This is a genomic window from Helicobacter sp. (assembly GCF_014799995.1).
Taxonomy (GTDB): domain Bacteria; phylum Campylobacterota; class Campylobacteria; order Campylobacterales; family Helicobacteraceae; genus Helicobacter_D.
Window position 1 is genome coordinate 1 of sequence record NZ_JAAVGY010000043.1, and the last position, 57,671, is coordinate 57,671.

The window sequence follows — 57,671 nt, forward strand, 5'->3', positions numbered from 1 at the left end:
AAAAACAAATTAAAATCTTGGGCTGTAAAATTTGTAAATGTGAAAGTATTAATTTCATTCCCATACTTTAACTTTGCACTTGTTCGTCTATCACTAATTAGATTCAAAACATATCCTTTGATAAAGCTATCATAACCAAAATCAATCAAATACATTTGAAACCCTTTTTTGTGATAAATTTTTTAAAGATAATTTAAACAAATTTTAACACAATAAAGTTTAAAATTTATGTTTTGGAATCAAAATTATGTTTTAGGGTTAAATTTCTATCTACTCTTTATAAGGAAGTGTGCGTATGGATTTAGGGTCAGTTGCAGGAATTTCATTGTCGCTAATATTATTAGGCACAGCGATGGCACTTGGTGTAGGGATTATGCCATATTTTGACGTTCCCTCTATTTTGATTACTGTGGGGGGTTCTATCACGAGTTTGCTTATTGCTTACAAAATGGAAAGTATGAAAAAGTTTTTCACTTACTTTATGATTGCTTTCAAACCTCAAACTTTTGATGTCCCGGGACTTATTAAAAAACTCGTAGATTACTCTACACAAGCAAGACGCGATGGGATTCTCTCTTTGGAACAACAGTCTAACCAAGAAGAAAACGAATTTCTAAAACGTGGGCTCAATATGGCGATTGATGGCGCAGAACCTGATAGCATTCGTGATTTACTAGAAACAGATATGGATAGAACTTTAGAAAGACATAAAGACAATGCGGGTATCTTTGATACTTGGGCGGCTTTTGCTGGTTCGTATGGAATGCTAGGGACTTTGATTGGTTTGGTTGCGATGCTCTTGAATATGTCCGACCCTGCCTCTATTGGACCTGCGATGGCGGTTGCCTTGCTGACTACTTTCTATGGTTCATTCGTTGGAAATGTTGTAGGTTCGCCCATTGCCAATATTTTAAAAGTGCGTGCCGCAGATGAGGCATTAGTCAAACTTCTTATTATAGAGGGGATTATGTCTATCCAAGCGGGAGATAACCCGCGTGCGCTTGAAGCAAAATTGCTCACATTCTTACCACCAAATCAACGCGTAAGCCAATTTGAATAAAGATTTGTAAATGGCAAATCGTTGTCCGCCCTGTGATTGCCCTCAAGTTCTGCCGCTTTGGCTTGGAACTTATGGCGATATGGTTACTTTGATTCTAACTTTCTTTATTCTGATTCTCTCAATGGTAACTTTTGATGCAAAAAAACTCACCGAAGCCGAAGGAAGTATGAAAGGCTCAATGTCGTTGCTTAGCGGGGGAATCAAAATAGAGCCAGACAATACGAGAATCCAACAACAAGCTGATATGACAACCGAACCCGAGAGTGCAGACGAAGTAAAACAAATCGAAAGCGAAATCCTAGATTTCAAAGAAAACATTCGCGTTTCTTTGGGACCATCTAATATCGTTGATGATGGGAGCGAGGGCTTTATCTTGCGTTTTAGTGGAAAGCTGCTTTTTGGACAAGGCGAAACAACACTTGAAGGTGAAGAGGAAATTTTATTTCTGAAGCGACTTGCATTAATCCTGCAAAAAATGCCTCCCAATCTACACGCCGATGTGATTGGCTATACTGATAATTCCCCCATAGTACCTACTGCAAAATATAAAGATGACATGGGCTTGAGTGCGCTTAGGGCTTTGAATGTCTCTAAGATTTTAATAGAAAATAAAGTCAATCCCAAAAAACTCACTTCTCTTGGCAATGGAGCAAGTCGCTTTGTCCTTCCAAATACAAGCGAAGAGAATCGCGCGAGCAATCGGCGCGTGGAATTTAGATTTTATCCTGATGATAGACTTCTGCATAAAACACAAAATATTTTAGATAGAACGATTCAACAAAACTATCTCAACCAGCAAGAAAACCAAGAAAATAATATAGAATCACCAACTCAAGAACCAAACAGGCAAAATGACACAATACAAAACCCTATGCAAACATCGCAAAATAAATCCAATCCCCAGCATAACACAATGGATTCTTTTGTGTATCTAGCAAGAGAATTTTAATGGCGCGATTCCTATTTATTTTGCTTTTTAGCGCACTCTCGCTTTGGGCAGCACCTCCGCCCTTACCTCAAAGCCCCACGATTCCAACGGTAGACCTTACTCTAAGCGCACCGACAGAGCCGGGAGACTTGGTTGCGACACTCAATATTGTCGTCATTCTAACGCTTCTTGTTTTAGCACCTTCTTTGATTTTAATGGCGACAAGTTTCGCTAGAATCCTAGTCGTCCTCGCATTTTTGCGCACCGCAATGGGAACACAACAATCCCCCCCCACACAACTTTTAGTTTCCTTTGCCTTGATTTTGACAATTTTCATTATGGAGCCCGTAGCCAAAGACGCCTACAATCAAGGCATAGAACCCTACATTGCCAAAGAAATCCCCTATGATGAAGCATTTTTACGCGCTTCTCAACCCTTTAAGGACTTTATGATTCGCAACACACGTCCGAAAGACTTGGCATTATTCTATCGTATTCGCAATATTGAAAATCCCCAAAGTGCGCAAGATGTCCCCCTAAGTATCGCCTTGCCCGCATTTATCATTAGCGAAATGAAAACTGCATTTCAAATTGGATTCCTGCTCTATCTGCCTTTCTTGGTGATTGATATGGTGATTAGTTCTATTCTAATGGCAATGGGAATGATGATGCTACCTCCTACAATGATTTCATTGCCCTTTAAAATCCTAGTTTTTATTTTGGTAGATGGCTTTAATTTACTCACGATGAATTTAGTACAAAGCTTTCGGTAGCAATGACTTGTAAATATTTTGGGAAATGTGGCGGCTGCACAGGAGAGAGTTTAGAATCCAAAATCACACAAACAAGCCAACTGCTTGGAATAAAGGATTTTGAAGTCTTTAGCATTGAGGATTTAGGATTTAGGGCACGTGCAGAGCTTGGAATCTATCATTTAGAAGACAAAATACATTTTGCTATGCGCTCTTTAGGAGGTACTACAAAAAGCCAAAAAACAAGCTTTGTTTGTATAGAAAATTGTCAAAATCTAGTTTTAGAGATTCAAAGAACACTGCCTATTCTATGCAATCTTTTAAATCGCGTGGAATTTACAGAGCTAAAAGAACATCTCTTTAGTTTAGAGATTCTCTCAACACAAACCCATTCCCTCTTATTGAGCCTCATTTATCACAAAAAATTAGAAAAGTCTTGGGAGCAGCTAGCGGAAACTCTGCGCCAAGAATTGCAACTTGCTTTGAATCTTGAAATTCATCTGATTGGACGCTCCAAAGGTATTAAACTTATCGTAGGCAAAGATTATTTGACGCAATCCCTAACGATTCTTGGCAAAACCTATCTTTATCGCTACTTTGAGGGGACTTTCACACAACCCAATCCGCAAATCAATGCACAAATGATTACTTGGATTTTGCACCATTTAAGCGATTCTCACTCTCAAGATTTACTAGAAATGTATTGCGGTTGTGGAAACTTTACGATTCCTCTTGCACAAAAATTTCGCCAAGTACTTGCGACTGAAATTTCTAAAACCTCTATCAAAGCCGCACAATTTGCCGCACAAGCTAATCAAGCAACCAATATCCATTTTATCCGCTTAAGCGGAACAGAATGTATAGAGGCTCTCAATCGTGTGAGAGAATTTCAACGTTTAAGAGAGATTGATTTGGATTCTTTTTGTTTTGGTGCGGTATTGATTGACCCACCACGCGCAGGTTTAGGGGTGGAAGTCTGTCGATTCCTACAACGATTCCCAACCATTATCTACATTTCTTGCAATCCTATCAGCCTAAAGCAAGATTTAGAGATTCTAACACAAACACACAAGATTTTGCATACCGCCTTTTTTGACCAATTTCCCCATACCAAACATTTAGAATCGGGAATGATTTTGCAACTCAAATAATCATAGCACAACGAGTAAGATTTCTAGTAATAAATCAGACTACAAATTGCTTAAATCTCTTTGGCGGATTCCCTCATAAAGCACAATCCCAACACTTGTCGCGAGATTCAAACTACGTGCATTATTCTTCATTGGAATCGTATAACACGATTCTTGATTGGCTTTTAATATCTCTTCGCTAAGCCCGGCATCTTCGCGTCCAAAGTGCAAGTATGCCCCATATTGCAATGGAGCTTGATAATAAGGAGAAATGGCTTTGGTTGTCAGAAAGAAATGCGGAATCTGCAACAATGGAGAATCCCAAAATGCGTGCAAACTCTCCCATTCATAGACTTCCAAATCTTTCCAATAGTCCATACCTGCGCGCTTCAACTCTTTTTGAGAAAGATGAAAGCCAAGCGGGTGAATCAAATGCAACACCGAATCACTTGCAAAACAAAGTCTGCCAATATTTCCTGTATTCTGTGGGATACGAGGCTCGTGTAACACAATATGGAATCGCAATCCTCACCCCTCAATATTTAAAGGAAAAGGTGTAGCGGGATTATCGGGTATAGATTCTGTCTCTTGAATAGAGTCTTTGGAATCTTTTTTTGATTGTACTTTCTCCTTTGGTTTTTGAATCTCTTGATGTTTAGGAGATTGGGAGGGCTGCGCTAGAGAGTCTTTTTTATTGATTTTGGATTCTTTTTTGTGATACATTCTGCCTATTTTGGATTCTTGAGCAGGCTCTTTTGGATTCCCTTGATTGGAATCTTGAACTTTTTGACAAAGCAGGCTGTTTGTTTGAGAGTCTTGTAGAAACTGCACCTTAGAATAAATAGCTTCCCCTCTTATTAGGGCTTTGAAAATTAACGCAAGCGCATTGGCATTAGCCTTGCAAAACTTACCCAAATGATATTTCATAATATTTGTACGTATTGCGTTGATTTCTTCGGTTTTTTGTTCGTTTGATTCTTGATGTATGCTGATTATTGAATCTTCTTTAGCCACTGCATAATTTCTCCAAAAAGAGAAATTATAACATATTAAGAGCGTTTATTGGCAAGTTCTATACGCGCTTTTTTGCGATTGAGTGCCTTTTCAAAACGTCTTTTCTCTGCTTCTGTTTTTGGCTCTAGTGGTGGTGCTGGGACAGGCTTACCATTTTCATCTACACACACCATTGTGAAATAAGCACTATTCGTGTGCATTACGGTGCGCTTATGAATGTCCTCTGCAATCACTTTGATTCCAACTTCAAGTGAAGTTTTACCTGTATAATTCACGGAAGCCAAAAAAGTTACAAGACTTCCCACTTCAATAGGATATTTAAAGGTTACTCTATCCACTGACAGAGTTACAACATATTTCCCACAATAACGAGAGGCACAAGCGTACGCAACTTGGTCAAGGAGTTTTAGCAAATCTCCCCCATGCACCCTACCCTTAAAGTTTGCTACTGCTGGAGTCATCAACACAGACATTGTAAGCGACTTAATATCAAACACATTTTCCATATTATCCATAACATTCTCCTAAAATTAATCCTGCTTATCTTAGCATTTTTTTGCAATATTTCAATAAAAAGTATCAAAAAAGTTTAACTTTTTAAAAACTCTTATGATTTTGGATTCATTTTATTCCACTATACCCTAAAAGTGTGAAGCTATGTTACAATTTGGATAAAATTTCAAAAACTTTATAGGATTCAAGATGAAAGTAGTGATTACCGGAGGCGGTACAGGAGGACACCTAAGCGTAGCAAAAGCCTTTTTAGAAGAGTTCCACAAACAAGGTTTTGAATGCCTTTTCATCGGCTCTGTTAATGGTCAAGACAAAGCATATTTTGAACAAGAATCTCGTTTCAAACAAAAATTTTTCTTAGAAACTTCTGGTGTTGTCAATAAAAAAGGCTTGGGCAAATTACAATCCTTATGGAAGCAAGCCAAAGCACTCAAACAAGCAATGAGAATCCTAAAAGAACAAGACAAAGTAGATTTTGTCTTATCTGTGGGTGGTTACTCTGCCGCGCCTACTGCTTTTGGGGCAGTGCTGCTTAGGATTCCGCTCTTTATCCACGAACAAAATGCGCAAATCGGGAGACTCAATAAGATTCTCAAACCCTATGCAAAAATATTTTTTTCCTCTTATTTGCCATCCTCGCCCCTCAAATTTTATCCTGTAAGTCAAGTATTTTTTGCTCAAGCAAGGGTGCGTCAAAAAATAGAAAATTTGCTTTTTATGGGAGGCTCACAAGGTGCTAGAGCCATTAATAATTTCGCTCTAGCCTTAGCAGAAGACATTAAACAAAGAAAATTGCACATTTATCACCAATGTGGCAAAACAGACTTTATGCGCGTGCTTGAAGAATATCTAAAACTCAATCTAAAAATAGGAATTCTGAAAGAAAGTGTAGAATCTCTAAACGAGGTGGAATCTAAAAATTTACAAATTGGCACATTGGAGGAATTAGAAAATGTAGATGTTGTGCTCTTTGGCTTTAGCACACAAATGCCAAAGATTCTAAAGCAGTGCGATTTTGCGATTTGTCGTGCGGGGGCTAGCTCCTTGTGGGAATTATGCGCCAATGGCTTACCCGCACTCTTCGTGCCCTATCCTTATGCGGCAGGAAATCACCAATACTATAATGCGAAGTTTTTAGAAGAAAAAGGACTTGGATTTTTATGTTTGGAGCAAGACTTGTTTTGTGAAGTTTTATGGGATAGCTTGAAACTCTTAGAAGAGAGAATCTCGCAAATAAGTCAAGATTTGCAAAAAGAATGTTCAATGCAAGCCGTTAGGCAAATGAGTGATTGTATTGTTGCTAGCCTCAAAGGAATCAAGAATCTTTAAATTCTCTAAACAAATAACCCAAATCAATGCCTTTAAGGGATTTATCGTTATAACGATACTCTAAGTTTCTCGCACCCTCTAATAACTCCTTACTTTTAATCCCGTGTTCAATGGAAATCTTTGCCTCCAAAAACGCACTCAAATGGTCGCAATATTTTAAAAATTCTCCAAAAATTGGTTGCTTGGGCGATTCCGCTTCTATCTCTGCTAAAAACCCCTCTCCCTTATGAGAGCTAAAGATTACTTTTCCCTCTTTTTTATAACGATTACTAAATTCACTTTGCGTATAATAAACAATTTCCTGCGCAATGGAATCTGGAACGATATTTAAAATCTTCTCTCTCACTGCCTCTTCTTCAATTTGTTTGATAAACGCGTCTAAACCCTCTACATTTTTCTTGATTGGAGAAATAATATCACGCGTTAAGATTTCTGGCAAATCGTGAAATAATCCGCAAAGAAAATGTTGGATTTGCATTTCTTTAGAAAACCCCAAATCATAACCCAAAAGATAGGCACAAAGTGCCACGACAAGAGTATGTCCAAGCACGGAAGTGCAAGGCACGCGCGGCGTCTGACTCCAACGTTTTTGGAATCTCAACTGCCCAAACATATCCACAATCTCACGGAGTTCCTCATACATAATTTGTCGCATACCTGCTAGGGGATAATATTCATGTACTTGTTTATCCAAAGCCTTTTTGATATTTTGGACATCATACATTGTGGGATTAAAATGATAGATAATATCAAATTCCCATTTGGAAGCATAATAATGCGAAGCCTTTAGAATCTCTTTTTCAAGATTATCTACCTTTCCATAAAGATATTCTCGCATAGGCTCTAAAAAACCAAACCCTTCTAAATCCTCTTCTAATTGCGCACAAACAAAATCCACAAGGGCTTTATTATGCTGCTTGACTAACTTGTGAAAAACCGGCGGTTTAATATCTGTTAAGATAATGCGCTCAAAAAACTCATAGCAAAACTGCAAAATTAATCGCTCAAAATTAATTTCCTGCTTGTTTTCTAAGATTTCAAAATGCGCAAGCAAGTAGGCAATCACAATTTTATGCGCTTGCTTATCAAGCTCTAAAAACTCAACCGGAGTTGCTTGGTCATTCCAACGGCGAATATTTGCCGCCACAAATATTTTATGCAAAAGTTCAAATCCTAATTTCGGCTTTTTAAGATGTTCCATAATCTATTCCCCTTTGATTTTTTCAATTATACCAAAGTTTATAGAATCCAAACTCTCTCACTTGCCCAAACAAAAATCTCCGAACATTACATCTAGCATTTGAGAATATTCATAAGGCTTGGTAATAGAAGCAATGGCTTTTAATGCCTCATTTAAATGAAAGCTAAAAATCTCTAATTCCGCATTTTGCAAAGGCAAAAGAGATTCCTCTAAAGCCTTGATACAAGTTTGCACGGCTTGAAACTGATATTCTGAAGTCAAAAGCAAAGATTGCGATTCCTCTTTGGAATCCAATAAAGATTGGAGATGTCCTTTGAAATGTTCTAGCAAGGAATCTTTGGCATACAAATCACCTTTCAAACAAAGTTTCAAAGGACTAAACTCTCGCAAAACCTCCTCATCAATCTTGCATTCCAAATCTGCTTTATTTATCAAAACAAAAATCTTTTTGCTTGCTTGATGGGTTTTTAATAATTCTATCATCTCAAAATCTTCCCGCGTCAAAGGAGAAGAACCATCAAATAAGGCGATTAATAAATCACTTTCCTCTGCTTTCTCCAAACTTCTTTTAATCCCTTCAGATTCTACTATATCTTTGGTTTGATGAATTCCAGCAGTATCAATCAGACGCAGCAAGTGCCCCCCTAACATAAAGTTTTCCTCAATACTATCACGCGTAGTGCCTGCTATCTCACTCACAATTGCGCGATTATGGTGCAAAAGAGCATTCAAAAGAGAGCTTTTCCCAACATTAGGCTTGCCAATAATACACAACCGATAACCCTCAAACAAAGTGCGCTTTGCTCGGGATTGTTCTAAAAGAGTATGCAAGGTTTTTAGGATAGCATTTAGTTTATTTTCTAAGCCCTCTAATAAATCATTGGGCAATTCTTCTTCCGCATAATCTATGAAAACTTCACTATGTGCCAACAAAGTAATCAAATCTGTACGTAAATTTTCACAAAAACCCTGCATTTCTCCTTTTAAATGGCGCATTAGCATTTGGTGGGCTTGGGCACTTTGAGATTCTATAAGCTTCGCAACTGCTTGTGCTTGAGACAAATCAATGCGTCCGCCCAAAAATGCGCGTTTTGTAAATTCTCCGGGATTCGCCAAACGCGCGCCATAATGCAAACATTCTTGCAGAATGCTCTGTGCGATAAAGTTTCCTCCGTGGCATTGAAACTCTATGACATCTTGTGTCGTATAACTATGGGGTGCTTTGAAATAAAGCAAAATACATTCGTCAAGCAAGTCATTATTGCTAAAATAAATTTTAGTCAGTTTTGCATAACGCGCAGGCAAAGAAAGCATAAGATTTTCTGGTGTCGTTTTGGCAAGTTTTGCAGCAATCTTTAGGGAATCCTTACCACTTAAACGCAAGACATTCAATGAAGACTTGCCATAAGTCGTAGCAGGTGCGATAATCGTATCATCATTTAGCATATAAAATGCTTTTAGGAGTGGTGAAAATCGTTAATAATAATATAACGTTCTCCCTCGCTATTTATGCGAAAAGAAACATATTTATCGGGAAATTGTTCGCGAAGCTGCTTGAGCGCAATATGCGCTAACACGCCATCAAGGGGCTTTGTTTGAGCTTTTCCAAAAGTTTTGATATTTTCAATCGTAGGAAGCAAATAATTTGCAATCATTTCCTCTTGATTACGCAAAAATTCTGCAATCTCAAGGCGAATCATCAAACCATAAGCGTGATTAACCCAATTAAAAATCAAATACGAAATGGCTTTATAACGATAGCCCTCTTTGCCAATCAATAAAGCGGAATCCTCGCCGTCAATTTTGATATAAAGTGTATTCTCATCGTAAGGTTCAACAAAAATTTCACTCAATCGGTAGGGCATTAATTCCAACAATGCTTTTAATTCCCTTTGCACTTCCTGCGCAACAACCTGCAAATCCATTGGCTCTTTGTGTTTATTATCCCTATAATTAGGAATCTTGCTAGCAAATTGCAAGCTAGAATCCCTTGAAGCCTCTTTAAAGGCTTCTTGGGGATTTTCTCTGACTTCTGACGAATATTTGAAAGCTGCCTTTGGGGATTCTATACTTGCCGAAGAAAGTTCATCGTCTTTTCTATCTTGGAAATGCTCTTGATGGATTGCATCAAAAGACATTTTAGAATCTTTGAATTTGGAATCATTGAGGGGTTTTTGGAATGAAGCCTTTGGCTGCGCACAGATAATTGCAGACTTCTTACCAATCCCCAAAAAACCTTTAGAGGGATTTTGAATAATCTCATACTCTAAATCCACTACGGAACATTCAAAAGTATTAGACGCGATAATCAATGCGTTTTCTAAAGTTTCTGCTTCTATCTTTTTCATCTTAGTCATCTTTATGTTTATGTTCAGCGATTTCTCTAGCTTTTCTACGCTCTAATGCTTTATTAATGAGCAATTGCTGAAGAATGGAGAAAATATTATTGACAAACCAATACAATACAAGCCCTGACGGAAAAGTTACAAAGAAAATTGTAAAAATTAAAGGTAGGAATTTAAAGATTTTTTCTTGCATTGGGTCGCTAAAAGCCGTAGGAGTTAAATGCTGCTGAAGATACATTGTGCCGCCCATTAAAATGGGTAAAATAAAATAAGGATCCATTACAGAGAGGTCTTTAATCCAAAGTAACCAACCCGCTCCTTTTAATTCAATCGCATTAAACAAAACACGATAAATCGCAAAAAATACCGGCATTTGTAGCAATAGAGGCAAACAACCTCCCATTGGATTCGCACCGTGCTTTTTATAAAGTTCCATCATATGAGCTTGAAGCTTTTGAGGTTCGCCTTTATATTTTTGTTGCAATTCTTTCATTTTTGGTGCAATCTCTTTTAGTTTTTGCATTGACACCATTCCCTTGTAAGTCAAAGGATAAAGCACCACCCTTACAATGAGTGTAAGCAAAATAATTGCCCAACCCCAATTTCCACACAAATTATGAAGCATATCAAGCAATAAGAAAAGTGGTTTGGCAAAAAAAGTAATGATTCCATATTCTACTACATCGGTTAAATTTGGATTGATAGATTCAAGCAAACGATAATCTTTTGGACCGATATAACCCTCTAGTTTCAGTTCCCCATTGGCACTAATAAAAGGCATTGGATTTTCGCTTGGATTGCTCAAAATTGTCGCATTAAGATGATTCGTCTTGCTAAAAAACAAAGTGGTGTAATAGCGGTCTGCTGCTGCAACAATACTCGCATTAGCATAATTGCTTTGCCCTTGCGCATCGCCATCTTCTATTGTTGTAATGGTATTATCCGATTCTTTGATAATCACGCCTTTGAACACATAGGAATCGTTCTCCACGCTTGGGCGCATACCCGGAGATACAAAATAAACATAATTTTGCGGAATATTAATTTCTGCCTCATAATATCCATTAGGATAAAAGGTCAGCACTTTTTCCACTTTTACTTCACCCAATTCTTGAGTTAGGGTAATGGTTCGTGGTTTATCTTTTATCTCCAAAGAGTGAGAATCCGCACTATAAGGAGTGCTAAATGCTTGTTGATTTAACAAAGAATCCGAAAAACGAATTTCTAAAATTTTCGGATTATTAGGATTTGCCACATCCTCTGGAAAAAGTGCTAATGGGATAGAATCTTTTTGATATTTTTCCTCTTTTAAAACAACTTCTGCGATTCTCCCTAATCGGTCAATCTTGTAAATAAAGCCTTCGGATTCTATGGTGGCAATCACTGCACTGCTTTGAGCTGACGTTGCAGCAGTCTCTTGCGCCATCATATTGGATTCTATCTTAACGTTTTGCATTTCTCTTGTCGTTGCTTGCGTTGCATTATTTTCATTTATTTGGGGTTTATAGAAATAACTATAAGGGACAAAAAAAGCAAGGGCTAGAAGCACAGCAATCAAAATTCTAGTTTGAGAGCTTAGATTATCAATTTTATCAAACACGGGAAACCTTTGAATAATTTTTTATCACATAAAACTTTTGAACTTGTAAATCTTCAAAAACACCATTGGGAACATTTTTAGGGCTATATTTTTGGGTTTTATGGGGAACTAACCAATACTTAACAGAATCAAGATTACCAAAATGCGGTCGGATTTTTAAAGAGACTTGAAGATAGGCGATGCCACCTTTAAAAAATTGATTACAAGAAAGAATCCGCAACAATGTCTTCCAAATAGCTATGCAAGGATTCTGAAACAAAAAGACTTGTTGAGAATATTCAGAACAGCTTGGATAATAACGACAAGTCCTACCCAAACTTGGAGAGATAAAATATTGATAGAAAGAAATCGTTTGAATACAAAATCGTTTTAACATTCTTGAGCTACCAAATTAAGACGCATTAAAGCATATTGATAATTCTCTTGCAAAGTTCTATATTCTACCTTTTCTAAACCAACTTTTGCTAGCAAAATCATATCCCCATTTTTTAAACTTGACATAGACTCTCTATAAATGCTTCTCAATCGGCGTTTGATAAGATTCCTACACACGGCATTGCCTATTTTTTTGGACACCGAAAATCCAACCCGCTTTACTGCTTTATGTGGATTCTCTTTAAAAAACAAAATAAAGTGAGAGTGATGCCATTTTTTCTGGCTCTTATAAACACTATCAAAATCTTTTTTCGTGTTTAAAGTTACCAAAATTACAATCCTAAAAACACTTAAACAGCGAGTCTCTTTCTACCTTTGGCGCGTCTTGCATTGATGACTTTACGACCATTTTTAGTTTGCATTCTAACTCTAAAACCATGCGTGCGCTTGCGTGGAGTATTATGTGGTTGGTATGTTCTTTTCATTACTAAACCTTAAATTTAAAATAAACGCAAATTCTAATGCAATTTTACTTAAAACTAGATTTATTTAGTCTCACTCCAAAGCACTTGCGAGCGCAACCGCAATGGCTGCAACTAAATCGCTATCGTCTTTGCTCTCTTGTGGTAATAAATCCTGCACTTTTTGCTCCAAATAAGAAGTATCAAAGTTTCCACGTCTAAAGTCTTTATCATTGCATATATTCATAAGAAAAGGAATCGTAGTTTTGACTCCACGAATCTTAAACTCATTTAAAGCGCGTTTTAGTTTATTCACTGCCAAATCATAACTCGTTGCACGTACAATCAACTTGGCTATCATAGAATCATAAAATGGCGGAATCGTAAAATCCTTATAAATATAGCTATCTACCCGTACAAAAGGTCCTAATGCCGGATAATAAGAAGTGATTGTACCCGGATTGGGAACAAAGTCATTATGCACATCTTCTGCATTAATGCGCGCCTCAATCGCAAACCCTTGTGCAGAAACATCACTTTGTGTAATGTCTAAAATCTCACCATTTGCGATTCTAATCTGACGCCCAATCAAATCATACCCTGTAATCTCTTCTGTTACTCCGTGTTCTACCTGAATCCGCGTATTCATTTCCATAAAATAAAAATTATTGTAGTCATCTACTAGAAATTCTACCGTCCCGGCATTGGTATATTTTGCAGCTTTTGCCGCTGCGACTGCTACACTTCCCATACGGCGGCGCAAATCCATACCCATTGTAGGACAAGGGGCTATTTCTATTAATTTTTGGTGTCTTCTTTGAATAGAGCAATCTCGCTCTAGCAGATGAATCACATTGCCATAATTATCGCTTAAGATTTGAAATTCAATATGTCGTGGATTTTGAATGTATTTCTCCATAAACACATCTTCATTTTTAAAAAATGTCAATGCTTCTCTTTTACAAGCCTCAAAAGAAGCCTCCAAGTCTTGCTCTTCCCACACAACACGAATTCCACGCCCTCCCCCTCCGCTGCTTGCTTTTAAAATAATAGGATAACCGATTTTACGCGCAATTTTTTGAATCTCATACAAACTCAAATCATTAAGGGGTTCAGTCCCCGGTACAACAGGGATTCCATTTTCTATCATCAAATTTCTTGCGGCATTTTTATCGCCCATCTTGGCAATCACCTCATAATCTGGTCCAATCCATACAATGCCTGCTTCCTTAACTTTTTTGGCAAAAGCCGCATTTTCACTCAAGAATCCATAACCGGGGTGGATTGCCTCCGCCTCCATTTCTTTGGCGGCTTGGATAATCAAATCTGGGTCTAAATAGCCTTTAAGTGGGTCTTCACTAATAGGATAGGTATGGGTAGCCATTTTGACATGCATACTATCTCTATCGGCACGAGAATAAATCGCCACAGATTCTATATTCAAATCATTACAAGCACGAATAATACGAACGGCAATTTCGCCACGATTTGCAATCAAAATTCTTTTAAACATAAAAACTCCCAAAAGAAATTTCACACATTTTATAATTTTATTTTTGATTTATTGTTGAAGTTTGCCGAATATTTGGCAAAATTTTATCAAATATGCTAAAATTCGCGCATTTTTACACATTTCAAGCTATTTCTTAAGGTGATTTATGGATTTACTCAATGCCGCAATTTTAGGAATCGTTGAGGGATTAACGGAATTTTTACCTATTTCCTCCACAGGACATTTAATTCTCGCTTCTGAATTACTTGGGATTCCACAAGACACCTTTCATAAGACTTTTGAAGTTGTGATTCAACTCGGTTCTATCTTGGCAGTTCTTTTTGTCTTTTGGGAAAAATTATTCAAAAACAGCTTTGACTTATGGATAAAATTATGTATAGGATTCTTGCCTGCTGGCACTTTTGGATTTTTATTTTATTCCTATATTAAGGCACTCTTTGCACCCATAACCGTTGCAATTATGTTAATTGCTGGCGGCATTGCGTTTATTGTTTTAGAAATTTCCCATAAAGAAAAGGGATCTCTTATCCAAAAGATAGAAAAGATTTCATACAAACAAGCACTTTGGATTGGTTTTTTTCAGGCTTTGGCAATGATTCCGGGAACTTCACGAAGTGGTGCAACAATCATAGGAGGCTTGTTACTAGGTTGTAGTCGCAAAGTTGCTACGGAGTTTTCTTTCTTGCTCGCCTTGCCCGCTATGGTTGCCGCAAGTGCTTATAGCCTCTATAAAAGCTACGAATCTATCTCTCTTGAAAATTTATTTGCGCTTGGGATTGGCTTTATCTTGGCGTTTTTGAGTGCTCTTTTAGCCATTAAGTTGTTTTTAAATTTTATTGCACGTTTTAATTTTATCCCCTTTGGAATCTACCGAATCATTTTAGGCGTGATTTTTCTCTTTTATTTAGGGATTCTTTAGCCGTTATCTCTCTTTACTTGAATGCTTCCTCGTAGAAAATAAAATCTAAAAACTCTATCTCTTGCATTATTCCAATGATAATAAGCCCCAAAAGCCCAGCAAAAAATCCTGCTAACAAATCATCGCCCATCACTCCCCACCCACCTTTAACTTCTCTATCGATTCTGCCAATCACGGAGGGTTTCCAAATATCAAATAACCTAAAAAGCACAAAAGATAGCAATAGCCCTAACCAGTGATGTCCAAGCATTGATACACTAATCCACACACCCGCAAGCTCATCAATCACAATTGCTCCACAATCGTGTGGCATTCCCTCTTTTTCATAATCATTGATAATCTTAACCGCAACCACAGAAATAAGCAAGGCTAGAAGCAATAAAGTGCTAGAAGCAATATAATAACTAATCGCCCACGCAAAAGGTAGAGCAACTAATGTGCCAAAAGTCCCTGAAGCCTTTGGGCTTAACCCGCTAAAGAATAATGTCAAAAAAGCTTTTTTGCTAAAATCTTTGGAATCGCTAAAGGTAGTAAAAAATTGAGATTTCATCAAGAATCCTACGCTAATTGGGCAAATTATTTTTTCTTTGTGATTCCATATTTTTTTCGTTTTTCCCATAAGCTTTTGCGCGACATACCTAGACGTTTGCTAAGCTCCGTATCGGGATATTTGTCTTCAAACTTCAGAATCATTGTTTTAATATATTCATCTACACTCAAAACATCGTCTTGAAATCCTTGCGCAATTTCTTTGATATTGATTTCAAAAACATTTTTAAAATCACTCAAGTCTCCACCCAAGCAGGATAAAATCACAGGAATATTTTTAAATGCTTTGATACATTCTTCTTTTTCTTCTTTGCGCAATGTTTCAAAACCTACAATATAAGTTAATTGTGTCTTAGAAATATTCTTAAATATGTCTTTATAATTGTGATTCTTATAAAGAGAAATGAAATTAATGGCAAATTTTTTATGAATCGCATAATTCACGACACACATATCAATGACTTTCTGCGATACACTTTTGATAATAAGAGGAAAAGAAACTTTTGTGCTAATGGTATAAGTTGGCAACAATAAAGAATCGCAAAAATAATCTCTATAAAATGCCACTTCTTTTTGCAATTGACGAAAAGCCGTATAATGCTCTATCTTACGGACTAATTCATCAATCATAAAAGGTTTGACGATATAATCACTCACGCCGGCTTTGAGCGGACGCGTTACCATTTCATCATTCACATAAGGTATCATTAAAATGACAATGGAATCCTTAAACTTTTCAATCAATGAATAAAAGTTTTGACCCGGAATACTAGCGGAGAGCAGAATAATATCCGCAACTTCAAACTTCAAAGCTTCTTCAATGTTGGGTGTCATCTCACAAACAAATCCAAAATGACTAAGCTTTGAAACAATGCTTTGCGCTAAATAAATTTCATTTTCTACGATTAAAATTTTCATTACATTTCCCCCTTAAAGTTGAATAAATTTTCCCAATTAAAATACTCTAAAACCACACTTGCTTGCACTAAGACTCCCTCCCCTCTACCAATAAAACCTAATTTCTCTGTGGTGGTGGCTTTGACATTTACCTTAAATGGATTGATTTGCAAAATCTCTGCAATCTTGCGTTCCATTGCGCTTTTATAAGGAGAGATTTTAGGCTTTTGGGCAAAAATTGTTACATCTGCTTGCAGGATATTGTAGCCTACATCACGTACGAAATTAACAATAATACGCAACAAATCAGCGGAATCTGCCCCTTGATAAATTGGATTATCATCGGGAAACCACTCGCCAATATCCCCAAAGCAAATTGCCCCTAAAAGCGCATCACTTAGTGCGTGCAAACACACATCACCATCACTATGGGCAATGAATTGAAACTCACAAGGAATCACAACGCCACCTAGTATAATCCCCTCACCTCTTTTTAGAGCGTGAATATCACTTCCATTGCCAATAAGTGTGCGTGGGCTTGGCTTGGATAGCTGCATTTCTTTTATATCTTCTATGAAAGTTAGCTTTTTTGCCTCTAATGCTCCTTGAACAAAGCCAATGCTTCCACCATTTGCATAAATTGCACTACTCTCATCGGTAAAGTTTTGCTCTTTTAGCGCAGATTTCAATGCACTTAGCTTGCTTAATTGTGGCGTTTGGATAATCTTTAAATTTTCTCGCTTCAAATATTCTAGCTTTGAATCCCTAGAATAGGCAATCGTATCACTAAGTTGCAAACAAGGAACAACACAATCATAATTCCCTATTTCGTCTAGGATTCTTTGACTTAAATCCTTTGGAATATTGCAACGCGCAATATCATTTACCAAGACATACTCCACAGAATCCTCAAGGGCTTCAAGGGCATTTTTCAGTGATTCTTGGCGCGTAGAGCCTCCACTCACCAATTCAAAATCTAATGAAAATGCTTCCAAATATTTTTGCATATATTTTTTTTCATTTGATTTTGCACTCAAAATACATTGCACAAAAGGATAAATTCTGCGCAAATCCAATGCAACTTTTAACCAGAGTGGAATCTCTCCTATACGCAACCATTGTTTTTTGGGTAATCTAGGGAGTTTAGCTTGTGCAGTTTCATTGGATAAAAGATTGGACGCTGACGCTTGAAATCGGCTACTATCGCCCGCGCTCAACAAAATCAATGCAATCTTTGGCAAACAAATTCCTTAACTTTAAAATTTTGGAATTATACATTTTGAAAGTTTTAGAATCCCTTTAGAATTCCAAACTTAAATTTTAAAGTGATTGATATGATTCCTCAAAACATTAGCGATATTTTTAAGCGTCTGTGCCGCTTCTGTATTGCTTTCCATTAACTCTGCGGTATTTTTGGAATCCCTTGAGATTTCATCTAATTCTTTGGATAAATTTTCCATATCTTGCACTTGCTCGTAAGTTGCATTGGTTACTTCTTTTGCCTTACTAAGCGAATCGCTTGCTTGGGAATTAATTTGTCCTAAGATTTCACTTGCTTCATTGGCGAGTTCCATACCTTTTTCCACTTGAGGCACTGCATTTTGGATTGCTTCAACAGCGGTTTGTGTTTCTCCTTGAATCACTTCAATCATTCTTGTAATTTCAGAAGTTGCCACCCCTGTGCGTTCAGCCAACTTTCTAATTTCGTCAGAAACAACAGCGAATCCTCGCCCCGCTTCCCCTGCCCTTGCGGCTTCAATCGCGGCATTAAGCGCAAGTAAATTTGTTTGGTCTGTGATTTCTTTGATGAGATTTGCGCTTCCACCAATTTCTTGAGAATGTTTCTCAAGCATACGAATATGCTCCGATGAAGTTGTAACGGTCTGTGTAATTTGCTCAATACTTTCTACCGTTGTTTTCATCGCCTCCATACATTTATCAGATAGATTTGTAGTGTATTCAGAATTTTCCTCTGTTTGTTTGGCAATATTAGAAATATGATTCACCATATTCATTACTTGCTTAATGCGTTCCACAGAATCCCCAGAGCTTTGCACTTGGCGATAAGAGGAGGACTTGGATTCTTCAGAACTTTTTGTTACCGCATTTGCCCGCTCATTCAACTCTTGCGCAGAATTCATAACCTCCGCAACAATGCCCCGCAATCTTTCTTGCATTTGTGCCATAGAGGCAAGCATACTTTCTTGATATTGTGTTTTGATTGGAGTATTCAAATTGCCATTTGCGATACTCAATACCACTTTAACAACTTCTTTTGGCTCTCCACCCAAAGAAGCAATCACAAGACGCGTAATGTAAAATGCTGTAAACATTGCCACAGCAAAAGCAATAATAGACAACCAAAGCGTTAGATTCAAATAACTTTCAATCTCATATCTTGCAGTATTAGATAGCTTTTGATTCTTATCCTCTTGATGGTCAATAAACTCATTAATCACATTGAGCCACTCTACAAATGCCCCACGTGCTTGATGAATCAATAATTCGTTTGCGCTTTCTCTATCCCCTTGAGCTTTTTTATTGATAATTTCAGAAATCAAAGGCATTGTTTTTACTTCCACACCCTTAATGCGTTTTAGAATCTCTTTATCTTTCGCATCTATCATATTCTCATTTTTGAAAATTTCGTCCATTTTCACTGCGGAATCTTTATAAAATTCCTCTAACTTCTGAATCAAACGCAATGTGTTCTCAATCTCTTGCACATCATTGAGAATTACAACATCACGCAACGCAATGGCTCTATCATGCACACTTCCACGAAAGTTAATTGCATAACGTTGTTTCACCGCATTAACATCACTAATCTCGGTCAATGTTTTCTCTACGAAACTAATTTTCACATAGCCTGTAAATGCAATTAAAACAATGAAAGCCAAAAGAACACCAAATCCAACAGAAAGCTGTGCCTTTAATGATAAATTTTTTCCAATCATAATTAATATTCCTTAATTTGAACTATAAAACTTTTTATTATATTCAAACTAAGCTTAAAAAATTTAAGATAATAAAGATTTATCACAATATCTTTTATTTATTGTGTTCTAAAATCACTTTGGCAATCAACTCTAAAGGGTGCAAAAATGGAATCTCTACTTTTTCTTGATATAAGGCATTACTTAATTGCATACGACAGGCACTACATTCTGCCGCTACAAAATCTGCTTGTGTTTTTTGTATCATTTTCGCTTTTTTGCTTCCTACTTTTTTTGCTAATGCGAATCGTTCCGTCTGAATTGTAACACCACCAAACCCACAACAAGAGCTAGGCTCTTCCATTTCAATTAAACGATAGTTTTGTTCTAATAGTCTGCGGGGTTCTTTGTAGATTCCAAGAACTTTTTTTGCGTGGCAAGGGTCGTGATAGGTTAAACTTAACTTTTCATCTTTGCGATTTTGTTGTATGGCTTGCAAATATTCTACTAAATTTGTTTGAGATTCTAAATATTTTGTTGCCATAGAGATTTTTGGCAAGAGTTTTTCTATTCTTGACTTTAACTCTAAATCTTTTTCCATAAAATGCTTCCAATCCTCTAATACCATCGCCCCACAAGTCGCTTCTGGAATTAAAATCGCATCTACTTCATCAATGAAGCTTTCAAAGTATTCTACATTATGGCGAATCAGTGTATCTACACTCGCAAAATCACCCGTGAAATAAGCAGGTGCTCCACAGCATTTTTGCCCTTTGGCAAGCTTGGCATTGATACCTAGTTTTTCTAAAATCACGAGCAAAGATTCGCCCACTTTTTTATAATTATAATTCCCCAAACAACCAATAAAAATCACTACTTTCGTTGGATTTTGCGCAAGATTCTGTGTGGAATTAGAATCCAAATCCTTTGGCTTAGTGAAATTAATTTCCTCTGGATAAGAGTTTAAAAAACTTTGATTGGCGATTGCGCCAAAGATTCTGTTTTGGAGCAGAGGCAAAGTAAAACGAGGCTTGATAGAATGACCGTCTCTTGTTTTTTGGTAAAGCAAAGGCACAAAAAGTGCCCCTAATTTGAATCCAAAATCCATCATTTTTCTATGTTTTAAGAGATAAAAAAAGGCGCGTTTAAACCAAGCAATTCCATATTTTTGGGCAATTTCATAGCGGATATTTTCAATTAAAGTGTCTGTTGGCAAAGAATTAGGGCAAACACTTACGCAAGTGGTGCATAAAAAACAAGTTTCAAAAATTTCTTTAGCATTCTTATCTAGGGGAATCTCATTGCGTTGATATGCACCCAAAATATCAATAAATCCACGCGGAGAAGTCGCTTCATCTCCATTAATACCAAAAATTGTGCAATCAGGCAAACATTTACCACACTTGACACACGCATTACTCGTCTTTAGATAATCATAATTTTCAAAATGTGCCATATTATTACCTCTCAAATCGTCTTGCTAAACACCTTTTGATTTGTATTAAATTTCTTTAAATAGGCATCAAATGGCATTGCAATATTACGAATCATTAATGCGCCTGTCTGACTGACTTTGATTCCTTGCTCATCTATCATTACCAATCCCACTTCACTTAAAGGCTTCAATTCCTCTAATGCGTCCTTAAAATATTCCTTGAAATCAATCTGAAATTGTTGATTAATTGCATTAAAATCCAATTTAAAATTGCTCATTAATTGCATAATCACTGCTTTTCTAAGCTTATCATCAAAGTTTAATTGAATCCCTTTAACAAAGGGCAAGCGGTGATTATCTAATGCGTTTTGATATTGCGGCAAGTCCTTATAGTTTTGCGCATAATAATTACTACCGCCCCCAATGGAAGTTAGTCCAATACCAATGGTTTGTGTGCCACCTTGTGTGCTATATCCTTGAAAGTTTCTTTGCAACTGCCCCTTTTGAATAGATTTAAACAACTCATCATCGGGTTTTGCAAAATGGTCCATTCCAATCATTTGGTAACCCTTTTGCAACAAATAACTAATCGTCCATTCCAAGATTCTAAGTTTCTCTGCGGGTTGCGGGAGCGTTGTTTCATCAATCTTGCGCATTGTTTTTTTAATCCAAGGAACATGCGCATAATTAAAGATTGCAAGGCGGTCAGGGTCTAAAAGCAAACAAGATTCTAAAGTCTGCTTAAAAGTCTCTAAACTCTGATAAGGCAAGCCATAAATCAAGTCAAAATTAATAGAAGTAATCCCAAACGACCTTGCTAAGTCAATCGCCTTTTTGACGAGCTCAAAGGATTGGATTCTATGGATTGCGTTTTGCACTTTCTCATTAAAATCTTGGATTCCAAAACTTAGACGATTGAATCCTCCCTCCTTTAAAACCTCCATTTGTGCTTGTTCAAAAAATCTAGGGTCAATCTCACAAGCAATTTCTGCATTTTTGCTAAAATTTGGAAAAGTCTCCTTCAATAAGCCAATCAGGATTTCTAATTCTTGCGCATTAAAAAAAGTAGGTGTGCCTCCGCCAAAATGCAACTGATAAACAGACTTTGTCGTATCCATTGCTTCTTTTAATAATCTCAATTCTTTCTTAAGATACTCCAAATAAACCGCTTTATTTTCCTCTTTGCTTGTATAGATGACATTGCAACCACAAAAATAACAAGCACTCCGACAAAATGGCAAATGCACATAAAGCGAAAGTGGACTTTTATCTGCCCTTAAATCTTGTAAATACGAATCTAGTGTGTAGTTTTCATTAAATTCTATTGCAGTAGGATAACTAGTATAACGCGGACCAGGCTTAGAATAAGTAGCGAATTGTTTAAAATCAATCTTGCTTGATTGCATTTTGTGGAATCCTTATTAATTTAGAGTGAATGAGGGACTTTAGAAATCTCAAAAAACAAATAAGGATAACGTTTCTTAAGATTTTTTACCAAAGCCTTAGGTTCTTTTTTGTAATTTTTTGCTTCTTTTAGCGCAATGCACCACACATCTTCAAAGTCAATGGGTACATTATAATAAATCTCTTGCTCTAATTTAAAAAGATATTTGTCTATTTCAAGTTGTTTGGCGGATTCTAAAAGCTGCTGCATATTTTTCTTAGACACAAGATAAAATTCCTGTGCGTTTTTATCCTTGAAACAATAAGTCAAATCTCCGTCTAATGCAGAATCTTCAATCACCACTTGCGTCTCCGCGCTTTTCAAGATTTCTTGTAGAGATTCGTAAAGATTGTTTGTCTGCTGCACTGAATTTGTTTGTTTTATTAGCGGTTTTGGTGTAGCCAAACCATTACTCCTTTTTGTGCGTGTAGGCGATTCTCCGCCTCTTGAAAAATTTTGCTTTGCTTGGATTCCAAGACTTCTTCTGTAACCTCTTGCCCACGATAAGCTGGTAAGCAATGCAAGAATATTGCGTCTTTTTTCGCAAGTCGCATTAATTCGCAATCCACACAATAGCCTTTAAAAGCTTTCTTTCTTGCTTCTTTTTGCTCTTCTTGCCCCATTGAAGCCCAAGTATCAGTCGTTACAACATCAGCTCCTGCCACTGCTTCTTGAGGGTTTTCACTTAGCAGAATCTTCGCACCTGAAATTTTAGCAAAACTTTCTGCCTTTTGTAGAATATTTTTAGAAACTTCATAATCTTTTGGAGAAGCAATCCGCAATGTAAAACCAAGTTTAGCCGCAAGCATAAGCCAAGAATGTGCCATATTATTGCCATCGCCGATATAAGCCACTATGGGATTCTCATCTTTTTCACATTCTTGCATTGTCAAATAATCCGCAAGGAGTTGCATAGGGTGGAAATCATCACTCAATCCATTAATAACAGGCACGCTAGAATACTCTGCAAACTCTTCTATACGCGAATGCTGATGCGTTCGCATCATCACCAAATCCACCATAGAAGAAAGCACGCGTGCGGTATCTTTGATTGGTTCGCCACGTCCTAATTGTGTATCATTGCTGGATAAAAAGATTCCGTTGCCACCTAATTGGTAGATTCCTGTTTCAAAGCTAATGCGCGTCCTTGTAGAACTCTTTTCAAAAATCATTCCCAAAGTCTTATATGCAAGCGGCTGACTATATATTCCGCTTTTGATTTCCTTTTTAAGACTTTTAGCAAGAGCTAAGATTTCTAAAATTTCCTCTTTGCTAAAATCTGCCAAAGTCAAAAAATGTCGCATTGCGTAGCTCCAAATAGTGAAATTAAAAAGATTTAATTTTATCCAATCAAGCTAAAATAAAACTTTAAAGCCTTATAATACAATGATTTTCTTAAATAAGGCTAACTATGCACGAATTTTCTATCGTTTCCTCTCTGTTGGAATCTTGCGAGGAAATTGCACACAACAACCACGCGACAAAAGTCCTTGCGATTCATTTAGACATTGGCGAACGTAGCGGAGTGAATGTCTCCCTACTCAAAAGCGCGTTTGAGGAATTTAAAGTGGGAAGCCTCTGTGAAGAATCCAAGCTTTTAATCCAAGAATCCAAAGTAGAACTCACCTGCGCTTTTTGTCATCAAAGCAGCATTCCAAAAGAATTAAACTACACACATTGCCCTCTCTGTGGAAGCAATCAAGTTAGCATTACAAAAGGAAACACAATGCTACTCTTACGTCTGGAAATGGAATAAACATCGTTGCAAGCAAAAATAAGCCCAAGATTTTGCATTACAAGCAAGTTTTTAGCTTGCGTGGCAATCTAAGTAAAGAATCTCACCGATAGCTTGTGATTCCATTGCAAAGATTTTAAGCTACAATTATGGATTGTCGCAAAGCTAACGTCTCTTGCAATTTTTAGTTTAGAATCACACCCGCAATAAGAGAACCAAAAAACGCGACAATATAGGCGCATACGCTTGTTAGGAGAAACAAAAAGGCAATATATTTCAATCCGCCCGCTTCTTTGCCAAAAACCACCGTTGCGGCAAGGCAGGGATTGTAAATCATGATAAAAAGAATAAACGCAACGGCAGTTTGCAATGGAATCGCGTTTTTAATAATCTCCATGAGCGTCTCGCTCTCCTCATCAATGTCGCTACCGAGCGAATAGAGCACGCCCATTGTCGAAATCACGACCTCTTTTGCGGCTAATCCGCTCAAGAGTGCCACGCTCATGCGCCAATCAAATCCAAGTGGTGCAAAGATGGGCTCAATCAGCTTGCCCGTCATTCCGAGATAGCTATTTTCAATCAGCGATTCTTCGAGCGCAAATGTAAGTTTTTCTTTTGCTTCGTCATCATGTGTTTGTTCAATCTTGTTTTCATAAATCGCCCTCGTTTCGTCTTGGATTGGATACGAGCTCGCAAACCAAATCAAGATAGAAGCTGCCAAGATAAAAGTCCCTGCCTTTTTAAGATACATCTTTGCCTTTGTATAAATAGCAAACCAGACCAATCGCCAATTGGGCATACGATATTTTGGCATTTCCATGACAAAGGGTTCATCTGCGCCCCTAAATGCAGTTAGACGCAGAATCTTTGCCATAACAAGCCCAAGCAATGCGCCCAAGATATAGATTCCAAACAACCAATTCCCGGCGAGTTGCGCAGGAAAAAATGCGCCAACAAATAGCACATAGACAGGCAATCGCGCCCCGCAGCTCATAAAATTGATGATAAAAAGCGTGAGTAATCTATCCTTGCGGCTTTTTAATGTCCTTGTCGCCATGAATGCGGGCACAGAGCAGCCAAAACCTGTTACAAGAGGGATAAAACTCTTGCCATGCAAGCCAAATTTATGAAAGAATCCGTCCAATAAAAACGCGACACGAGACATATAGCCCGTTGTTTCTAGTAATGCGATTCCAAAGAATAAAATCACGATATTGGGCAAAAACAAAATCACTGCGCCAACGCCGCCGAGGATTCCATCAGCAAGCAAAGACGAAAGAGCCTCGTTTGGCACATTGTCTTTGACCAAATCGCCAAGCCAACCAAAGAAAGCTTCAATCATATCCATAGGCAATGCGCCGAGCGTAAAGGTGAGCTGAAACAATGCCCACATGAAAAACAAGAATATCGGAATCCCCGCGTATTTGTTGATGAGAATCTTATCAATCGTGTGGGTATAGTTACGTGCTTTTTTTGTTTCATAATCGATTGTCTCGGTAATCAGTCCCTGCACAAATGCGTTTAAATCGTCCAAGAAAATCTCTTTGTTAGAGGGCGTGTCATAAATCGTATAGAGATTGTTCAAAGATTCTTGCAATTTTTGCGATAGTTCTAGCCAAATAGGCTTTTCGTGCAGAATCGCAAATGTCTTCTCGTCTTGTTTGAGCAACAAAATAGCAATTTGGCGCGCGCTTAGTTGGAGCGATTCGATACTCGCGTCTTTTTTACTCTCGATAAATTCTTCTAAATGCAAAATCTCCGTTTCAATCGCATTGCTATAAATGCGCTTATTTGTGCTTTGCCCTGTTTCGTGTATTGTAATAATGCTATCGAGCAAGAGTTCCAAGTTCTCTTTTGTGTGTGCAGACACGCGCACGCTTGGAATCCCGAGCAATTCACTCAAAACTCTTTCGTTAATCTTTATCCCCTCTTTTTGCGCCTCATCGCTCATATTGAGTGCCAAAATCATCTTTTTTTGCATTTCGAGCAGTTGTGCGCTCAAGAGCAGATTGCGTTCCAAATTTGTCGAATCTGCGACATTTACGATTAAGTCATAATCATTGGATTCCACAAAATTTTTGGTGATTTTCTCTTCGTCAGAATACCCATAGAGCGAATATGTCCCGGGCAAATCGATGATTTGGAGTGTATAGCCCTTGTGTGTCGTGCTCGCTTCGGCTTTTTCGACCGTTACACCCGGGAAATTTCCGACTTTCATCGCAGAGTGGCAAAGCGCATTAATCAACAAACTTTTACCGACATTAGGCTGCCCTATGAGGGCGATTCGGATTAGTTTTGACCTTGCGCTCATCTTTACCCCAGCACTCTTTTAACTTCAATTGCATTCGCTTCATCGGCACGCAAGACAATGCAATTTCTATCAAGCTCAACAAGAATGGTAGAACCACCCAAAGAAGTCTCAAGTTTTTTGATTTGTTTTGCTTTCGAGATTCCAAAGCTAAAGAATCTATCGCGCAATTGCTCATCAACTCCCAAATGCGTAATAATACCGTATTCTCCATCTTTAAGCGCGTTGATTGTCATTTTAAGCTCCCACTTGAATCTTTATAAATTATGCTTCAAATTTTAGCTTTTAGAAAGTTAAAGCAATATTAAAATTGATTATCATTTTATAATCATCTATTTTAATTGATAGCAAACAATCATTCTTACACGCAACATATGAGGATTAAAATATGAAAGTTTAATTGGGATTATCTGTAATTTATAATCAAATCTCTTCTGCCCATTTTAAAATGGTGTCTTTTTGAGAGATGAAATTATCAAAGTGATGCGAGCCACCCTCTTCAATGATAAGTTTAGAATCTTTAAATTTCTGCGCTGCGATTCTGTAATCCAACACTTGGTCGCCACTCTGCAAAAGCACGCAGTAAAGCTCTGGCATAATAGAATCCACAAAATATTGCTTAAGACTCTCTACTAAATCTAAACTCCAAAAAAATGAGCTTTGATTATAGGGAACATAGATTCGCCCAATTGCTGGCAACAAAGTCCTATAAGCGTCAATTACTGGATTAATCAAAACAGCTTTTAGATTGTATTTTTGAGCTAAAAATGTCGCGTAATAACCGCCAAGCGAACTACCCACAAGGCAAATCTTATGCGCTTGAGAATGTTTCAAGATTAACGATTCTATAAGGCTAATTGCCAAAGTAGGCACATAAGGGAGATTTGGAGTGAGTGCATTAGGGGCAAAAGCCGCTATTTGCTTGCCTTTATAACATAGTCCCACACTACGAAATCCGTGCAAATACAGCAGCACTTTGACGCCCTATTAAATTATTTGACAGCTTTTAGTGCTGCTTCATAATTTGGCTCACTTGTAATTTCGCTCACGATTTCTTTATGGACAATCTCACCTTCAGGATTGACGACAAAAACCGCACGCGTCAATAAACCCTCTAACGGAGAACCCGCCAAAACTACGCCATAAGAATCGCCGAAGTCTTTGTGTCTAAAATCACTCAAGGCAGTTACATTTTCAATTCCCTCCGTAGAGCAAAATCTACCTTGTGCGAAAGGAAGGTCAAGAGAGACGACAAAAACTTGTGTATTGGGAATATCTGCGGCTTTTTCATTAAATTTGCGTGTTTGTGTCGCACAAACTCCTGTATCTAGGGAAGGCACAACATTAATGATTTGATATTTGCCACTTGCACCTCCTACACTTTTAACGCTCAAATCCCCTGCGACTAAATCTACCTTTGGAGCTTTATCGCCAATTTTAACTTCTTTACCCGCAAGTGTTACTGCGCTACCTTTGAAAGTTACCATTTTGTTTCCTTAAAAAATATTTTTGTAAATTGAGTGTTTATTATTAAATAACGAAACTAAATTTTAGATTAAAATGTTTCAATTCTTGGACGCGTTTGCAAAGAATTAATGGAATCAAATTCCTTGCGCTGATAAGATTCTATTGCTACGCGTCCAATCATTGCTGCATTATCAGAACAAAATTCAAGTGGAGAGAGTAATAATGTAACACCATAATTCTCACATATTTTTGCGATTCTCTCTCGTAATGCTAGATTTGCACTTGCCCCACCAACGATTCCGAAATACTTCCATTGGTTAGAGCTAATGGAATTTTGTGCAAAAAATATTTTGCATTTTTGCACCAAATGCGTGATAGCCGAATCCTGAAAGCTTGCACATAAATTTACTTTAAATTCCTCGCTTAAGATTCCTTGCGATTCCTTTTCTTTTTCTATTTGCATTCTCACTGCATTCTTTAGTCCAGAAAAGCTAAACGCATATTGTCGCTTATCACGCAAGGGAATAGGAAAAACAAAAGAATCGCATAAGCCTTTCTGCGCATAAGATTCCACGATTGGACCTCCGGGATAGCCCAAAGAGAGCATTTTAGCTACTTTATCAAAGCTTTCGCCAAAGCTATCATCTAAACTTCGTGCCTTGATTTCAATTTGATGAAAGGAATGTGCTTCAAGCAGCATTGTATGCCCTCCCGAAACCAAAAGCACACCCAAAGGAAAACAAGCATCGCATTCCAAAAATAGAGAATACAAATGTCCTTTGAGATGATTAACGCCAATCAACGGGAGATTTAATGCAAAACAAAGAGATTTTGCCATCATTAAACCCTCCAATAAAGTAATGTTTAAACCCGGCTCTGTGGTAACAGCAATGGCTTTTAAGTCTTTGAAGTAAGGTTTGACCTTTTCTAGGATATGCGGTAATGCTTCTGCGTGTAATCGGCTTGCGAGCTCTGGCACGACACCGCCAAAGGCGGTATGTTGCTTCTCTTGAGAGATTTTCTGATGAAAGATTAGATGCTTGGAATCTATTTGAGTAAGTGCGATAGAACTATCATCACAACTACTCTCAATGCTTAAAATAAGCCCGTCCAAAGATTCTTTCACGCTTTTATGCGTTCTCATCTAGGACATTGACGCCCAAACTTGCTAGTTTTTTATCTACCTTTTCTAATGCTTTTTCCAATGTTTCTTTGCTAATGTCTGGCAAATTACCTCCCCAAGACCTCTCTGCTTGATTGTATCCTCTGATGATTCCCTCTCTACCTGCTTTGAGTTTTTCAATATCATCTCCCGCGCCTGCTAAAACAAAATCTGCGATTCTATCAGAAGTTTTTGCAACACCAAAGAATCCGTCTTCTGCAATCAGTGCTTTTGCTTCATCTTGAGTTAATTGCTGAATGGGCTTGCCATCATAACCGATAGAGCTTAAATCCAAGCCATTAAGGATATTATTAAGTTTGAATGGGTCGTTCATTGCACTTGTACCCATTCCAAAGAGTCCATTTTGTGAAGAGAAGTTTGTATCACTTGAAATCGTAATGTTCATTTGGAATTGCACAATATAACTCATCATTAAAGATTTTGCATCAACTTTTGACGCTGCTTCTTGAATGCTTTTGTTTCTATCTTCCGCAGAAGTCTCATCTTGTTTAAGCGGATTAGAACTCATTGCGCTTTGCAAATCTTGCGCATACTCAAAACTACTTTTAGAATTTACTGAATTAATTGCCATCTTGTCCTCCTTGACAAAAATTTAAGATATGTAATAATATCGTCATTTTTTTAAAAAAGAGTATAGGAAATGAAAAAATTTTTTGCAGAATGGGAAAAACAAGATGGAATCTTGCTATCATTCCCCCATAAAAATTCCGATTGGAAACCTTATTTAGACGAAGTTCGTTCCACTTATTGCGAAATTATTTTTGCAATTTTGCAAGTGGAATCCTGCCTGCTTGTATGTGAAAACAAAAAATCTACCAAAGATTATGTGGAAAATTATTTCAGCCAAAAACATTGGAATCCTAAGCTATTGGCAAATTTATACTACATAGAGATTCCTAGTAATGACACTTGGGCGCGCGACTTTGGAGGCATTACCATTGCCAAAAATGACAAAAATATCGTGCTTGACTTTGGATTTAATGGTTGGGGATTAAAGTTTGCTTCTAATTTTGATAACAAAATCACACGCCAACTCGCCAAACTTAAAATCTTCCAAACCATTAAAACTGAAAAATTAATTTTGGAGGGCGGAAGCATTGAAAGCAATGGAGCAGGAATCCTACTCACCAATACACAATGCTTGCTAGAGGGAAATCGTAATCCATTTTATTCTCAAAAACAACTTGAAAAAGAGCTTAAAAAGTCCTTAGGGATTCAAAAGATTCTATGGCTCACAAGTGGCTATTTAAGCGGAGATGATACAGATAGTCATATTGACACCCTTGCGCGTTTCGTGGATAAACAGACGATTGTTTATGTGGATTGTAAGGACGAAAACGATACGCATTACCCCGCACTTTTAAAAATGAAGCAAGAATTAAAAAGTCTGCGAGACTTAAAAGGCAATCCTTTCAAATTAGTTGCATTACCTTTTGTTGGCGCAAAATATTATGATAACGAGCGTTTGCCCGCTACTTATGCAAATTTTTTATTTTTAAACAAAACAATTTTGCTCCCCATTTATCAAGATTCCAATGACGCATTGGCAATAAAGATTCTGCAAAAGGCTTGCCCAAAACATAAAATTATCCCAATAGATTGTTCGGTTTTAATAAGACAACACGGCAGCCTGCATTGCATTAGTATGCAGTTTCCTAAAAACACATTAAACTTCAAAGCCTTAAAGAATCTCCAAAAAAGATTGTAAAGTTATATTAAGAATATTTTAGTAAAATTTCGCTCTATTTTTATTGCGGAAATGGCGAAACTGGCAGACGCACTAGACTTAGGATCTAGCGCCGCAAGGCATGGAGGTTCAAGTCCTCTTTTCCGCACCATTCTTAACTTTATAAAGACAATAATATGGTATCACAAAATCTCACTTCATTAAAAGAATCTTTAGATTTTCTTGCTTTACAAATGAAACAAAACAACTTGCTTCAAAATCAAATTTTAATGTCTCAAATCATTACCAATGCAAAAATAAATAAAAAAGACAAACAAACCCTCTTGCTTTTATTGCAAGATAGAGACAGAAACTATCTCCGAATTAATCACAACACACAAGTCTATACAAGAATCAAAGAATATTTAGAGATTCTACGTCCTCTTAAATGCCACCGTGATACACTTGTTAGAATCGGTGGAGAAAATGACGGAGGATATGTTATGTGTCGTTCTCTCTTAAAAATGGGGGGGGGGGCAGAATAAAGTCCTCGCTAAAGCCATTTCGCTAGGTGTATCAGACTACTCTCCTTGGGATTTGGAGATGGCAGAGCTTGGCTATGAAGTCATAGAATACGATGGAAGCATTGCACATTCACCCTACACGCATCCAAACATTACTTTTCACAAAAAATTCATTGCGGCACACGATAGCGATTCCACCATTACACTAGATACACTCATTAAGGATAATCAGCTAGATTCCACACAAGCAAATATCCTGCAAATTGATATTGAAAATGCAGAATGGGAAATGCTAGAGGGAATCAAGATAGAATCTCTCGCACAGAATTTTGCACAAGTGATTTTTGAATTTCACGGCTGCAATCCAGAGGAAAGAGAGGGATTCCACCAAAGAATCACACAACTTAAAACTTTAAATCAGCACTTTTGCCCTATTCACTTGCACTTCAATAATCACGGCAAAATCTTTTATTCTAAAGGCTTATTTTTCAGCACCTCCGTAGAGGTGAGCTACATTAACCGCAAACATTTAAAGGATTTAGGCTTCAATGCAAACCAAAAAATAGAACAAGGGATTCTAAAAGATTTAGATTCCCCCACTTGGTTACCAAATCCAGAGATTCCGATTCGTTTTTCATAAGCCTTTGAATCAGTCAAATTTATAGAATCTTTATTCTACAATTCTCCCGCTATGCGTATAGACATTTGCCTTATTCCCACGCGCAAAGCCTACAAGCGTTACTCCTGTCTCCTGTGCAGCCTTGACACCCATAAAAGTTGCCGCCGCCTTAGAAATGACAATGGGAATATTATGCATTACCGCTTTAATCACCATTTCAAGCGATAATCTCCCACTCACATAAAGCACCGCATCACGTGTATCCAATCCTTGCAAACGCGCCTTTCCCATTACTTTATCAATCGCATTATGTCGTCCAATATCCTCGCAAATCAATGAAGAATCTCTCAACAACAACATCGCCTTATGCACACAGCCTGTTTTCTCAAACCATTCACTTGGCTTCTCAAAACATCGCAAATGCGAGAAAATCTCACTACAAGAAATCTTTCTATCCGATTCCACAAATTTCTCTATAATGTGTCCCTCTAAATTTCCAGCCACTCCTACACAACAACCAGAAGTAAGCGTTTTTTCGCGAAAGAGATTATGCAGATTTTCCTCAATAATTTCTGCCTCTATTGCGACAGATTTTCCGTCTTTAGCAATCTCTAAATGCCGAATCTGTGAAATATCATTAATCACACCCTCACTTATCAAAAACCCAACAATATGGCAATCCTGCTCTTGTGGGATACTCATAACTGAAAGTAACTTCTTGCCATTAAGGTAAAACGCAATGCGTTCCTCTGCTATAACACAATCTTCAACGAAATTGAGAGACTCCCCCCCAAATCCATTGGGAGAGATTTTCTCAATTTTTAATGCTTTATAATAGGATTCCATTATGCTGCATTTAATTCTTTGTAATAATAACTATGCAAAATCGCAATTTCTTCTTCACCCATATGTCCATCAAGGATAGAATGCAAAGCTCCCTCAATCGCAAAGACAGCCATATAAATATGGGTAATAAGCAGTGCAACGACCAAGAATCCAATACAATTATGCGCTAATGCCATCATTCTCAAAGTGTCAATATCGCTGAATTGGAAAAACATAAATGCACCTGAAATTACCATCGCAAATCCGCCAAGAGTGCAGACCCAAAACCACATTTTTTGCCCTGCATTAAACTTTCCTGCAGGGATTGGTTTTTTCTCTTTGCTTAAATATCCACCCATAATCATCAACCATTGAATATCATAGGCTTTCGGCAAAGCACTCTTAAACCACATCAAAAACATTAAGACGCCAAAGACTGCAAAGACAACCGTTGCGATTCCATGCACATCTCTCGCAAAGCGTACCAATCCTCCCCCGCCAAGTTTGTCGCCAAACACCATTACCAAACCTGTAAGGCACAAAAGAACAAAGGGAATCGCGGCACACCAATGCACAGCAATGTTATAACTAGAAAACACGCGAATCTTCTTGCCATGATTAAATTTCTTTTGCCCGATGAGCATAAAATGCCCCAAAAAGGCTAAAGGAACTAAAATAACAAGAATCCCAAAAATCGTAGCGAAATAATGTCCTTGCAAAAGCGTAAAGATTTCGCCAAGCCCTTGAGAATTGGGCGAGCCAATACCCCAAGTTTTAATCGCCTCAACTTCTGGACCACCATAAATAAGTGGATTAGCTCGCTGCTCTGGTGTGATGAGAGCATTATTACCCTCAATGAACTCGGCATATTGCTTGCCGTCCTTGTTAGGAACGCTTGGATTTGCTGCAAAAGCAACATTAACTCCCGCTACCACAAGCATTAACATTAAGATTCTAAAGAATTTCGCAAAATTTCTCATAGAATCCCCCTTAATCACCATACGCCGTTTTCCACACATTAGGCACAGCATTAGGGATATTCTCTCCGCGAACGGTTGCACGATGCGTGATGATATTTGAAACTTCTTCGCCGCTTCCTGCAAGCAATGCCTTAGTGCTACACATACTCGCACACATTGGCACTTTGCCTTCAGCGATTCGGTTTTGTCCATAGAGATGATATTCTGCCTCGCTATTGGTTTCTTCAGGACCTCCTGCACAGAATGTGCATTTGTCCATTGCTCCACGCGAACCAAATACGCCATTTTTAGGGAATTGTGGCGCACCAAAGGGGCACGCATAGAGACAATACCCGCAACCAATGCAGGTTTTTTTATCGTGTAGCACGATTCCATCGGCACGAATATAGAAACAATCCACCGGACAAACTTGTGCGCAAGGCGCGTCAGCGCAATGCATACAAGCAATAGATACGGCAGTTTCTTTGCCAACAACACCCTCATTAAGCATTACGACTCTTCGGCGATTGACACCCACAGGCAAGTGGTGCGCTTCTTTACAAGCAACATCACACCCGTGGCACTCAATACAACGATTCGTATCGCAGTAAAATTTGACTCTTGAGAAATTCTCAAGATTACTCGGAATTGTATTACTCATTTTTTATCCTTTCTTTATGCCTTTTCAATCCGACAGAGACCACATTTAGATTCTGGACAAGCTGTGTTATAGTCAAATCCATAGCTTGAAATCATACTTGCTGATTCTCCAATTGCATACGGCGCAGTGCCTTCGGGATAGAGATTAAGTCGTGATTTGCCTTGGTCCATTCCCGAAAAGTTTTGTGGCAACCATATACTATTACAATCCACGCGTGTAGAAATTTTAGCAGGCACGAGGATTCGTGTATCCATTGTGCCATATACCCAAAGCATATCGCCGTTTTTGATATTCATCTCTGCGGCTTTATCAGGGTGAATCTCTACAAACATTTCGCCCTCAACTTCTGCTAAGTATTTTGCAGCTCTTGTTTCTGCACCTGTTCCCATATGTGCAACCATTCGCCCACTTAGCATATTGATAGGATACTCTTTAACCCAATCTTTTTCTTTTTGGCGACTGCGGTATTTGATATTTGCCCTGAAATGGTCTTTTTTATCCGGGAAACTTGGATATTTATCCACCAAGTCCCCACGCACAGAATGCAAAGGCTCACGGTGTAGTGGAATCTTATCATACCAATTCCAGCTAACCGCTCTTGCTTTACCATTACCATAAGGGCATAATCCTGCCTCTAACGCCTTTTCTACCAAAATATTTGTGCCATATCCATAAGGATAAGAATTATCTTTTGCCAATTCTCTCTCGGCTTCAGTGAGTTGGATTCCTAAAGATTCAGCATTTTCTGCTGTAACAGGCAAATGCCCACTAATCTTAGAATCAGGCAAACGGTGAGGAGAAAGCATACTTTTACCTGTGGCTTGGCTTGTTGCGCCCCAATTCGTGCGGAATCCCATTCCACCTCTCATAACGGGAATTTCATCATTATACAAAACGGGTGTTCCGGGGTGTTTGTCGCTCCAACAAGGCCAAGGCAAGCCATAGTATTCACCCTCAAATGGACCTGTGCCCTCAAGTGTAACTTTGTCAAACAAATGCCAATTTTCTTGGTGGGCTTTCAATCGTTCGGGGCTCATACCTTGCAAACCAATCGTGCGAATGCTTTGTGTTAGCTCTGTGGTTGCATCATCAGGCCAAATGAAGTTATCTCTACCTTTGGATTTTGCAATATCATAGAGGCTTTGTTGGTATTCTTTCAAGAATCCGAGCCGATTCGCAAAATCAAATAGAATCTCCTCATCAGGACGACATTCAAAGAAAGGTTTCATCACTTGCGAACGCCATTGATAACTGCGGTTTGTCGCTGCAAGGCTACCACTTGTCTCCATTTGAGAAGCAGCAGGCAAGCAGAACACGCCATCAGGCTTGTCAGTATAGACAGCAAAGTCATTCACATACGGGTCAATGAAAACAATGAGTTCCATTTGATTAAGGGCTTGTTGGTGTAAATGCAAAAGCGATGAAGTTGTCATACCTGTGCCAATCACTACAAGTGCCTTAATCATTGTATCACCATTGTTTGCAGCATTTTCAGAGTCAATTGCACCAAATTTCCATGTGGAAATAGCATAACCTGTTTTTTCCATCATTTGCTGGTTTTTGAAGCGAGATTTTAGCCAATCATAATCCACTTTCCAATGTCGTGCAAAATAACGCCAATTCTTTTCTGTCAAAGGATAATATCCGGGTAAAATATCGGGATTTGCGCTCATATCTGAACTTCCTTGCACATTGTCGTGCCCACGCAAGATATTCACACCACCACCATTTTTACCAATGTTTCCTAAGAACATTTGTAGAATCGGCATAATGCGTGTATTGCTCGTTCCCACAGTGTGTTGGGTAAGCCCCTGATTCCATATCAAGCACGCTGGTTTTGCCGCCGCCATTTCTTCAGCAATATGACGAATCGCATCTGCTGGAACTCCTGTAATGTCTGCTACAACTTCTGGCGGAAATTTCTTTGCCTCTGCGATAATCTCTTCATAACCATCGACTCTATCACGCAAATATTCCTCGTCATAGAGCTTTTTAGCAATGATATGATTGAGCATTCCATACGCAAAGGCAATATCTGTCCCGCTGCGGATTCGATGAAACTCATCGCATTTCGCTGCGGTTTTGGTGAATCTAGGATCTACGCAAACAAGTTTGCAACCCTTTTCTTTGGAACGCAAAATATGCACCATAGAAACAGGGTGATTTACCGCTGGATTCGCCCCGATAATCAGGATATATTTAGAAAACATCATATCACCAAGGTGATTTGTCATACCACCATACCCAAATGTATTTGCCACACCCGCAACCGTTGGGCTATGACACACGCGATTACAATGGTCAAGATTGTTTGTGCCAAAGAATGCTGTAAATTTGCGGATATAATAAGCTTGCTCATTAGAGCACTTTGCACTCCCAATGAACATCACTGCATCAGGACCATATTCCTCGCGGATTTTGCCCAATTTATCGGCAATTTTGCCCATTGAATCTTCCCAACTCACGCGTTGCCATTTACCATTTTGTTTTTCCACAGGGTAACGCAATCGCGTTTCACTCCGTGCTCTATCAATTAAATCTGCACCCTTGCAGCAATGCCCACCTTGAGAAATCGGGTGATCTTGCGCGACTTCTTGACGCACCCAAACATCATCGACAACTTCAGCAATGATTCCACAACCCACAGAACAATGGGTGCAAATCGTCTTGATTTTTTGCGATTTGGGATAACGTTCTTTAAGCTCTTGGCTTGAAGCTTGACGCATTGTTTTTTGCGTGTCGCCAAGCACTGCACTCGCGCCGACTAAGCTTCCAAGTGCTGTCATTTTCAAAAACGCACGTCTGCTATTGCGTCTTTTAATTGTTTCGCTCATATCCTACCTCCTTTCTCTCAATGTGCAACGGAATAATAAAGATTCCATTGTTGTGTTGGGCGATAGAGAATCTCAAGTTTAGGCGATTTGCCGCGCACGAGATTTTCACTACTTCCTTTTTTGCCACAGCCTGCGAACACAACGCCCGCACTTGCCGTAAAAGCCACAGATTTTGTGGCGGTTTTCAAAAACTCACGTCTGCCTTTTTCCATAAGGACTCCTTTTTGAATTTGTGGTGATTCCACAGAAACCAAAATAGAATCCCTATGAAATCACCTTAGCAAAGATTTAACTTACCCTCCTTAAGATTAGGGTAAGCAGCAAGTGCTCCCCTAGTATTTTTTAAGCTATAAGTCGTCATTCCTAACATTTGACACTCCTTACGCTTTCTCTATGCGGCACAAACCACATTTTGTTTCTGGACAAGCAGAATTGTAATCAAATCCATAACTTGCAACCATACAAGCAGATTCCCCAATCGCATAAGGTTTTGTGCCCTCTGGATACATTTCAAGTCGTGATTTGCCTTGGTCCATTCCCGAAAAGTTTTGTGGCAACCAAACACTATTGTAATCCACTCTTGTGGAGAGCTTAGCAGGCACGAGGATTCGTGTATCCATTGTGCCATATACCCAAAGCATATCGCCGTTTTTGATATTCATCTCTGCGGCTTTATCGGGGTGAATCTCTACAAACATTTCACCCTCAACTTCTGCTAGATATTTCGCACTTCTTGTTTCCGCACCTGTTCCCATATGCGCTACAAGCCTACCACTAAGCATATTCACAGGGAATTCATCTACCCAATTTTTATTTTCACCGAGTTCTTTTTGGCGACTGCGGTATTTGATATTCGCCCTGAAATGGTTTTTCTTATCAGGGAAGTTGGGATACTTATCAACCAAATCTCCACGCACAGAATGCAAAGGCTCACGGTGCAATGGAATCTTGTCATACCAATTCCACACATTCGCTCTTGCTTTCCCATTACCATAAGGGCAAAGTCCTTGCTCTAACGCCTTTTCTACAAGGATATTGTTACCAAATCCCATAGCAAAGCTAGTTCCGCCAATTGCTTCCTTTTCTGCCTCTGTGAGCTTAATGCCGAGTGATTCCGCATTTGCCGCAGTTACAGGAGCGTGTCCGCCACTATATTTTGCATCTGGCAAGGAACGAGGAGTTAGCATACTTTGACCACTAGGATTTGTAACGCCCCAATTCACACGGAATCCCATTCCGCCACGCATTACAGGAATTTGGTCATTATACATTACAGGCGTTCCGGGGTGTTTGTCGCTCCAACAAGGCCAAGGCAAGCCATAATAATCCCCTTTAAATGGTCCTGTGCCCTCAAGCGTAACTTTGTCAAACATATGCCAATTTTCTTGGTGTGCTTTCAATCGTTCAGGACTCATACCTTGCAATCCAATACTTCGGATACTTTGTGTCAATTCCACTGTCGCATCTTCTGGCCATACAAACTTATCTCTTCCTTTAGATTTCGCAATATCATAAAGTCTGCGTTGGAATTCTTCTAGGAATCCTAATCTCTCCGCCATTCCAAATAAAAATTCTTCATCAGGACGACATTCAAAGAGAGGCTCCATTACTTTAGAACGCCATTGATAACTGCGGTTTGTCGCTGCAACACTGCCGCTTGTCTCCATTTGAGAAGCCGCAGGCAAGCAGAATAGATTATCTTTTCTATCTCCATAAATTGCCAAGTCATTAACATAAGGATCTACGAAAACAACCAAGTCTAGCTTGTCCATTGCTTTGCGTTGCAAGTCTAGCAAAGACACCGTTGTCATACCTGAACCAATAACAACTAGAGCGCGCAATTTAGTGCCCGCATTATTTTCCATATTTTCATCATCTAACACGCCAAATTTCCAAGTAGAATGCGCGAATCCGGTTTTCCCCATCATTTCTTTATCTTTAAAGCGAGAAACCATCCAATCATAATCTACTTTCCAATGTCGGCAGAAATGTTTCCAAGCTGGCTCACCAAGCCCATAATATCCCGGCAAAGAATCCGCAAGGTTTGTCATATCGGAAGCACCTTGCACATTGTCGTGCCCGCGCAAGATATTCACGCCACCACCATTTTTACCAATATTTCCTAAGAACATTTGTAGAATCGGCATAATACGCGTATTGCTTGTTCCCACAGTGTGCTGTGTCAAACCTTGATTCCAAATCAAACTTGCAGGTTTTGCGCTTGCCATTTCCTCTGCAATATGACGAATCGCATCTGCTGGGATTCCACACACATCTGCTGCAACTTCAGGAGTAAATTTCCTTGCTTCTTCCATAATAAGCTCATAGCCATCGACTCTGTCTTTGAGATATTGCTCATCATAGAGTTTTTTAGCAATAATGTGATTCAATAAGCCATACGCAAAGGCAATGTCTGTCCCACTGCGGATTCTATGAAATTCATCACATTTTGCTGCGGTTTTAGTGAATCGTGGGTCAATACACACGAGTTTTGCACCTTTTTCCTTTGCGCGCAAAATATGCACCATAGAAACAGGGTGATTTACCGCTGGATTCGCACCAATAACCAAAATATATTTAGCAAACTGCATATCGCCAAGGTGATTTGTCATACCACCATACCCAAATGTATTTGCCACACCGGCAACTGTTGGGCTGTGTCAAACGCGAGCACAATGGTCTATATTGTTTGTCCCAAAGAATGCTGCAAATTTTCTAATGTAATAACTTTGCTCATTAGAACATTTTGCACTGCCTAGAAACATTACTGCATCTGGTCCGCTTTCCTCTCGGATTTGCTTAAGTTGTGCCGCAATTTTATCCATTGCTTCATCGTATTTAAGTCTAACCCATTTGCCATCTTTTTTCTCTAGCGGATAGCGCAAACGCGTTTCACTTCTTGCTCTATCAATCAAGTCTGCACCCTTGCAGCAATGCCCACCTTGAGAAATTGGGTGGTCTTGCGCAACTTCCTGTCGCACCCAAACGCCATCGACTACTTCAGCTACGATTCCACAACCCACAGAACAATGGGTGCAAATTGTTTTGACTTTTTTAGACTCTGGATACCTTTCTTTCAACTCTTGTGTAGTTGCTTGACGCATAGTTTTTTGTGTGTCATTTCCTAATGCAATACTTGCGCTAGCTAAGCTTCCAAGAGCGGTCATTTTCAAAAACGCACGTCTGCTATTGCGTCTTTTAATTGTTTCGCTCATTTTTCACCTCGCTTTTTATTTTGCAACAGAATAATATAAATCCCATTGCGGTGTTTTTTGGTAAAGAATCTCTTTTTTGGGCGATTTGCCGCGCACGAGATTCTCACTTGTGCCTTTTTTGCCACAGCCTGCTAGTGCAATACTCGCACCTACGACTGCTACGGAAGTTTTTGCGGTAGTTTTTAAAAACTCTCGCCTATTCTTTTCCATAATGGCTCCTTATTTAAGATTTGGGATAATCCCACGAAGAATCTTGAATCAAGAACCTTCGTGAAACTACCTTTTGCCATTTCCTATTTCTTACTATACTGCGTAAAACTCCTTTTCAAACTTGATAAAAGATTCCAAGATAAGTGCAATGGCTAGATAAAATTTCGCATCTTTACGCATTTTTATTTCCTCAACCAAACCCAAAAAGGCTTTTTGACTAAATAAAAAAACTTCTTTTGCTAGCTCTGCATTACCCACTTCCAACAAATGACGCATAAAGCCACAAAGGAATCCCAAATGTTCCTCTGTTTCTTTAAAGCTATCTGTATTTACACGCACATTACTTTGCTTCATTAAAGCTCTCATTTTAAGCAGAGATTGTCCGTTGATACAATTCTCATAATAATGTGAGAGGTGCATACCGACTTGTTTCTCTCCAAAAGGCAGCGCAAAAAGACGAGAAAACTCCTCTTTGATATTTTTGATTCCATTATTCTCTAATTCTTGCTTGAGCAATAGCATACTCCCCTCTGCCTCTTGATTGAGTGGCGCATTAAGCAGAATCGCTAATTGTTCTTTGGCAATCCCGACACGTTCCTCTAACATCTCAAAAACCAACAAGCCATTAAAGAAATCATAATACAAAATACGTGCATTCTTTAAATCTAATTGCTCTTGTTCGCTCAAATTATCTAACATTTACTTTCCTTATCCTCTGACTTCACTTGCTACATCAAGCATTACCTTGACTTTGCAATCTGGACAGCATTGGATTGTCTTTAATTTTTTAGAATCGCTAGCAAAGGAATCCCCGATAAGCAACATTACTTTTTCTATGGATTTTTTAGTGCTAAAGACTTTCCCACATTCCACGCATAAAAAAGGCTCATCTTTGGCTAATTCTTGACTTTTAAAAGACTTGGAATTCAGCATTATTCCCTCTTTGCTAAGCTCCATAGCCTCTTCAGGACAAGATGCAACGCAATATCCACAGGTTGTGCAAAGACTCGCATTAAAACGCAAAGAAAAATCATCACTCCTTGCAAAGAGAGCATTCACATTGCAAGCCCCCACACAAGAGAGGCAAAGGGTACATTTTGAGGTATCAATCTTGACCTTACCATAAAAAACCGATGATTTACGCGCAGGAGTTGCGGGCACACTTTGAGCCAAGCCATAGTCATTTTCTTTAATCATATATTGCAAACGTTGCGTGAAAGATTCACGATAAGGTTTATTATAACGATTCTGATACAAATAAGATTCTATTTGTGGCAATTCTTGTGCAATTTTACTTAAAGATTCTAATTGCTGCACTGCAATAATAGCATTGCATTGATAAATCTGCTGCGTGATATTGTTTAAAAACTCCATTGGAGCACTGCAATCTTGTGTATAAACAACTAGCGCATATCCACTCGTTTGCACCATAGTTAATAAATCATTCTCATTTAAGATTGATAAACTCGGCAAGACAAGAGGTAGAAAATCAGCAGGCAAAGTTTTGTTTTGTGCGACTAAATTTCTATAATCCTGCAAGCTACACAAAAAGATTTTTTGCCCTCTAAAAAGATTAATGATTTCTCCCAAGCCCTCTTTAGGAAGCTCCTCATATTCTAAGCAATTTGTCGGACAAACTCCCACACACGCACCACAATGAATACAATCAATGGGAGAGAAAACTAATTCCATTAAAGTATCCTCATTGCTCACACCAAAGGTTGGGCAAACACTAGCGCACCTTGCGCAATGCTTTTCTCTACGATGATGGTATTGGCAAACATTCTCCTGATAGCCAATCATCTCTTTGTATGGATGAGTGCCTATGTTTTTTTGTAATTTTTCCAATAAGCTTTCGGGACTTTCAAAGTCTGCCACATTATACACGCCCCTAAAGCGTAACAATTCCTCTTCATTCACAAACAACACGGCTTGCGCAAATTTTACTATTTGTTCCTCATTTAATTTCGCACTAAACGCGCCAAAATATCCGCTGAAGTTTTCTAGCGATTCTAAATTCAGCAAACAAACTTCAAAATGTTCTTGTGCCAGCCTAGAGAAATCTTGCACTACTTGCGGAATCACTCCCTCTGCCTCATTGGCATAAAGAATCGCAAGACTTGCGCCAACCTGTGTTTCTCTACTATTCTCCAATGTAAAATCATCTATAATTTCTTGCATTTTATTCAGTATGGAGAGTTTCAGTTGGTAATTACTTTCTTGTTTGTCTAATAGCAAATTTCCAAGCGGTAAAGATTCGGTATTGAGATTAATAGACGGATTCATATTTCCTCATAACATTTGATAATTTGAATATTATTGAATACCCTATTCAATCTTAAGTTCGCATTTTAGTCGCTTCACGCTAAAAAGTCAAGATTTATTTAACATTTGTCATTATATAAATTTATATATAAACAACCTAAAATTGCAATAGATGAGATGGGGATTTAAAACCAATCTATTTTTTATAATACGAAATTGATAATTTGACTTTTGTGAAAAGTTTTAAACCAATGGGATAAAAACTTTAAATGAAAGACAAATTCAAAGAAGCCAAGACTTCTACTGAAGTCTTTGGCAACTTGGAATCCAAGCATTATTACAAAACTCTACGATTCCAGCTAACAACCCATCTACAAAAAATGCAGAGAAACAAACATAAAGCGTTGCGATTCCTATGACAATCTTGAGTGGCAAGGTCGCATTTTGTGAATAAATGCTCCCATCACTAATCAAAGGGTCTTTTAAGAACATATAAACAATGAGTTTCAAATAATAATAAGCCGCAATCGCACTATTAATTGCCATTGCAAAAGCTAGAAATAGATAGCCTCCATTAATTGCCGCACTCATCAAATAAACTTTGCCCCAAAAAACAGAAAAAGGCGGAATCCCTGCAAGAGAAAGCATAAATAATCCCATAATCACCGCTGCTAATGGGCAAAGCTTAATAAGTCCTGAAAATTTTTCATAGGAATGGTCATAACGTTTATCCCAAATTTGCTCTTTGGTACGAGAAATCCATAACATCGCAAAGATTCCGAGATTCGTAAAAAGAAACAATATCCAATATAAAAATAACGCACTATATGCTTGTAATCCACCAATCAACACTGCACTAAACGCAAAACCCGCGTGAGAAATAGAGCTATATGCTAGCATACGTTTCACATCTTTTTGCACGAGTGCCACAAGATTAGGCAAAGTCATCGTAATCACAATGAGAAAATAAAAAATATTATGCACCCATACAAGTTCCATAAAAAAATCAAAGATTCTAATCGCAACCACTAAGGCTGCAATTTTAGGAACAATAGACATAAAGCCAGCAAGAAAGGAATTAGAACCCTCATAAACATCGGGCGTCCAAGTATGGAATGGCACTAAAGATGCTTTGAAACCAATAGAGGCAATAAAGAATACTACTCCACTCAATACCAAATAAGCGGGCTGATAATCGTTGATTTCTAAGACAATCCGAATCCCCTCCAAGTCCAAATGCCCAGTGGCTGCATAAAGCAACATTGAGCCAAAAGCAAAACAACCAGCCGACAAAGAACCCATTGTAAAATATTTAATGGCTGCTTCAAATGCAGTGGCTCTATTGTGCATTGCAATGAGCGTATAAAGCGCAAGCGAGGCGGTTTCTAATCCTAAAAAAATTACAATCAAATGATCACTGCTGACCATAAATTGGAATCCTGCGCACATAAACAAAAAGAGTGCGTAATATTCCGGATAAGCAAATTCGTGGAATCTATTGTAACTCAAAGTCAAAGGCACAAATAAAATTGCCGCAATGAGAATGATGACTTGTCCTAAAAGTGCGATTCCATCAATTAAAATCAAATCAAAAAAGGCTCTAGATTCGCTACCTATGCCAAAAAACATAATATAACCCAAATCAAGACCCAAGAACAAAATTGCAAGCATTGTGTAGAGTTGTTTATTGGTGCTTTTTAGGCACATATCCACAACCAAAATCAAAAGTCCCCCTACAATTGCAACTAGCATAGGAAAGATACTAAAAATATTTAAACTCTCTAATGGAACACTAAAAATTTCTAACATCTACTTTCCCTCCTCTTGCAAAGATTCTTGAGAATTTTGCAATAATTCTTTTATTTCCTCTAATACTTTTGTATCCTCTAAATTTTCAAGATTTTCGGCATTTGGCAGATTTTCTTCTTGTGGAGAATTTGGCACTTCTATCATCTCTATCGCAAAAAAACCTTGAGCTTCTGGAGTGGTGGTGCGAGAATACATTACCCCAAGCATATTTTCTACGCCTTTATTGATAGGAGCTAAAATAGGCTTAGGATAAACACCAAGCCAAATCACAACAGCAACCAATGATAATAAAGCACTCCATTCGCGTTTATCCAAATCTTGCAATTTCAAATTTTCTTGATTGGCAACCTTTCCATAAAATGTTTTACGATAGAGATTGAGCATATAAATTGCGCCTACAATAATGCTAATCCCTGCGATTCCTGTCAAAATCGGCGAAACCTGAAAGAATCCAAGCAAAGATAAAAACTCTCCCACGAATCCCATTGTAAGAGGCAATCCCGCTGAAGCCATCATCATAATTCCAAAAATTGCGGCATAATGGGGCATTACCTTTGCGATTCCACCAAACTCAACGATAAGTTTGGTATGCCGCCTCTCATAAATCATTCCCACGAGCATAAAGAGTGCGCCACTAATGATTCCATGACTTAACATAAAAAATACTGACCCAGAAATCCCCTCTATATTGAGTGCAAAGATTCCAATCATAATGACACCCATATGCGAAATAGAGCTATAAGCAACGACTTGTTTCATATCCTCTTGAGCAAAAGCCACCATTGCCCCATAAATAATCATTATCAAAGAAAGAATCGCAACAGGCATTAAGAGTGCAACGCTTGCATCGGGAAAAAGTGGCAAAGAAAAGCGCACAAAGCCATAAGTTCCCATTTTTAGAAGCACTGCTGCAAGAATGATAGAACCAATTGTCGGGGCTTGTCCGTGCGCATAAGGCAACCAAGTATGGAATGGAAACATAGGCACTTTGACTGCCAAACCACAAAAAAACGCAATAAATAACCACATTTGTAAGTTTTTTGGAATCACGCTTAGACTATACCATTCCAAAAGAGAGAATGTCCAAACACCACTCACGCTAAAATAATAATAGGCTAAAAACAGAATCCCAATTAGCATAATCATAGAACCTAAAAAGGTATAAAGAAAAAACTTCACTGCGGCATAGATTCTACTGCCACTCCCCCAAGCACCGATGATATAAAGCATCGGCACTAAAGAAAGTTCCCAGAAAATATAGAACAAAATCATATCCAATGCACAAAAAACGCCAATCATAATGCTTTCAAGACACAAAAGAGAGATGATAAGCTTTTTGGTTTCTTGACTTTCGTTAAGATATATCAACCCAATGAAGCTAATAAACGCACTTAGCACAATCAAAAAGAGGGAGATTCCATCGACACCCACAAGATAGCTAATGCCAAAATTCATTACCAAAGGGAGCGAGGTTACAAATTGGAATCCATCGGAGCTTTCATCAAAGCTATACCATAAAAGCAACGTCAATCCTAATTCAATCAGGCTAATAACCACTGCATAGGCTTTAAGATTCTCTTTGATACCAATAGCTAAAATTGCTCCAACCAATGGAAAAAAGATGAGTAAAGTTAAAAGGTAGTCCATACGCCCTCCCTATAAATAAATACAAGTAGCAATAAAACTACCACGCCAAAAAACATAATTTTCAACATTTTAGAAAGATTTCCACCTTGAATCCATTGCATACTTTCACCACTGCTATTAAGGAATCTTGCGATTCTATCCACAATAAAATCTATCACATGCTTATCTCCAAGCCAAGCGATTTTAGAGAGCCTAATGTAATTTTGAATGAACAATTTATCATAAATGTAGGGGATATAATATTGATTGCTCAAGAATTTATAAATGAATGTTTCTTGCCATTTGGGAGAAAAACCACCTTTGCGATATTTCAATACAGCAAAGGCAATCCCACACAAAGCCACAAACGAGGTAAGGAGAATGAGATTCCAAATCGTTTGAGATTCTAAATTGGCATTAAAATCAGGCAAAGTCTGCATTACAAAATGATGAAAGTTTGGCTCAAAAAATCCTGCAAACACCGCTAAAATCCCTAATGGCAACATTGCATAAAGCATATAAGAATAAGCCTCGTGAGGATGCTCCTCGTGCTTTTTCTCTCCAAAAAATACAAGCATAATCAATCTAAAACTATAAAATGCAGTTAAAAATGCGCCCAACAACAATGCTCCCCACAAAACATAAGCTCCCGAACCAAATGCTGCTTCTAGGATTTTATCTTTGGAGAAAAACCCAGAAAATGGATAGATTCCCGCCAACGCAATGGAAGCTAGAATCATTAAAATTGCAGTATATTTTAACGGGCGATAGAGTGCTCCCATTTTAGAAATATCTAATTTATCGTGCATTGCGTGCATTACATTCCCCGCTCCCAAGAATAATAAGGATTTGAAAAACGCGTGCGTTGCTAAATGGAAAAGTGCAATCCAATAGGCTTCTAAGCCCGCAGCAACAAACATATAACCCAATTGTGAGAGGGTAGAATATGCAATAATGCGTTTTAAATCTTTATTCACCAATGCCATCGTGGCTGCAAAGAGCGCAACAAATGCGCCAAGACTTGCAATCAAAAAGCCAATCTCTGGAATCATTGCATAAAGTGGATTCGCACGAATCACCAAATAAACCCCCGCTGTTACCATTGTCGCCGCGTGGATTAATGCAGAAACAGGAGTAGGTCCTTCCATCGCATCGGCTAGCCAAGTATGCAAAGGGAATTGGGCACTTTTCCCCATTGCACCCACAAAGAGCAAAACACCCATAGCAATCAAAATCCCTTTGGGTGCTTCATACACGCTACTCAAAACTTCTTCATAATTCAAAGTGCCAAAAGTCCAATAAATCAAAAAGATTCCAAGTAGCATTCCAAGGTCTGCGATTCTATTCATAATAAAGGCTTCGTTTGCCGCAAAAGAGGCGGAATCGCGTTCATACCAAAATCCAATCAACATCCAAGAGCAAAGTCCTACACCCTCCCAGCCGATAAACAATCCTGCGAAATTATCACTCATTACCAAAATGAGCATAGAAAAGACAAAGGCACTTAGATAAACAAAGAATCTATTAAAACTCTTATCGTGGCTCATATAACCAATGGAATAAATATGCACACACAAGGATACGAGCGTTACGACCAACATCATCGTTGCACTCACACTATCTACCAAGAATCCAAAAGGAATATAAAGCCCCCCTGCTCCAATCCAATCCATTAATACAACTTTGACAATCCCGCCTTGTGCAGTATGAACAAAGAGCAATAAAGAAGCTAAAAACGAACAACCAAGCATTAAAGAAGCAAAGATTCCAACCCCTATAAACTTTTGTTTCGAAGCAAATGGAATCCCAAACAACGAACCTACTAATGGCGCAAACAATGCGGTATATAAAATCGCTTCCATACCCTAGCCTTCCATAATTTGTAGTTTGTCTAAATCTAACGTATGATGCTTCTTATACCAAGCAATCAACAACCCAACTCCAATAGCAACTTCGCTTGCTGCTACGGCAAGAATAAAAAACGCAAACATTTGCCCATTTAAATCTCCAAGATATTTTCCAACAGCAACTAATCCCACATTAACAGCACTCAATAAAATTTCTGTGGAGAAAAATAACATTAGTAGATTTTTGCGCCTAAGCATTCCAAAAACACCAATGACAAACATAAGACTTGATAAAATTAAATAATGATTAAGCGTTATCATTTTCATCCCCCTTAGGTGCTTGCTCGTTTAAGGTTAAAGAATAACGCATTCCTTTGCCTGCTAGCACAATTCCCGCAATCATTGCGACAAGCAACATCATCGCCGCAATCTCAAAAGGAATCAAAAACTTTGTAAAAAGCACATAGCCTATCATTTGCACATTTCCGATTCCCTCTTGCAACGGAATCGTGGCTTCTAAATTCGTCAGATTCTGCGTGATAATAGGTGCAACCATTACAATGACGAGCAACAATGCGCCAACTCCACTTAAAATAAACAAAACTTTTGGATTGGAAATTTTTTCGTTTTGTAACTTTTGAGTATCAAAGAACATCATCGCAAAGGCATAAAGTGCGATGACTGCTCCGGTATAAACAACAATTTGCACAACTCCCAAAAATTCTGCTCCAAGCAAAAAGAAAAATGCAGAGACAAAAATCATTCCTGCCGCCAATGCACTCAAGGCATAAAGGATATTTCGTGTCGTAACGACTATCAAAAACATCGCCAATGTTAGTGCGCAAAATGTATAAAACGCAATGGCTTCAAGCATTTATTTCCTCCTTTTGTTTGACTTCTTTGCTAGATTCTTGTGCGTTAGAATCCTCTAAATATTTTAAAGGAGTGGCTTTAATGCGTTTATCTGCATCTATGCTCACGCTCCCGACACCCAAAAATTCGGATTCTTGTCCCTTTAATACCCTATCAATAGGAGTAAGCATATCATTTTTAAGTGCGAAAGACGCTCTTTGCTCACTTGCGTTTTCATATCTTTTACCATGCACAATCGCAAGCTCTGGGCAAACCTCCGCACACAATCCACAATAAATACATCGCCCAAAATTGATACTATATTCAAAGACTTTTTTGCGCTTGTCCTCTCCATATCCTGTTTCCATACGAATACAATTTGCCACGCAGATTTTCTCACACAATCCGCAGCCAATACATCGCTCATTGCCACTTTCAAGCAAACGTTTGAGTTCATGCACTGCACGATAACGTGGGCTAAGTGGTAATTTCTCCATTGGATATTGCACTGTGTGGATTTGTGCTTTGTAAAACTCTTTAAACACAAGCCATAAACCTATAAATAATTCACCCTTTAAGGCGCGATTCCAGAATCTTACAAATTTTTGAGTATGGCTCAATAAAGGTGTTTGCTCAACGATTTTGACATATTTACTCAATTTCCACCTCCTAAGCATACAAGCCCCGTAATAAAAACATTCAAAAGCGCAAGTGGGAATAATACCCTCCAACATAGCCCCATTAATTGGTCTGGACGCACGTGAGGATAGGCTGCTCTTGCCCACATAAACAAAAAGATGAGAAAACTAACTTTTAGGAGAATCGCGATTCCACCGGGAATGAATCCAAGAGGATTAAAGCCTCCCAAGAAAATTAAAGACACAACAAAAGACAATGAAATCATACTCGCATATTCGCCGATAAAAAACATTCCCCAACGCATTCCCGCGTATTCTGTCGCATATCCTGCGACAATTTCTGCTTCGTGCTCTAACAAATCAAAGGGGGTTCTATTCAACTCTGCATAACCCGCAAACAAAAACAATACAAAAGCCAAAGGTTGTGAAAATACCAACCAATTCGTGATTCCGCCCTCTTGATAATTGTTAATATCAATCAGAGACAAAGAACCAACCAACATTAAAGGTGCTAAAAGCGATAATCCCGAAACAACTTCAAAGCTAAGGAGTTGCACCGCCGTCCTAGCCGCTCCCAAAATTGACCATTTACTATTTGCGCTAATGCCTCCAAGTAAGGGACCATATAAACCAGCAGCACCAACACCAAGCACAAACAGAATCCCTACATTAATGTCAGAAATAATTGGCGCAATTGTATATCCAAAAAGTTCAAATTCAGGAAAAAACGGGATAGGAGCCATTGCGATAAAAGCCGTAGCAGCAGTAATTGTCGGTGCGATTCTAAAAATAATACGATTTGCGCCACTAGGCACAATATCTTCTTTGGTAAAAAGCTTAATCCCATCAGCTAAAATTTGCAAAACCCCAAAAGGTCCAACCATCATTGGACCTAAACGACGTTGAAAAAACGCTAAAATCTTACGCTCTACATAAGTTGTAAAACCCGCTAATGCCGAAAAAATTAGCACTACAATCAGAATTTTAATCAGTGTTTCAATGATATAATTCATAATCAAACCTTTAAAGAAACATTTGCATAACGCGTCATTGGGAAGAATTTAAATTCCTCCAATCCGCACACGCCAAGTGCCGCAAACTCACCTACCATTCCCTTATCAATGATTGCTAAAGCCTCTATCACTTCCCCATTTGCGAAGCGCACTTCTATCGTTTCTCCTGCTTGAACCCCAAGCTTCTTAGCATATTCTTCGCCCAATTGTAAGCCATTTTTGGAATCCAAATACAAAGATTGCAGAGTGCTTTTTGAGAAATGCGCTACTGCATTGCGTGCGTAAAGATTATAGGATTCTAACTCCGCTAATTCTACGGGTGAAATCTCCAAAGGTTCTTTTGGGAAATGCACGCCTAGTAAATATCCACGAATTTCAGAGCCATCATTTAAAAATCCGAATTTCAAATCATCATATTCTACACTTTTAAAGCCTTTTTCTATCGGTAATTCTGGCGTATAATCTATTGTGTATTCACTTTCTAATCCCAAAGCTTTGGCAATATCATTGAGTTCATATCCATTATAAGGCGTTGCGGGAGCTAATGGCACAACGCGTTTATCCACATTGACGAGTGTGCCCTCTTGTTCATTCAAATAAGGCATTTGAAGCGCATTTTCTGCACCTACGCCAATTTTATAGTTTCCTTCCACATTATAACCAATGCTATAACCCACTTTTTCTTTATCTAACTCACAAATCAAAGAGATTCCAAGCGCGTTTGTGCTCGGCGGAAGCAACAGAATCTTGACTTCGCTTAGATTTTCAATATAGCCCAAAATCCTCGCGATATTATGCGCATTTTTTGCACGATACACATCAAAGCCGATAATTAAAACAGGATTCTTTGCTTCCTCTAAGGCTTTTTTTGTCGCCTCTATGGAATCCCTAATAGAATCGCCACAATATTCATATAACGCACTTGTTAGGATTTCCACTTCTTGGCTTATGTTTTCTGTTTCTTCTTTTTCTATGAATTTCTCATTACCCTCTTCATCTAAGAGCACATTTCCTTCTTTATCTAATTCTTTGACTTTGACTTTTTTCTTGACTTCTTTTGTTATCGTCTGCATTTCTTTGCGTTCATAATGTTCCACTTGAGCCTTTAAAGAGATTGGCATTTGCTCTTTTGGAATACACACACTTGCAAGCAATAACGCCAAAGCCTCCTCGCTATCTGGCTTGTAGATTCCATTGATAGCAGATTTGACAAAACGATTCACAACCACATCTTGCATCGTGTGGAAATAGGCTAAATTTGCGCCTTTGTTTTGCTTCATTGCATTATTGATACTATGGGTAATCACAGGCATATCATAACTCAACGCCCCACCAAAACACATCACAAAAGTGCTTTTGGTAATGTCTTTTTGACTCGCATTACCCAATGAGCCACTAACTTTCGTAAAAGAATCCAAAAATGCTTTAAAAGGATAAACCTCTTTGCAGACTAATTTATAGCCGAATCTTTCTTTTAAATGCTGCAAAATCAAGGCTTCCTCGTTGCTTAGATTCCCGGCAAAGCTAATTGTTTGCGCTTCTTTAAAAGCCGCAATGCTTGCATTAAAAGACATTTTATCTTTTTTTACTTTCTGATTGTTTATATCAAATGCCAATCTTCCCGCTGGACAAAGGGTAGAAAAGTTCCAATCACTACTGACGCGATAAACTTTCTTTTCATTTCCTCCGATTCCCTGTTGCTTGACTTCGTAAGTGATTGCACAGCCATTCCCACAATGCACGCAAGTGCTTGGAATCTTCTCTAGCTCCCACGCATTGGAGCGATATTGGAAATGCTTTATAGTCAATGCACCCACCGGACACACACTCACGCATTCGCCACAATCTCCGCAAGCTTCAGATTCCACACCATTTAAGCCAATGAGAGATTTTTTGGATTTAGTCCAAACGCCATAAGCATCTTTTGGCATACTCTCCTTGTATTCCTTAGGAGGCATATCCCCTTCACGTTTTTGAGCTTTAATGTGTGCTTTACCAATTTTATCCTTACAGAGCGTTACGCAACGTTCGCACACGATACAGAGATTCGGGTCATAGACTGCCTGCCCCCACGCGCCAAATTTCTTATCATCATCTTTCATTGCATAGTTTTGCTCATCTACCCTCACATAATGTGTGTAATTCTGTAATTCACATTCGCCACTTTTATCACACACACCGCATTGCAAAGGGTGATTGACAACATAAGTCTGCATAATCGCCTTGCGTTCTGCCTCAATCTCTGGAGTATTGACAAAGATTTGCATTCCATCTTTGACTTTTGCATTACACGCATACACACGCTTACCATCGGCTTCTACCATACACATTTTACAAGCAAGCGTGGGCGATGCACAAGAAAGATAGCAAATCGCCGGGATAAACACTTCATTGGCGCGTGCAGCATTGAGGATACTCTCCCCCTCCTCACAAAGAATCTCACAACCATCAATTGTTATTTTTATTTTTTCCATTACGCCACCTTGCTTACTTTGACTTTTTTATAGCAAAAAGTATCATTCAAATCCCAATCATTCTTTAAATCAAATGCTTGTGGAATCCACAGAATCCCAACCATACCTTTTAAGTCTGCATTGTGATGTAATTTTGCTTCCATTTCTTTTTGGGATTCTAAAAACTGCACTTTGATTGCGCTGTTTTCCTGTATTTTACCCACTTGGCTAAACTGCTTGGAAACTTCCAAAATTGGTTCTGTAAGCGGCTTTTGTTGCAAATATGCCACCAATCCATCATAGCATTCTAATTCCTCTAGCGATTCTACGGCTTCCCTTTGAGGTATCATTGAATCTTTGGATGTGGATTCTAAAAATACTATTTCTATTGATGGGAATGCTTTGCAAAAAAGTGCCAAAATTCTCCCGATATTCCGCGCTCTTTTATGGGTGCTCAAATCCTTGCCTAAAACAATAACGCTCGTTTGCAATACAAGGCTTCGTGCAATTTGCTCTAATTCCTCCTCCGATAAATTACATTCCGAAGCAAGATTGCCTATATCCAAAGACTGCACAAAGCCTTGTACTTCCGAATCTCCCCCATAGACATTATAAAACACATTGGCAAGTAAGGCAACAATTGCTTCCTCGCAACCCACTTCATAAAGAAAATGCGAAAGATTTGGATAAGGATTGAAATTCAAAGGATGAAGCAAAAAGGCGTAAGGGGGATTGGGATTCTTTTGGGATTCTAAAGAGCTCAAATTGATTCCTTTTTGTTTCAATGCAGAAGCAAATTCCTCAACGAAACCACCAAATAACAAAAGATTTTTGCCTTTCAATATATCATTCTCCAACGATTCCATAAATTTCGCCTCTCCCCCATTTGCCAAAAAAGATTCCACTAGAATACTCATTGGGCAACCTCTAATGTTTCTTTTCTGACTACAATTGTCCAATCTACCTCATTGAATCGCAAGGAGTTTAATAGGGTATTTCCGCTTTTTTGAACCAAATCCGCGCTTTTTTGGACATTATCAAAATCCAAGACTTCAAACAAAAAGATTCCTACTTCCCCAACCTCTAACTCTTGGTTTAAAATAGCTTCCAAACGCGGACAAAAATCATTCTTTAAATGGCGCAAATCAAAACGTTTCATCGGTCAATCTCCCCAAATACGATATTGGTATTTCCAATAATTGTTACAACATCTGCCAAATAATGTCCGGGCAATAAATCTTGCAAAACCCCTGTATGGAAGAAGCTTGGAGTTCGCATTTTGACACGATAAGGATAAGGCTCACCCTCTGAACGAATAAAAAATCCAAGCTCACCCTTAGGAGATTCTGTCGGTACATACACTTCCCCTACCGGTGGGCGCATTCCTTGTGTAACTAGGACAAAATGCTGCATTAAAGAATAATTTTGCGTCATAATTTGTTCTTTTGGTGCAGAAAAATAACGTGTATCCTCACACATAATCAAAGAATCTGTCCCTTGATACTTCTCAATCAACTGATAAAGCAAGCGGATACTTTGGCGGATTTCTTCCATATACAGTAAATAGCGCCCATAACTATCATTGCTTTCTCCCACAGGCACATCAAATTCTAATTCCTCATACATTTCGTAAGGCTCTTCCTTGCGAATATCCCACGCGATTCCACTTCCTCGCAGCAAGACACCGCTCAATCCCCAACTTTTTGCCATTTCAGGACTGACGACCCCGACATTTTCTAATCGCATACGCCAAATTCTATTTTCACTCAAGATTCCTTCATAAAGCTTAATCTGACTTGGCAACAATTCCAAATATGCCTTGAGTTTTTCAATCCAACCCTGTGGCAAATCTAGCGGCACACCTCCGATTCTCACACTAGAATGCGTCAATCTTGCCCCGCAATAATCCTCTATTAAATCAATTCCAAATTCACGTTCTCTAAAACAATACAAGAAAATGCTCATCGCGCCTACATCTAATGCGTGTGTAGCCAACCAAAAAAGATGCGAAATGATACGATTAAGTTCCAAAAGCATCGTGCGAATCACTTTTGCGCGCCTAGGCACTTCCACACCCAATAATTTCTCCACACTCAATGCAAAGGCATAGTTATTAGAACTTGCGGCAATATAATCCATTCTATCAGTTGTAGGCAAAAACTCGTTATAAATCATATTTTCTGCCATTTTTTCCATTCCACGATGCAAATACCCCACATCTGGCGTTGCTTTGATGACTTTTTCACCCTCAAGCTCTAAAATCAAACGTAACTGCCCGTGTGCGCTCGGGTGTTGAGGACCAAAATTCACCACCATTGCATTATCACTAATGCGGTCAAAAGCAATATTTTCATAAAATGGCATTAATTTATTGGGTTGTTGCATCTTACTTCCTCTCTTTTAGCTCTTTGGTGTTTTCTGGCTTTAACTTCGTTACAAACAACACACCCTCTTCCTCTTGATAAGCAATAGGCTGCGGTTTTTCTGCTCCTTCTTCTATTTTTTGTCCATATTCTACTTCATAGCCTAGATGAGAAAAACGTGTGGAATCATAGCGATCAATTCGTGCGGAATCTCTTTGCTCTGCGCCAATCACCTCACGATATTCTTTCCCAAAAATCGTATCCACTTCATACCATTGTGCCGCTTCATCGCCTTGTAGAGGATAGCTTTTTAACAAAGGGTGTCCTACCCAATCATCGGGCATTAAAATGCGTTTAGGATAAGGGTGTCCTAAGGGGAGAATCCCAAACATATCATACATTTCACGTTCGCTCCAATCCGCACTACGAAACAATCCCGTTACGGATTCTATTTTTTCATTTTTGCGCAAAAAAGTCTTCACACGCAAACGTCTAGCGCGGCTCATAGAAAGCATTTGATAGAAAACTTCAAATCCGCCTTTTTGCTCTAAATAATCTATTGCGCTCAACTCACTCAAGACATCATAACCCATTGACTTTAAAGTCGCCAACGCACGATAAATAGAATCTTTTTCTACCCATATAACTAATGTCCCGCGCTCAAGATAAGATTCCATAATCTTTACCTGTTTGCCGAAAATTTCTATATCTGCACTATAAACCGCGTCATTTGTTACAGGCTCTCTTGGAATCTTTGGAGCGACATAGAATCTATCTTTGTAATAGACTTCTTTTTGCGCATTGCTTTTTGGCTTATACTTTCTCATATCATTCCTTTATACTAGACGCTTGGGAGATTGCGCGCGATTGGACTTTTGTTTGCGGATTTTTTGTTGTAACACCATTAGGGCATATTGCAAAGTCTCTGGGCGAGGAGAGCAGCCGGGTAAATAAATATCTACTGGTATAATTCTATCCACCCCTTGCACTGTGGCATAAGTATTAAACATTCCGCCTGTGTTTGCACAGCTTCCCATAGAAATCACCCATTTGGGTTCAGGCATTTGGTCGTATAAGCGTCTGACAAATTGCGCGTGCTTTTTCGTAACCGTACCTGCAATAATCATCACATCACTTTGTCTCGGACTTGCTCTAAAAATCGTACCGAATCTATCAAAATCATAGCGACTTGCTCCTGTTGCCATCATTTCAATTGCGCAACACGCCAATCCATAAGTCATTGCCCACAGCGAGTTACTGCGCCCCCAATTCAATAATTTATCTACACTCGTTAAGGCAATGGGCAAGCCTCCGCTCTTGAGATAATCTACTTCATGCTCTGCCATTGTAATGCTCCTTTTCTCCACGCATAAACAAAACCAATTACAAGCAACAATACAAACAAAATCATTTCAATAAAACCAAACAAACCAAGCACTTTAAAATCTACCGCCCAAGGAAACATAAAAATAATTTCCACATCAAAAAGAATAAACAACAACGCCATAATATAAAATTGCGATGAGATTCTATTGGGTTGTTTTGTAGGGGCTAAACCGCATTCATAAGGGGCTAATTTTAGCTTTTGGGTTGTTTTATTAGCTAGCTTGCGTCCAACAAATCTTGAAAGAAATGTTGTCATTAAAAACGCTCCAAAAGTAAAAACAAAAATCACAAATACGCCAAAATAGGGATGAGAAATATCCAAATGAGACACGCGCAAATCCTTAAATTGTAAAACTTTCTTGTGTATCCTAACATAGTTTTCTTAAAATTTAAAAATAAATCCGATAAAAAGCGCAAAAGATTGTTACAAATCCTGCTTATAAAATAGCACTAGAATTTATAAAAAGTCAAATTTTCTATTACTTTTTATGGAAAATTTTCTATATTCTTATCGCTTTTAATGATACAAAAAGAAACACTGCAAATGTGTAATCCTCTTGTCCTACTTTAATTCAATGCCGACTTTTGGGTTAAGCGTGATTTTGTTTTCTCGAAGTAAAACACTTAAAGCGCGCTTAAAGGCTTTTTTACTCATAGAGCATAGAGATTGAATCTCTTGAGGATTGCTATCATAGTGCAATGCGAGCTTCCCGCCTTTTTGTCGCAGAATCTCCAATACCTTTTTGCCCTCTTGCAAATCAGAGCTTTTTTCTCTAGGATTCTTTAAACTCAAATCACATTTGCCATTAGAA

At 38.4% G+C, this 57,671-nt stretch carries 59 protein-coding genes and 1 tRNA gene (1 of these 60 running past the window's edge); 11 read left to right on the top strand and 49 right to left on the bottom strand.

Going from position 1 to position 57,671, the window contains the following annotated elements:
- Positions 1–295 precede the first annotated feature (295 nt).
- The 4 genes from HDT10_RS06605 to trmA are packed head-to-tail and all read left to right on the top strand — an operon-like array spanning position 296 to position 3,891.
- Complete coding sequence (locus HDT10_RS06605; protein ID WP_290881411.1) at positions 296–1,060, top strand: MotA/TolQ/ExbB proton channel family protein; 765 nt, start codon at positions 296–298, stop codon at positions 1,058–1,060.
- A 10-nt stretch (positions 1,061–1,070) separates the two neighbouring features.
- Positions 1,071–2,009 carry an OmpA family protein gene (locus HDT10_RS06610; RefSeq protein ID WP_290881413.1) on the top strand — a complete coding sequence of 313 codons (939 nt, stop codon included), beginning with the start codon at positions 1,071–1,073 and terminating at the stop codon, positions 2,007–2,009.
- The gene (gene fliP, locus HDT10_RS06615; protein WP_290881416.1) at positions 2,009–2,761 is read left to right on the top strand and encodes a flagellar type III secretion system pore protein FliP; all 753 of its coding nucleotides are present in this window, start codon (positions 2,009–2,011) and stop codon (positions 2,759–2,761) included. Before HDT10_RS06610 ends, fliP begins: the two co-directional genes overlap by 1 nt.
- A gap of 2 nt (positions 2,762–2,763) precedes the next feature.
- Positions 2,764–3,891 (top strand): tRNA (uridine(54)-C5)-methyltransferase TrmA, encoded by a 1,128-nt coding sequence (trmA, locus tag HDT10_RS06620; RefSeq protein ID WP_290881419.1) that lies wholly within the window; start codon positions 2,764–2,766, stop codon positions 3,889–3,891.
- Between the two features lie 39 nt (positions 3,892–3,930).
- Here trmA and HDT10_RS06625 read toward each other — a convergent pair whose 3' ends face one another.
- Genes HDT10_RS06625 through HDT10_RS06635 form a run of 3 tightly spaced genes read right to left on the bottom strand, consistent with a single transcriptional unit; the run spans position 3,931 to position 5,399 of the window.
- Positions 3,931–4,395: a tRNA (cytidine(34)-2'-O)-methyltransferase gene (locus HDT10_RS06625; RefSeq protein WP_290881421.1), complete on the bottom strand. Its 465-nt coding sequence runs from the start codon at positions 4,393–4,395 to the stop codon at positions 3,931–3,933.
- Positions 4,396–4,398: 3 nt separating this feature from the next.
- The gene (locus tag HDT10_RS06630; RefSeq protein ID WP_290881423.1) at positions 4,399–4,884 is read right to left on the bottom strand and encodes a hypothetical protein; all 486 of its coding nucleotides are present in this window, start codon (positions 4,882–4,884) and stop codon (positions 4,399–4,401) included.
- A 35-nt stretch (positions 4,885–4,919) separates the two neighbouring features.
- Positions 4,920–5,399: an acyl-CoA thioesterase gene (locus HDT10_RS06635; protein ID WP_290881424.1), complete on the bottom strand. Its 480-nt coding sequence runs from the start codon at positions 5,397–5,399 to the stop codon at positions 4,920–4,922.
- A 187-nt stretch (positions 5,400–5,586) separates the two neighbouring features.
- Here HDT10_RS06635 and HDT10_RS06640 point away from each other — a divergent pair, with 187 nt between their 5' ends.
- On the top strand, positions 5,587–6,726 hold the full coding sequence (locus tag HDT10_RS06640; protein WP_290881427.1) for a UDP-N-acetylglucosamine--N-acetylmuramyl-(pentapeptide) pyrophosphoryl-undecaprenol N-acetylglucosamine transferase: 1,140 nt from the start codon (positions 5,587–5,589) through the stop codon (positions 6,724–6,726).
- Here the strand turns inward: HDT10_RS06640 and HDT10_RS06645 are convergent.
- The 8 genes from HDT10_RS06645 to HDT10_RS06680 all read right to left on the bottom strand — a co-directional run bounded on the left by HDT10_RS06645 (position 6,713) and on the right by HDT10_RS06680 (position 14,221).
- The gene (locus tag HDT10_RS06645; RefSeq protein WP_290881430.1) at positions 6,713–7,927 is read right to left on the bottom strand and encodes an HD domain-containing protein; all 1,215 of its coding nucleotides are present in this window, start codon (positions 7,925–7,927) and stop codon (positions 6,713–6,715) included. The genes HDT10_RS06640 and HDT10_RS06645 overlap by 14 nt on opposite strands.
- A gap of 57 nt (positions 7,928–7,984) precedes the next feature.
- Entirely contained in the window at positions 7,985–9,373 is a 1,389-nt protein-coding gene (gene mnmE, locus HDT10_RS06650) for a tRNA uridine-5-carboxymethylaminomethyl(34) synthesis GTPase MnmE (RefSeq protein ID WP_290881432.1), read from the bottom strand.
- Between the two features lie 11 nt (positions 9,374–9,384).
- The gene (locus HDT10_RS06655) at positions 9,385–10,275 is read right to left on the bottom strand and encodes a Jag N-terminal domain-containing protein (RefSeq protein ID WP_290881435.1); all 891 of its coding nucleotides are present in this window, start codon (positions 10,273–10,275) and stop codon (positions 9,385–9,387) included.
- Position 10,276: 1 nt separating this feature from the next.
- Positions 10,277–11,872, bottom strand: coding sequence for a membrane protein insertase YidC (gene yidC, locus HDT10_RS06660; RefSeq protein ID WP_290881438.1), 1,596 nt, complete (start codon positions 11,870–11,872; stop codon positions 10,277–10,279).
- Positions 11,865–12,248, bottom strand: coding sequence for a membrane protein insertion efficiency factor YidD (yidD, locus tag HDT10_RS06665; RefSeq protein ID WP_290881440.1), 384 nt, complete (start codon positions 12,246–12,248; stop codon positions 11,865–11,867). The genes yidC and yidD overlap by 8 nt, the downstream gene beginning before the upstream one ends.
- Positions 12,242–12,577, bottom strand: a complete 336-nt coding sequence (gene rnpA, locus HDT10_RS06670; protein ID WP_290881442.1) for a ribonuclease P protein component — start codon at positions 12,575–12,577, stop codon at positions 12,242–12,244. Before rnpA ends, yidD begins: the two co-directional genes overlap by 7 nt.
- Before the next feature lie 20 nt (positions 12,578–12,597).
- On the bottom strand, positions 12,598–12,732 hold the full coding sequence (rpmH, locus tag HDT10_RS06675) for a 50S ribosomal protein L34 (protein ID WP_005020743.1): 135 nt from the start codon (positions 12,730–12,732) through the stop codon (positions 12,598–12,600).
- 70 nt (positions 12,733–12,802) lie between these two features.
- On the bottom strand, positions 12,803–14,221 hold the full coding sequence (locus HDT10_RS06680) for an acetyl-CoA carboxylase subunit A (RefSeq protein ID WP_290881458.1): 1,419 nt from the start codon (positions 14,219–14,221) through the stop codon (positions 12,803–12,805).
- Positions 14,222–14,366: 145 nt separating this feature from the next.
- Here HDT10_RS06680 and HDT10_RS06685 point away from each other — a divergent pair, with 145 nt between their 5' ends.
- Positions 14,367–15,140: an undecaprenyl-diphosphate phosphatase gene (locus tag HDT10_RS06685; RefSeq protein WP_290881460.1), complete on the top strand. Its 774-nt coding sequence runs from the start codon at positions 14,367–14,369 to the stop codon at positions 15,138–15,140.
- 13 nt (positions 15,141–15,153) lie between these two features.
- Here HDT10_RS06685 and HDT10_RS06690 read toward each other — a convergent pair whose 3' ends face one another.
- The 8 genes from HDT10_RS06690 to argF all read right to left on the bottom strand — a co-directional run bounded on the left by HDT10_RS06690 (position 15,154) and on the right by argF (position 23,705).
- On the bottom strand, positions 15,154–15,690 hold the full coding sequence (locus tag HDT10_RS06690) for a phosphatidylglycerophosphatase A (protein WP_290881462.1): 537 nt from the start codon (positions 15,688–15,690) through the stop codon (positions 15,154–15,156).
- A gap of 26 nt (positions 15,691–15,716) precedes the next feature.
- Positions 15,717–16,607 carry a response regulator gene (locus tag HDT10_RS06695; protein ID WP_290881465.1) on the bottom strand — a complete coding sequence of 297 codons (891 nt, stop codon included), beginning with the start codon at positions 16,605–16,607 and terminating at the stop codon, positions 15,717–15,719.
- On the bottom strand, positions 16,607–17,827 hold the full coding sequence (locus HDT10_RS06700; protein ID WP_290881468.1) for a bifunctional 2-C-methyl-D-erythritol 4-phosphate cytidylyltransferase/2-C-methyl-D-erythritol 2,4-cyclodiphosphate synthase: 1,221 nt from the start codon (positions 17,825–17,827) through the stop codon (positions 16,607–16,609). The genes HDT10_RS06695 and HDT10_RS06700 overlap by 1 nt, the downstream gene beginning before the upstream one ends.
- A 72-nt stretch (positions 17,828–17,899) precedes the next feature.
- Positions 17,900–19,543 (bottom strand): methyl-accepting chemotaxis protein, encoded by a 1,644-nt coding sequence (locus HDT10_RS06705; protein WP_290881471.1) that lies wholly within the window; start codon positions 19,541–19,543, stop codon positions 17,900–17,902.
- Between the two features lie 94 nt (positions 19,544–19,637).
- Entirely contained in the window at positions 19,638–20,978 is a 1,341-nt protein-coding gene (locus tag HDT10_RS06710) for a (Fe-S)-binding protein (protein WP_290881474.1), read from the bottom strand.
- Between the two features lie 11 nt (positions 20,979–20,989).
- Positions 20,990–22,363 (bottom strand): oxygen-independent coproporphyrinogen III oxidase, encoded by a 1,374-nt coding sequence (gene hemN, locus HDT10_RS06715; RefSeq protein ID WP_290881476.1) that lies wholly within the window; start codon positions 22,361–22,363, stop codon positions 20,990–20,992.
- Between the two features lie 20 nt (positions 22,364–22,383).
- Positions 22,384–22,806, bottom strand: a complete 423-nt coding sequence (locus tag HDT10_RS06720; protein ID WP_290881479.1) for a DUF2603 domain-containing protein — start codon at positions 22,804–22,806, stop codon at positions 22,384–22,386.
- Positions 22,785–23,705 carry an ornithine carbamoyltransferase gene (gene argF, locus HDT10_RS06725; protein WP_290881483.1) on the bottom strand — a complete coding sequence of 307 codons (921 nt, stop codon included), beginning with the start codon at positions 23,703–23,705 and terminating at the stop codon, positions 22,785–22,787. Before argF ends, HDT10_RS06720 begins: the two co-directional genes overlap by 22 nt.
- 107 nt (positions 23,706–23,812) lie before the next feature.
- Here argF and hypA point away from each other — a divergent pair, with 107 nt between their 5' ends.
- Positions 23,813–24,157, top strand: a complete 345-nt coding sequence (gene hypA, locus HDT10_RS06730; RefSeq protein WP_290881485.1) for a hydrogenase/urease nickel incorporation protein HypA — start codon at positions 23,813–23,815, stop codon at positions 24,155–24,157.
- A 163-nt stretch (positions 24,158–24,320) separates the two neighbouring features.
- Here the strand turns inward: hypA and feoB are convergent, their stop codons facing one another.
- The 6 genes from feoB to HDT10_RS06760 form a co-directional block, all read right to left on the bottom strand.
- Complete coding sequence (feoB, locus tag HDT10_RS06735) at positions 24,321–26,447, bottom strand: ferrous iron transport protein B (RefSeq protein ID WP_290881487.1); 2,127 nt, start codon at positions 26,445–26,447, stop codon at positions 24,321–24,323.
- A 2-nt stretch (positions 26,448–26,449) separates the two neighbouring features.
- On the bottom strand, positions 26,450–26,680 hold the full coding sequence (locus tag HDT10_RS06740; RefSeq protein WP_290881491.1) for a FeoA domain-containing protein: 231 nt from the start codon (positions 26,678–26,680) through the stop codon (positions 26,450–26,452).
- A 187-nt stretch (positions 26,681–26,867) separates the two neighbouring features.
- Positions 26,868–27,419 carry a YqiA/YcfP family alpha/beta fold hydrolase gene (locus HDT10_RS06745; RefSeq protein ID WP_290881494.1) on the bottom strand — a complete coding sequence of 184 codons (552 nt, stop codon included), beginning with the start codon at positions 27,417–27,419 and terminating at the stop codon, positions 26,868–26,870.
- Between the two features lie 17 nt (positions 27,420–27,436).
- Positions 27,437–27,931: a thiol peroxidase gene (gene tpx / locus HDT10_RS06750; RefSeq protein WP_290881496.1), complete on the bottom strand. Its 495-nt coding sequence runs from the start codon at positions 27,929–27,931 to the stop codon at positions 27,437–27,439.
- Positions 27,932–27,999: 68 nt separating this feature from the next.
- Positions 28,000–29,055 (bottom strand): tRNA (adenosine(37)-N6)-threonylcarbamoyltransferase complex transferase subunit TsaD, encoded by a 1,056-nt coding sequence (tsaD, locus tag HDT10_RS06755; RefSeq protein ID WP_290881498.1) that lies wholly within the window; start codon positions 29,053–29,055, stop codon positions 28,000–28,002.
- On the bottom strand, positions 29,042–29,665 hold the full coding sequence (locus HDT10_RS06760) for a hydrogenase-4 component G (protein WP_290881500.1): 624 nt from the start codon (positions 29,663–29,665) through the stop codon (positions 29,042–29,044). Before HDT10_RS06760 ends, tsaD begins: the two co-directional genes overlap by 14 nt.
- Before the next feature lie 69 nt (positions 29,666–29,734).
- Between HDT10_RS06760 and HDT10_RS06765 the strand changes: the two genes are divergently transcribed.
- From HDT10_RS06765 to HDT10_RS06780, 4 genes are all read left to right on the top strand, one after another.
- Positions 29,735–30,802: an agmatine deiminase family protein gene (locus HDT10_RS06765; protein WP_290881503.1), complete on the top strand. Its 1,068-nt coding sequence runs from the start codon at positions 29,735–29,737 to the stop codon at positions 30,800–30,802.
- Between the two features lie 45 nt (positions 30,803–30,847).
- Positions 30,848–30,932, top strand: a tRNA-Leu gene (locus HDT10_RS06770).
- Between the two features lie 25 nt (positions 30,933–30,957).
- Complete coding sequence (locus HDT10_RS06775) at positions 30,958–31,305, top strand: hypothetical protein (protein WP_290881505.1); 348 nt, start codon at positions 30,958–30,960, stop codon at positions 31,303–31,305.
- A gap of 58 nt (positions 31,306–31,363) precedes the next feature.
- On the top strand, positions 31,364–31,924 hold the full coding sequence (locus tag HDT10_RS06780) for an FkbM family methyltransferase (protein ID WP_290881507.1): 561 nt from the start codon (positions 31,364–31,366) through the stop codon (positions 31,922–31,924).
- A gap of 30 nt (positions 31,925–31,954) precedes the next feature.
- Here the strand turns inward: HDT10_RS06780 and fdhD are convergent, their stop codons facing one another.
- The 24 genes from fdhD to HDT10_RS06900 all read right to left on the bottom strand — a co-directional run.
- A complete protein-coding gene (gene fdhD, locus HDT10_RS06785) occupies positions 31,955–32,749 on the bottom strand; it encodes a formate dehydrogenase accessory sulfurtransferase FdhD (protein ID WP_290881510.1) in 795 nt (264 codons plus the stop codon).
- Positions 32,749–33,708: a formate dehydrogenase subunit gamma gene (locus tag HDT10_RS06790; protein ID WP_290881513.1), complete on the bottom strand. Its 960-nt coding sequence runs from the start codon at positions 33,706–33,708 to the stop codon at positions 32,749–32,751. The genes fdhD and HDT10_RS06790 overlap by 1 nt, the downstream gene beginning before the upstream one ends.
- A 10-nt stretch (positions 33,709–33,718) precedes the next feature.
- Positions 33,719–34,348, bottom strand: a complete 630-nt coding sequence (gene fdh3B, locus HDT10_RS06795) for a formate dehydrogenase FDH3 subunit beta (RefSeq protein ID WP_290881515.1) — start codon at positions 34,346–34,348, stop codon at positions 33,719–33,721.
- Between the two features lie 14 nt (positions 34,349–34,362).
- A complete protein-coding gene (locus HDT10_RS06800) occupies positions 34,363–37,182 on the bottom strand; it encodes a molybdopterin-dependent oxidoreductase (protein ID WP_290881517.1) in 2,820 nt (939 codons plus the stop codon).
- Between the two features lie 17 nt (positions 37,183–37,199).
- The gene (locus HDT10_RS06805) at positions 37,200–37,394 is read right to left on the bottom strand and encodes a hypothetical protein (RefSeq protein ID WP_290881519.1); all 195 of its coding nucleotides are present in this window, start codon (positions 37,392–37,394) and stop codon (positions 37,200–37,202) included.
- Positions 37,395–37,562: 168 nt separating this feature from the next.
- Positions 37,563–40,397: a molybdopterin-dependent oxidoreductase gene (locus HDT10_RS06810; RefSeq protein ID WP_290881521.1), complete on the bottom strand. Its 2,835-nt coding sequence runs from the start codon at positions 40,395–40,397 to the stop codon at positions 37,563–37,565.
- A gap of 15 nt (positions 40,398–40,412) precedes the next feature.
- Positions 40,413–40,607 carry a twin-arginine translocation signal domain-containing protein gene (locus HDT10_RS06815; protein WP_290881523.1) on the bottom strand — a complete coding sequence of 65 codons (195 nt, stop codon included), beginning with the start codon at positions 40,605–40,607 and terminating at the stop codon, positions 40,413–40,415.
- 93 nt (positions 40,608–40,700) lie between these two features.
- Positions 40,701–41,306: a molecular chaperone TorD family protein gene (locus HDT10_RS06820; protein ID WP_290881525.1), complete on the bottom strand. Its 606-nt coding sequence runs from the start codon at positions 41,304–41,306 to the stop codon at positions 40,701–40,703.
- Positions 41,307–41,315: 9 nt separating this feature from the next.
- On the bottom strand, positions 41,316–42,893 hold the full coding sequence (locus HDT10_RS06825; RefSeq protein ID WP_290881527.1) for a 4Fe-4S binding protein: 1,578 nt from the start codon (positions 42,891–42,893) through the stop codon (positions 41,316–41,318).
- Positions 42,894–43,172: 279 nt separating this feature from the next.
- Entirely contained in the window at positions 43,173–44,681 is a 1,509-nt protein-coding gene (gene nuoN / locus HDT10_RS06830) for an NADH-quinone oxidoreductase subunit NuoN (protein WP_290881529.1), read from the bottom strand.
- Complete coding sequence (locus tag HDT10_RS06835) at positions 44,682–46,328, bottom strand: NADH-quinone oxidoreductase subunit M (RefSeq protein WP_290881531.1); 1,647 nt, start codon at positions 46,326–46,328, stop codon at positions 44,682–44,684.
- The gene (nuoL, locus tag HDT10_RS06840) at positions 46,313–48,169 is read right to left on the bottom strand and encodes an NADH-quinone oxidoreductase subunit L (RefSeq protein ID WP_290881533.1); all 1,857 of its coding nucleotides are present in this window, start codon (positions 48,167–48,169) and stop codon (positions 46,313–46,315) included. The genes HDT10_RS06835 and nuoL overlap by 16 nt, the downstream gene beginning before the upstream one ends.
- Positions 48,170–48,172: 3 nt before the next feature.
- Positions 48,173–48,475: an NADH-quinone oxidoreductase subunit NuoK gene (gene nuoK / locus HDT10_RS06845; protein WP_290881535.1), complete on the bottom strand. Its 303-nt coding sequence runs from the start codon at positions 48,473–48,475 to the stop codon at positions 48,173–48,175.
- Positions 48,462–49,028: an NADH-quinone oxidoreductase subunit J gene (locus tag HDT10_RS06850; RefSeq protein WP_290881537.1), complete on the bottom strand. Its 567-nt coding sequence runs from the start codon at positions 49,026–49,028 to the stop codon at positions 48,462–48,464. The genes nuoK and HDT10_RS06850 overlap by 14 nt, the downstream gene beginning before the upstream one ends.
- Positions 49,021–49,665 carry an NADH-quinone oxidoreductase subunit NuoI gene (gene nuoI / locus HDT10_RS06855; RefSeq protein WP_290881540.1) on the bottom strand — a complete coding sequence of 215 codons (645 nt, stop codon included), beginning with the start codon at positions 49,663–49,665 and terminating at the stop codon, positions 49,021–49,023. The genes HDT10_RS06850 and nuoI overlap by 8 nt, the downstream gene beginning before the upstream one ends.
- Positions 49,662–50,660 (bottom strand): NADH-quinone oxidoreductase subunit NuoH, encoded by a 999-nt coding sequence (nuoH, locus tag HDT10_RS06860; protein WP_290881568.1) that lies wholly within the window; start codon positions 50,658–50,660, stop codon positions 49,662–49,664. The genes nuoI and nuoH overlap by 4 nt, the downstream gene beginning before the upstream one ends.
- Complete coding sequence (locus HDT10_RS06865) at positions 50,660–53,131, bottom strand: NADH-quinone oxidoreductase subunit G (RefSeq protein WP_290881544.1); 2,472 nt, start codon at positions 53,129–53,131, stop codon at positions 50,660–50,662. Before HDT10_RS06865 ends, nuoH begins: the two co-directional genes overlap by 1 nt.
- Positions 53,131–54,027 carry a hypothetical protein gene (locus tag HDT10_RS06870; protein ID WP_290881546.1) on the bottom strand — a complete coding sequence of 299 codons (897 nt, stop codon included), beginning with the start codon at positions 54,025–54,027 and terminating at the stop codon, positions 53,131–53,133. Before HDT10_RS06870 ends, HDT10_RS06865 begins: the two co-directional genes overlap by 1 nt.
- Complete coding sequence (locus HDT10_RS06875; RefSeq protein ID WP_290881548.1) at positions 54,024–54,269, bottom strand: NADH-ubiquinone oxidoreductase subunit E family protein; 246 nt, start codon at positions 54,267–54,269, stop codon at positions 54,024–54,026. Before HDT10_RS06875 ends, HDT10_RS06870 begins: the two co-directional genes overlap by 4 nt.
- Complete coding sequence (gene nuoD / locus HDT10_RS06880; RefSeq protein WP_290881550.1) at positions 54,266–55,495, bottom strand: NADH dehydrogenase (quinone) subunit D; 1,230 nt, start codon at positions 55,493–55,495, stop codon at positions 54,266–54,268. The genes HDT10_RS06875 and nuoD overlap by 4 nt, the downstream gene beginning before the upstream one ends.
- 1 nt (position 55,496) lies before the next feature.
- On the bottom strand, positions 55,497–56,300 hold the full coding sequence (locus HDT10_RS06885; protein ID WP_290881553.1) for an NADH-quinone oxidoreductase subunit C: 804 nt from the start codon (positions 56,298–56,300) through the stop codon (positions 55,497–55,499).
- Between the two features lie 9 nt (positions 56,301–56,309).
- A complete protein-coding gene (locus tag HDT10_RS06890; RefSeq protein ID WP_290881556.1) occupies positions 56,310–56,819 on the bottom strand; it encodes an NADH-quinone oxidoreductase subunit B family protein in 510 nt (169 codons plus the stop codon).
- Positions 56,801–57,190: an NAD(P)H-quinone oxidoreductase subunit 3 gene (locus HDT10_RS06895; RefSeq protein ID WP_290881559.1), complete on the bottom strand. Its 390-nt coding sequence runs from the start codon at positions 57,188–57,190 to the stop codon at positions 56,801–56,803. The genes HDT10_RS06890 and HDT10_RS06895 overlap by 19 nt, the downstream gene beginning before the upstream one ends.
- Positions 57,191–57,421: 231 nt before the next feature.
- Positions 57,422–57,671, bottom strand: the 3' portion of a protein-coding gene (locus HDT10_RS06900) for a S1-like domain-containing RNA-binding protein (RefSeq protein ID WP_290881562.1). The gene runs 587 nt beyond the window's last position; the window shows 250 of its 837 coding nt (coding positions 588–837); its start codon lies off the right edge, out of view; it ends in the stop codon at positions 57,422–57,424.

Coding starts and splice junctions, on each gene's coding strand:
- HDT10_RS06605 (WP_290881411.1), top strand. CDS start 296: ATGGATTTAGGGTCAGTTGCAGGAATTTCATTGTCGCTAATATTATTA.
- HDT10_RS06610 (WP_290881413.1), top strand. CDS start 1,071: ATGGCAAATCGTTGTCCGCCCTGTGATTGCCCTCAAGTTCTGCCGCTT.
- fliP (WP_290881416.1), top strand. CDS start 2,009: ATGGCGCGATTCCTATTTATTTTGCTTTTTAGCGCACTCTCGCTTTGG.
- trmA (WP_290881419.1), top strand. CDS start 2,764: ATGACTTGTAAATATTTTGGGAAATGTGGCGGCTGCACAGGAGAGAGT.
- HDT10_RS06635 (WP_290881424.1), bottom strand. CDS start 5,399: ATGGATAATATGGAAAATGTGTTTGATATTAAGTCGCTTACAATGTCT.
- HDT10_RS06640 (WP_290881427.1), top strand. CDS start 5,587: ATGAAAGTAGTGATTACCGGAGGCGGTACAGGAGGACACCTAAGCGTA.
- HDT10_RS06645 (WP_290881430.1), bottom strand. CDS start 7,927: ATGGAACATCTTAAAAAGCCGAAATTAGGATTTGAACTTTTGCATAAA.
- mnmE (WP_290881432.1), bottom strand. CDS start 9,373: ATGCTAAATGATGATACGATTATCGCACCTGCTACGACTTATGGCAAG.
- HDT10_RS06655 (WP_290881435.1), bottom strand. CDS start 10,275: ATGAAAAAGATAGAAGCAGAAACTTTAGAAAACGCATTGATTATCGCG.
- yidD (WP_290881440.1), bottom strand. CDS start 12,248: ATGTTAAAACGATTTTGTATTCAAACGATTTCTTTCTATCAATATTTT.
- rpmH (WP_005020743.1), bottom strand. CDS start 12,732: ATGAAAAGAACATACCAACCACATAATACTCCACGCAAGCGCACGCAT.
- HDT10_RS06680 (WP_290881458.1), bottom strand. CDS start 14,221: ATGTTTAAAAGAATTTTGATTGCAAATCGTGGCGAAATTGCCGTTCGT.
- HDT10_RS06685 (WP_290881460.1), top strand. CDS start 14,367: ATGGATTTACTCAATGCCGCAATTTTAGGAATCGTTGAGGGATTAACG.
- HDT10_RS06690 (WP_290881462.1), bottom strand. CDS start 15,690: ATGAAATCTCAATTTTTTACTACCTTTAGCGATTCCAAAGATTTTAGC.
- HDT10_RS06695 (WP_290881465.1), bottom strand. CDS start 16,607: ATGAAAATTTTAATCGTAGAAAATGAAATTTATTTAGCGCAAAGCATT.
- HDT10_RS06705 (WP_290881471.1), bottom strand. CDS start 19,543: ATGATTGGAAAAAATTTATCATTAAAGGCACAGCTTTCTGTTGGATTT.
- HDT10_RS06710 (WP_290881474.1), bottom strand. CDS start 20,978: ATGGCACATTTTGAAAATTATGATTATCTAAAGACGAGTAATGCGTGT.
- hemN (WP_290881476.1), bottom strand. CDS start 22,363: ATGCAATCAAGCAAGATTGATTTTAAACAATTCGCTACTTATTCTAAG.
- argF (WP_290881483.1), bottom strand. CDS start 23,705: ATGCGACATTTTTTGACTTTGGCAGATTTTAGCAAAGAGGAAATTTTA.
- hypA (WP_290881485.1), top strand. CDS start 23,813: ATGCACGAATTTTCTATCGTTTCCTCTCTGTTGGAATCTTGCGAGGAA.
- feoB (WP_290881487.1), bottom strand. CDS start 26,447: ATGAGCGCAAGGTCAAAACTAATCCGAATCGCCCTCATAGGGCAGCCT.
- HDT10_RS06740 (WP_290881491.1), bottom strand. CDS start 26,680: ATGACAATCAACGCGCTTAAAGATGGAGAATACGGTATTATTACGCAT.
- tpx (WP_290881496.1), bottom strand. CDS start 27,931: ATGGTAACTTTCAAAGGTAGCGCAGTAACACTTGCGGGTAAAGAAGTT.
- tsaD (WP_290881498.1), bottom strand. CDS start 29,055: ATGAGAACGCATAAAAGCGTGAAAGAATCTTTGGACGGGCTTATTTTA.
- HDT10_RS06760 (WP_290881500.1), bottom strand. CDS start 29,665: ATGGCAATTAATTCAGTAAATTCTAAAAGTAGTTTTGAGTATGCGCAA.
- HDT10_RS06765 (WP_290881503.1), top strand. CDS start 29,735: ATGAAAAAATTTTTTGCAGAATGGGAAAAACAAGATGGAATCTTGCTA.
- HDT10_RS06775 (WP_290881505.1), top strand. CDS start 30,958: ATGGTATCACAAAATCTCACTTCATTAAAAGAATCTTTAGATTTTCTT.
- HDT10_RS06780 (WP_290881507.1), top strand. CDS start 31,364: ATGGCAGAGCTTGGCTATGAAGTCATAGAATACGATGGAAGCATTGCA.
- fdhD (WP_290881510.1), bottom strand. CDS start 32,749: ATGGAATCCTATTATAAAGCATTAAAAATTGAGAAAATCTCTCCCAAT.
- HDT10_RS06790 (WP_290881513.1), bottom strand. CDS start 33,708: ATGAGAAATTTTGCGAAATTCTTTAGAATCTTAATGTTAATGCTTGTG.
- fdh3B (WP_290881515.1), bottom strand. CDS start 34,348: ATGAGTAATACAATTCCGAGTAATCTTGAGAATTTCTCAAGAGTCAAA.
- HDT10_RS06800 (WP_290881517.1), bottom strand. CDS start 37,182: ATGAGCGAAACAATTAAAAGACGCAATAGCAGACGTGCGTTTTTGAAA.
- HDT10_RS06805 (WP_290881519.1), bottom strand. CDS start 37,394: ATGGAAAAAGGCAGACGTGAGTTTTTGAAAACCGCCACAAAATCTGTG.
- HDT10_RS06815 (WP_290881523.1), bottom strand. CDS start 40,607: ATGGAAAAGAATAGGCGAGAGTTTTTAAAAACTACCGCAAAAACTTCC.
- HDT10_RS06820 (WP_290881525.1), bottom strand. CDS start 41,306: ATGTTAGATAATTTGAGCGAACAAGAGCAATTAGATTTAAAGAATGCA.
- HDT10_RS06825 (WP_290881527.1), bottom strand. CDS start 42,893: ATGAATCCGTCTATTAATCTCAATACCGAATCTTTACCGCTTGGAAAT.
- nuoN (WP_290881529.1), bottom strand. CDS start 44,681: ATGTTAGAAATTTTTAGTGTTCCATTAGAGAGTTTAAATATTTTTAGT.
- HDT10_RS06835 (WP_290881531.1), bottom strand. CDS start 46,328: ATGGACTACCTTTTAACTTTACTCATCTTTTTTCCATTGGTTGGAGCA.
- nuoL (WP_290881533.1), bottom strand. CDS start 48,169: ATGGAAGCGATTTTATATACCGCATTGTTTGCGCCATTAGTAGGTTCG.
- nuoK (WP_290881535.1), bottom strand. CDS start 48,475: ATGATAACGCTTAATCATTATTTAATTTTATCAAGTCTTATGTTTGTC.
- HDT10_RS06850 (WP_290881537.1), bottom strand. CDS start 49,028: ATGCTTGAAGCCATTGCGTTTTATACATTTTGCGCACTAACATTGGCG.
- HDT10_RS06865 (WP_290881544.1), bottom strand. CDS start 53,131: ATGGAAAAAATAAAAATAACAATTGATGGTTGTGAGATTCTTTGTGAG.
- HDT10_RS06870 (WP_290881546.1), bottom strand. CDS start 54,027: ATGAGTATTCTAGTGGAATCTTTTTTGGCAAATGGGGGAGAGGCGAAA.
- HDT10_RS06875 (WP_290881548.1), bottom strand. CDS start 54,269: ATGAAACGTTTTGATTTGCGCCATTTAAAGAATGATTTTTGTCCGCGT.
- nuoD (WP_290881550.1), bottom strand. CDS start 55,495: ATGCAACAACCCAATAAATTAATGCCATTTTATGAAAATATTGCTTTT.
- HDT10_RS06885 (WP_290881553.1), bottom strand. CDS start 56,300: ATGAGAAAGTATAAGCCAAAAAGCAATGCGCAAAAAGAAGTCTATTAC.
- HDT10_RS06890 (WP_290881556.1), bottom strand. CDS start 56,819: ATGGCAGAGCATGAAGTAGATTATCTCAAGAGCGGAGGCTTGCCCATT.